Here is a 47862-nt window from a genome sequence, read left to right as displayed (position 1 = left end):
CGATGCGGTTCTTTTCTTCTGCTTGGTGTTTTTTTTTTTTGTTCTCTCCCCTCCCCCCGCCCCCCCCCCCCCCACGTCTGTGGGGCCCGGCCCGGTTTGACCCCCTCGGCACCGGCCCCGTAACCTTGACCGTCGGCGTGTCCATGGACTAGGACGCGTCACATCCCCGTAAACCTCTTCCTCCGGAGAGCCCAGGTGCCCTGCACCGGCCGTACCGGAGAGGCCGCCCGTCTTCCGGACGGCTGGACTGCGGGGGTGCCGTTCCCGAGCGAGAGAGTGAGATCCGCGTGTACGCCATCGTGCGCAGCGGTGGTCGCCAGCACAAGGTTGCTGTCGGCGACATCGTTGAGGTTGACAAGATTTCCACCGCCAAGGTTGGCGACACGGTCGAGCTCTCGACCCTGCTCGTTGTCGACGGCGAGTCCGTGACCAGCGACCCGTGGGTGCTGGCCGGCATCAAGGTCCAGGCCGAGGTCGTGGACCACCACAAGGGTGTCAAGATCGACATCCTTCGCTACAAGAACAAGACCGGCTACCGCCGTCGCCAGGGCCACCGCCAGCAGTACACGGCGATCAAGGTCACTGAGATCCCCACGGCTGCGAAGTAAGGGACTGAGAACAGATGGCACACAAGAAGGGCGCATCGTCCACCCGGAACGGTCGCGACTCCAATGCCCAGCGGCTCGGCGTGAAGCGCTTCGGCGGTCAGGTCGTCAACGCGGGTGAGATCATCGTCCGCCAGCGCGGCACCCACTTCCACCCGGGCGCCGGTGTCGGCCGCGGCGGCGACGACACGCTGTTCGCGCTGCAGGCCGGTGCGGTGGAGTTCGGTACCCACCGTGGCCGCAAGGTCGTGAACATCGTTCCGGTCGCCTGAGTCCTCGGACTTCACGGCTCAGACCGAACGTTTCGCGAGGCGGACCTCACTTCCCGGTCGGGAAGGCGGGTCCGCCTTTCGCGTGTTACGCAAGAGACATATCCGTACGTTTTCGCAGTGCTGGAGGCACCCCAGATGACCACCTTCGTGGACCGCGTCGAACTGCATGTCGCCGCGGGTAACGGAGGCCACGGCTGTGCCTCCGTCCACCGTGAGAAGTTCAAGCCGCTCGGCGGGCCCGACGGCGGCAACGGCGGGCGCGGCGGGGACGTGATCCTCACCGTCGACCAGTCGGTGACGACGCTGCTGGAGTACCACCACTCCCCGCACCGCAAGGCCACCAACGGCAAGCCCGGCGAGGGCGGCAACCGCTCCGGCAAGGACGGCCAGGACCTGGTGCTGCCGGTGCCGGACGGCACGGTGGTGCTGGACAAGGCGGGCAACGTGCTCGCGGACCTGGTCGGCCACGGCACCTCCTACGTCGCCGCCCAGGGCGGCCGCGGCGGACTCGGCAACGCGGCGCTGGCCTCGGCCCGCCGCAAGGCGCCCGGCTTCGCGCTGCTCGGCGTGCCGGGGGACCTCCAGGACATCGTCCTGGAGCTGAAGACCGTCGCCGACGTGGCGCTCGTGGGCTATCCGAGCGCGGGCAAGTCCTCGCTGATCTCGGTGCTGAGCGCCGCCAAGCCGAAGATCGCCGACTACCCCTTCACGACGCTCGTGCCCAACCTGGGCGTGGTGACCGCCGGTTCGACCGTCTACACCATCGCCGACGTGCCCGGCCTGATCCCGGGCGCCAGCCAGGGCAAGGGCCTGGGCCTGGAGTTCCTGCGGCACGTGGAGCGGTGCAGCGTGCTGGTGCACGTGCTGGACACGGCGACGCTGGAGTCCGAGCGCGACCCCGTCTCCGACCTCGACGTCATCGAGGAGGAGCTCAAGCAGTACGGCGGGCTCGACCGGCGGCCCCGGCTCGTCGTCCTCAACAAGATCGACGTACCCGACGGCAAGGACCTCGCCGAGATGGTGCGGCCCGACCTGGAGGCCCGCGGCTACCGGGTCTTCGAGGTGTCGGCGGTGGCCCATCTCGGCCTGAAGGAGCTGTCGTTCGCCCTCGCCGACCTGGTGGGCAAGGCGCGTGCCGCGCGGCCGCAGGAGGAGGCGACGCGGATCGTCATCCGGCCCAAGGCCGTCGACGACGCGGGCTTCACCGTGACGCAGGAGGAGGACGGGCTGTTCCGGGTGCGCGGCGAGAAGCCCGAGCGCTGGGTGCGGCAGACCGACTTCAACAACGACGAGGCCGTCGGCTATCTCGCCGACCGGCTCAACCGCCTCGGTGTCGAGGAGGAGCTGATGAAGGCGGGCGCCCGGTCCGGCGACGGCGTCGCGATCGGCCCCGAGGACAACGCCGTCGTCTTCGACTGGGAGCCGTCGATGATGGCCGGTGCCGAGATGCTCGGCCGGCGTGGCGAGGACCATCGCTTCGAGGCGCCGCGCCCGGCCGCCCAGCGCCGCCGGGACCGTGACGCCGAGCGGGACGAGTCCCTCCAGGAGTTCGACGGGTTCGAACCGTTCTGACCGGCTGAACCTCCGCCCGGCCGAGCCGGGACGCGTGGGCCGGCGCCGGACACCCGGGCCGGGCCCCCCCTCCTTCTGGGCGGAAATTGGGAACGGGTTGCTCCCTCCCTCCCCGACAAACCCACGATGTCCCTCCAGTTGGGAGTTGGGGGGGTTGTGGAAGTGTACCCGTTTCGGGTCTTGCACCTCTCGCGTTCGGCGCGACGGGGGCGTCGGCGGAGCGCATTCCCCCTCCTCCCCCCCCACGCCGCGTTCGGCGCGAACGTGGAAATCGGCTCGATCCTCTCGTACTGAACAAGCCCGCGATGCCCGTCAATTGAGGCGTCGGGGGATCCGCTGTGACCAGATCGCGTTCCTCCCGTTGTTCCTGTGTCGCGACGGGTCTCCTGTTGTCTGCCCATTTGTCATGCACGCGAAGGGTTGCGTTCAGCCCGTGGACCGTCCGGCTGCGTGAGCTTTCACGTGTCCAAGAGGCCTGCGAGGCAAGGGAGTTAGCCGATGACCGGAGCAAGCTCGCCAGACCGACGCCGCTTTCTGACCGCCGGCACAGCCGTGCTCGGCGCAGCCGCCTCCGCCATGCTCTGGCTGCCGGGCACCGCCCGTGCGGCCGACGGCACACTGCCCGACGGGGTCTTCAGCCTCGGGATCGCCTCCGGCGACCCGCTGCCCGACGGCATCGTGCTGTGGACCCGGCTCGCCCCCGACCCCCTGGCCGGCGGCGGCATGCCCGACCAGGTGGTCCCGGTCGAGTGGGAGATCGCCGAGGACGAGCAGCTCAGGAAGACCGTGCGCCGGGGTGTCGCCCAGGCCCGCCCCGAGTTCGGGCACAGCGTCCACGTGGACGTCCGCGGTCTGCGCCCGGACCGCGCGTACTGGTACCGCTTCAGAGCCGGCGGCCGGCTCTCGCCCACCGGCCGCACCCGCACCGCCCCGCATCCGCACGCCAGGAACGGCTTCCTGCGGGTGGCCCTCGCGTCCTGCCAGAACTGGCAGCACGGCTACTTCACGCCGTACGCCGACATGGTCGACCAGGACCCGGACTTCGTCCTGTTCGTCGGCGACTACATCTACGAGTCCACGCCGTCGTCGGCGGGGCCGCGCCGGCACGAGGGCACGGGAGAGCCGTTCACCCTGGAGCAGTACCGCAACCGGTACGCGCAGTACCGCACCGACCCCGACCTGCTGAGGATGCACGCCAGCGCGCCCTGGGTGGTCACCTTCGACGATCACGAGGTCGACAACGACTGGGCCGGCGAGGTCCCGCAGGACCCGGACAAGCAGCCCCACGACGCGTTCGTGGCCCGGCTGACGGCGGCCTTCCAGGCGTACTACGAGCACATGCCGGTCCGGGCGTCCGCGATCCCGAGCGGCCCGCACATCCAGATGTACCGCCGCCTGGAGTTCGGCCGCCTCGTGCGCCTCAACGTCCTCGACACGCGCCAGTTCCGCAGCGACCAGGCGACCACGCAGGCCGGTGCCGAGGACCCGTCCATGACCATGCTGGGCGCCGAGCAGAAGGCCTGGCTGCTGGACGGGATGCTGGACTCGCCCGCCCGCTGGAACCTCGTCGCCTCGCAGATCATGATGGCCGAGACCGACATCCTGCCCGGCGAGGGCAAGCTCTGGTACTACGACGCCTGGGACGGCTACCAGGTCGAACGCAACGCCCTGCTGGAGGAGTTCGCCGACGTACGCAATCCTGTCGTGCTCAGCGGCGACCGCCATCTGACGATGATCAGCGACCTCAGGACCGACTACTCGGACCCGGAGTCCGAGGTCGTGGGCGCAGAGTTCGTCGGCACCTCCATCTCCAGCAACGGCGACCAGGACCAGGCCGCCTTCCACGCCCAGTGGGACCCGCTGAAGGCGGACAACCCGCACTGGAAGTTCATCGACGCCCACCGCGGCTACCACCTCTTCGACATCCACCGCGACGGCATCGACGCGCAGGTGCGGGTGGTGGACACGGTCGTACGGCCGCAGGCGACGCCGAGCACGGTGGCGCGGCTGCGGGTGGAGAACGGCCGGCCGGGCGTCGAACTCGCCTGAATGCCGCGAACCGGTGCGAGAGGGGCCTGGGCTCATCCGAGTTCCAGGCCGTTCTCAGGTAAGTCTCAGGTGTGAGTCTTACCCTCCCTTAACCATGGAGACCGACTGTACGAGAGATGAATCCCGGGCGAACGACTCCGAGCGCCCCGCCCCGCTGCCCCCGGGCACCCGGCTGCTGCACATCGGCCCGCACAAGACCGGGACGACCTCGATCCAGAGCGCGCTGTTCGCCGCGCAGGACCAACTGCCCGCGCACGGAGTCGAGTTCCCCGGGCACACCCGGCACCCCATGGAGGCGGCCCTCGCCGCCGTCGCGCGCCCCGGGATGATGGGCGACGCCGTGCCCACCGAGCGGCACTGGACGAAGCTGGTGGAGCAGGTGCGCGACACCGGCGACCGCACGGCGGTGATCAGCAGTGAGTTCTTCGCCGACGCGGACGACGACGAGACCGTCGCGCGGATCGTCGCGCAGCTCGGCGGCGACCGCGTACACGTCCTGGTCACCCTGCGCCCGCTGGCGAAGATCATGCCCTCGCAGTGGCAGCAGTACGTGCAGAACGGTCTGCGGATGGGCTACGAGGACTGGCTGAAGCACATGCTGCGCAAGGCCCCGTACCAGCAGCCCAACCCCAGCTTCTGGCGCCGGCACCGGCACGACCGGCTGGTCGCGCGGTGGGCGCGGGCGGTCGGCGCGGACCGGGTCACCGTCGTCGTGGTCGACGACCGGGACCGGGGCGGCCTGCTGCGCGTCTTCGAGGCGCTGCTCGGGCTGCCCGCGCAGCTCCTTCAGCCCGTTCCGGACACGGCGAATCGCTCACTTACTCTCGCCGAGACCGAAATGCTGCGAAATCTCAACAAGGAATTCCGCGGCAATGGCCTGCCGGACGAGCTGTATTCCAAGCTGGTGCGTAACGGCGCGGTCATGCATATGAAGAACTCGTGCAGCCCCACATCGCGGGACGTGAAGATCTCGACACCGCCGTGGGCGGCCGAGGTGGCGGCCGGGATCGCCGCGGAGATGATGGACGCCATCACACGTTCGGGGGTACGGGTCCTGGGTGACCCCGCGTTGCTCGCCGCCGTCCCGAAGCCCGCCCGCGCGCCGGCGCAGGAGGCGTGCATCGCCCCCGAGGTGGCAGCTCAGGCCCTGTACGGTGTGCTCGCGGCGGCCGCCGAGGTGCCGGTGCGGCACAGCACTCCGGCCCGGTCGCGCACGGTTCAGCAGACGACCTCGGTGGAACTCGTGAAGGTGCTCGGCCACCGCTGCCTGCGGAAGCTGCGCCGCCGCTGACCGGCTGTGCGGTTACTCACAGCAACCACTGTCATTCCGCGGGATCCCGCAGCGGGCGTCCGGGCGTCACCAGCAGTGCAAGGTGAATGCAAGGTGGCGCGTACATATGCGGTGAACGGCGCTCACCTTGCACAGCGGTAACCGCAAGTGGGACCATTTCCCCGTTCCCTGACGCCCCAAGGTAGGTCCTCTGTGTCCCAGCACATAGCCAAGCCCCGTACCACCGCAGTGATCCTGGCCGGTGGCACCGGCCAGCGGGTGGGTCTCTCGATCCCCAAGCAGCTGCTGAAGATCGCCGGCAAGGCAGTCATCGAGCACACCCTGACCACCTTCGAGCACGCCGACTCGATCGACGACGTCATCGTGCTGATGGCCCCGGGGTACGTGCCCGACGTGGAGAAGATCGTCGCCAAGGCCGGGTTCACGAAGGTCAAGAAGATCATCGAGGGCGGCTCGACCCGGAACGAGACCACCGAGCGCGCCATCGAGGCCCTCGGCGAGGGCCTGGCCGAGGGCGAGGACCTCAACGTCCTCTTCCACGACGCCGTGCGCCCGCTGCTGGCCCAGCGCGTGATCGACGACTGCGTCACCGCGCTCGAGCGCTACCAGGCCGTCGACGTCGCCATCCCGTCCGCGGACACCATCATCGTCACGCGCACGCACGGCGAGGACGGCGAGTTCATCACCGAGATCCCGGACCGCTCCCGGCTGCGCCGCGGCCAGACGCCGCAGGCGTTCAAGCTGTCCACGATCAAGCGGGCCTACGAGGTCGCGGCAGGCGACCCGAACTTCCAGGCCACGGACGACTGCTCCGTCGTGCTGAAGTACCTGCCGGACGTGCCGATCCACGTCGTCGCGGGCGACGAGTACAACATGAAGGTCACCCAGCCCGTCGACGTCTTCATCGCCGACAAGCTGTTCCAGCTGGCCTCGACGGCGGCGCCGGAGCAGGTGAGCGAGGACGCCTACCGCGAGCTGCTGACCGGCAAGACCGTCGTGATCTTCGGCGGCTCGTACGGCATCGGCAAGGACATCGCCGAGCTCGCCGAGTCCTTCGGCGCCACGGTGTACGCGCTCGGCCGCTCCACCACCGGCACCCACGTGGAGAACCCGGAGGAGGTCGACGACGCGCTGTCCAAGGCGTACGGGGAGACCGGCCGGATCGACTACGTCGTCAACACCGCGGGCGTGCTGCGCATCGGCAAGCTGGCGGAGACCGACAACGCGACCATCGAGGAAGCGCTGAAGGTCAACTACCTGGCCCCGGTGCAGATCGCCCGTTCCGCCTACAAGTACCTGGCCGAGACCAAGGGCCAGCTGCTGCTCTACACCTCCAGCAGCTACACCCGCGGCCGCGCCGAGTACAGCCTCTACTCCTCGACCAAGGCCGCCATGGTGAACCTCACCCAGGCCCTGTCCGACGAGTGGGCCGGCGACGGCATCCGCGTGAACTGCATCAACCCGGAGCGCACCGCGACGCCCATGCGCACCAAGGCCTTCGGCCAGGAGCCCGCGGGCACCCTGCTCTCCTCCGAGGCCGTCGCCCGCACCTCGCTGGACGTGCTGCTGTCCGAGCTGACCGGGCACGTGATCGACGTCCGCCAGCAGGATCCGACGGCGGGTGCGGCGAAGGCCTCCGGCTTCGAGCAGGCGCTGGCCTCGGTTCTGGACCGACAGGACGGCGTGTAATAATCGACGGGAATTAGCCTTACGTTATTCAGGCCTCTGCTTTCCGGTGTCATTGCGATGCAATGACCGGGTGAACGCAGGGGCCTGAATCCGTACACCCGACGAATTACCGCACACCTTGCGCAGTCCAGAACAAAACCGGCACTCCCCCCTCCCAGAGCAGGTTCTCCGTGATATCCACCGCTATTCGCGTCGCCCGAGTGGGCAGCGCGGCTGAGCTGGCCGCGGCGGCACTCATGATGCTGGGCTTCCCGGCGCTCATGCTGGCCGCGCTCGTCCCGAGCGTCTACGCCTTCGCGGCCGCGGCCGCCGTCACGTATCTGGCGGACCACTATCTGCACCGCAAGGGCAGTTATCTGGTCAACCGGCTCAGCAAGGTCCGTGCCGGCCTGTCGATCCGCTTCCTGATCCGGCAGCTGCTGCTGATCCTGCTGCTGTCCCGGATGTCGCTCGCGGACAACCTGATCTACTACGGCGCCGTCGCCTGCTTCATCGCGTTCTACGGCCTCCAGGCCCCGCACGGCGCCCTGGTCACGCTGATCCGCAACCGCCGCCGGATGCCGGTCGCCACCCGGAACGTGGACCTGAAGTCGCGCATCCGCATCCCGGACGCCCCGCCGCGCTACCTGCTGAACCGCTCCGCCGAGAAGATGCTCCACCTCGACCTCGCGGCCGTCGTCGGCATCCTGGTCTCCGCGCAGATCGACTCCTCGGTGCCCGGCTTCATCGGCATCGCGGTCACCCTGTTCCTCGGCTGCCTGTACGTCCTGGCGCTGGTGCCCTACGTCCGCGGCAAGAAGATCCCGCCGAACGCGGAGAAGGTGCTCGAGGCCGTCGACGACTGGCTGCGGGAGTACAAGCCGGAGACGGTGCTGTACTTCTCCGGCTCCAAGGACTCCGCGTACCAGGTCAACATGTGGCTGGAGACCATGGAGCAGCTGGACTCCCGGCCGCTGGTCATCCTGCGCGAGCGCGTCATCCTGGCGAACCTGGCCCCCACCACGGCGCCCGTGATCTGCGTGCCCGGCGGTGTGCACCTGATGAACATGGAGCTGTCGACCGTGCGCGTCGCGCTGTACGCGGCCAACGTCGGCAAGAACATCCACATGCTGCGCGTGCCCACCATGAAGCACGTCTTCATCGGCCACGGCGACAGCGACAAGCTGGCCAGCGTCAACCCGTTCAGCAAGGTGTACGACGAGGTGTGGACCGCCGGCCGCGCGGGCCGCGACCGCTACGCCATCGCCGACGTCGGCGTCCGCGACGACGACATCGTGGAGGTCGGCCGCCCGCAGCTGGCGCCGATCCAGAGCTGGCAGGGCGTCCCTACGGGCCGTATCCCGACGGTGCTGTACGCACCCACCTGGGAGGGCTGGGACGGCAACCCGGGCAACACCTCGCTGGTGCTGGCCGGTGAGAACATCGTGAAGAAGCTGGTGAAGGCCGACCCGCCGGTCCGCGTCCTGTACAAGCCGCACCCGTTCACCGGCACCGTCAGCAAGGCGGCCGGCACCGCGCACCAGCGCATCGTGGCGCTGGTGGAGAAGGCCGCCGGCGAGCGCGCCGCCGACTCCCGCTTCACCGTCGACGCCGCCGCCCAGGAGCAGGCCAAGGCCGACCTGGCCCGGATCGAGGCCCGCCTCGCCGAGCTGTCGGGCTCCGCGGGCGACCGCGGCGACGAGGCCGAGGCCACCCGGGACGGCGTGGCCGACGTCCGCAAGCACGAGGAGGTCGCCCGGCTGCGCGGCGAGTGGAACGACGCGTACTGGCGTTCCTTCGGCAGCTTCGAGCACCGCGTCATCACGGGCGCCGAGCCGCGGCTGTACGACTGCTTCAACGTCTCCGACGCGATGGTCTCCGACATCTCCTCGGTGGTCTCCGACTTCATCGCGAGCGGCAAGCCGTACGCGGTCACCGACTCCGCCGAGCTGGGCGTGGAGGAGTTCAAGCGGCAGAACACCGCGGTGCGGGCCGCGGTGATCCTCTCCAACAGCTCCGCGGAGCTCGGCGAGCTGCTGACCGCCGTACGCACCCCGGACGGCGATCCGCTGGCCGCGGAGCGCAAGGAGCTGAAGCAGTACCTGCTCGGCCCCGACGAGCCCACCTCCATCGAGCAGTTCAACACCGCGGTGGCGGACCTGGCGCTCAAGGCGCACACGCGCAACCTCGGCCAGGAGTCCCGTACCGCGGGCGGCGCGGCCGGTGCCGACGAGCTGTCGGACCAGCTGTCCCCGGCGCAGCCGGTGCCGGCGGCCGGGGAGCCGGACGGCACGACGCAGCGCTGACGTCCACCCGCCTCACGCAGGAGCCCGGCCCCGAGGAGCGATCCTCGGGGCCGGGCTCTTTCGCTTTTCTTACCGCCTGCTGCACCGCGTCCTGAGCAACTCTCACCGGCGATACGTACCTTCCGGTGAGCTGTGTCACCAATGTCGATCAGCAAGGCAACCTCCGTAGGTGGCCACCCGTCTAACAAGTTGCGTAAATGTGGATTCGGGGGAAATGCACCTTGACCAAGGGGGAAATGTGACCGTCACGCAGCCTGATGTCAGCGTGATCATCGGGGCGTACGAAGCGATGCCGTACCTCGTCGAGTGCCTCGCATCGGTCGAGGCGCAGACCATCGACCGGGAGCGCATCGAGGTCATCGCGGTGGACGACGGCTCCACGGACGGCACGGGGGAGTACCTGGAGGAGTTCGCGCGGCGGGCCGCCATGCCGGTGACGGTGATCCGGCAGGACAACTCCGGCGGCCCCAGCGGGCCGCGCAACGTCGGGCTGGGCAAGGCCGCCGGGCGCTACGTCTTCTTCCTCGACGCCGACGACCGGCTCGGGCCGGAGGCGCTGGAGCGGATGGTCGCCATGGCCGACCGCAACGGCACGGACGTGGTGCTCGGACGGGTGGAGGGGATCAACCGCAAGCCGCCGCGTTCGATGTGGGACCGGAGTTTCGATCGTACGGACGTCTTCTCCTCCAACATCAAGTTCACGCTGAGCGCGCAGAAGCTGTTCCGGCGTGAGCTGCTGGAACAGCACGGGATGCGGTTCGACGAGTCCCTGTGGACCGGCGAGGACGCGCTGTTCACGATGGAGGCGTACCTGCGGGCGAACGGCGTCTCCGTGATCGCCGACCACACCTGCTACTACCTGGTGGGCCGCGAGGACGGCAAGCACGTGACGAAGAGCGGGGGTTACTCCCTGCGCTTCGACTCCGCGCGCGCCCTGATGAATCTGATAGCCGAGCACGTGCCGCCGGGCGAGCGCCGGGACGCGCTGCTGGTCCGGCCCTTCCTGGTGACGCTGCTGCCGCAGTTCGGGCCCCGGTACCTCAAGGACAGCGAGAAGGTGCGCGAGCACAAGTTCCAGCTCGCGAAGCCCCTGATGCAGGAGTTCTGGAGCGAGGGCGTGGCCCGCCGCCTCAAGGTCGAGGAGCGGCTGCGGCTGCATCTGGTCGCCGAGGAGAAGCCCGAACTCCTCAAGGAGGTCGTGGAGTTCGTCAAGGCGAAGAAGCAGGCACCCGCCCTGCTGGAGAGGCGCGGCCGCCACGTCTACCTCGTCTACCCGCACTTCCGTGAGACCGCCGCCGCCGTCCCGGACTCGATCTACCTGGCGGCCCCGCGCGAGGCCCGTGCCTTCCCCGGCTACCGCGAGCACTCGGTGGGCGGCACCCTGCTGCGCCGCGCGGCGCGCAGGGCCCGGCGGGTGCTCAAGTCCCGTGAGGCGGCGGCGCGGACGCGCACGCCGGGCGGGACCGCGGCAGCGGCCTGAGGACGCCCGAGGGCGGCCTGCGCGCGGCATGAAGGCGGCCCGGAACGGCCCGGGGCGGCACCGGCCGCCCGGCGTGCCGGTCCGCCGCCGGCTCAGGTCTGCTGCTTGCCCGACTGGAGCGCCTTGCGGATCGGGCGGCCCACCACGCGGCGGGCGCGGCGGTACACGGACGCGGAACCCGGGCCGCCCTTGCCCGCGCCGCGTTCCAGATCTCGCTTCAACTGGGCGTTGTCCAGGGTCAGTTCGGTGATACGGGTCTGGAGCCAGCCGAAGCGGGAGGTCAGCGAGGAGATGTCGGCGTCGTTCCAGGGCCGGATGCCGGGCGGGAAGGCCAGCGAGCGCATACGGGCCTCGAAGGACGCGCCGCCGTCGCCGTGCGTGAAGGTGTTCTCCAGGCCGTTGCGGTCCAGGAAGGCCGTGAACCGCTCGAACCGCTCCAGGTGACCGCCGGTCAGGCCGGTGAAGTCGGCCTCCTCGTAGAGCTCTGCGGGGTCGAGGTCCGGGGTCAGCTTGTCGATGCGGCGGTGCGGGATGCCGAAGTAGCGGCACAGCTCCAGCGTCCGCGAGTCGCCGCACAGCACCGTCGCGGGCGTGCCCGCGAGCAGCGCCGCGATGTTGCCGTGGATGCGGGAGCCGAAGGAGAAGTCGTAGCCGCGCAGGTCGTCGATCCAGGTGACCGGGTCGATGTAGACCCGCACCTTGTCCTCCCGGTACATCGGGTGGTCCGGGTGCGTCGGGATCGAGGTGATCTGGGCGTTCGGGTGGGACACGTCCCGCCAGTGCAGCTGCCGCGCGTCGCTGAGGTTCTGGCCGACGAAGGTCAGGTGCGGATAGCGGGCGTGCGCGCGGTCGATGACCCGGTCCAGCCCCTGCTTCTGCACCGCGCTGTGCGAGCCGTTGATCGCGATCCGGGAGCCGGCCGTGAGCTGCGGCGCCCGCTTCTCGACGGTCAGCTCCTTGCCGTACATGAAGAGCGACGGGCATCCGATGACCTCGACGTCCCGGTATCCCAGGTCCTTGAGGTACTGCTCGGTGAACTCGCCCCGCACGCCGATCGACGCGCTGCGGTCGAGCACGGCGGAGACGAACGCGCGGACCGTCTCCTCCATGGGCTTCAGCCGCGCGGCGTTGTAGTTCAGCCCGGCCTGCGCGCCGATGCCCAGCACCACCACCGGAATCCGCAGCCTGCTGATCAGCCGCGTCAGCCGCTTCAGCGGCGCCTCGAACGAGGGCCGGAAGGCGTTCGCCAGCGGTACGACGAAGGCGTCGAACTCCTCGTTGATCCGCTCCGCCGCGGCCACCTCGGTCCGCATGCCGTTCGCGACGACCTCGGTACCCGGTGTCTCCAGAATCTTGTGAGAGGCGTCACTGAAGATCAGATTGCCCGAGTTGGTGGCGATGACGTCCTGGTGGAGGGCCTCCTCCACGGGAAAGACGTCGAAGGGACTCTTGCCCGAGCGCAGCAGGATGCGCTTCACGCGGCGAACTTCTCTGGATTGCACAACGTTAAACCTAGATTTGCCCGCACTTTGATTTCTATAGGCAACCAGTGCAACCTTTTTGCCGTAAGCGACGCGTGATCACGCAGTTACGTGGCGCCTGTCCGGGGACTGGACCGGCGCGCGGGAGCCGGTCCCCTTCGCGTAGATTGCCGGGCGGGGATGCCGGAGCGCGAGGGGACGGAAGACCAAGGTGGCAGGGGCAAGGCAGGGCGTGAGCGAGGCCCGCAGGGTCGTCGTCAAGGTGGGTTCCTCGTCGCTGACGTCCGCCGCGGGCGGCCTCGACGCCGACCGGGTGGACGCGCTCGTCGACGTGCTCGCCAGAGTGCGCAGCGGAGGCGAGAAGGAGATCGTCCTGGTCTCATCGGGTGCCATCGCCGCCGGCCTCGCCCCGCTGGGACTGCGCCGCCGCCCCCGCGACCTCGCCCGCCAGCAGGCCGCCGCCAGCGTCGGCCAGGGACTGCTGGTCGCCCGCTACGCCGCCTCCTTCGCCCGCCACGGCGTCCGCGTCGGCCAGGTGCTGCTCACCTCCGACGACATGAGCCGCCGCGCCCACCACCGCAACGCCTCCCGCACCCTCGACAAGCTGCTCGCGATGGGCGCGTTCCCGATCGTGAACGAGAACGACACCGTCGCCACCGACGAGATCCGCTTCGGCGACAACGACCGGCTCGCCGCGCTCGTCGCCCACCTCGTCCACGCCGACCTGCTGGTCCTGCTCTCCGACGTCGACGGCGTCTACGACGGCGACCCCGGCAAGTCCGGCACCTCGCGGATAGCGGAGGTGCGGGGGCCGGAGGACCTGGCGCACGTGGAGATCGGCAGCGCGGGCCGGGCCGGCGTCGGCACCGGCGGCATGGTCACCAAGGTCGAGGCGGCCCGCATCGCCGCCGCGGCCGGCATCCCGGTCGTGCTCACCAGCGCGGCGCACGCGGGCGACGGGCTGACCGGCAAGGACACCGGCACCTACTTCCACCCCGCGGGCAAGCGCTCCGCCGACCGGCTGCTGTGGCTCCAGCACGCCTCCACCCCGCAGGGCCACCTGACCCTGGACGACGGCGCGGTACGCGCGGTCGTCGAGCGGCGCACCTCGCTGCTGCCGGCCGGAATCGCCGCCGTGGAGGGCGAGTTCAGCGCCGGGGACCCGGTCGAGCTGCGGGACGGCGAGGGGCGCGCGGTGGCCCGCGGCCTCGTCAACTTCGACGCCAAGGAGATCCCGCAGTTGCTCGGGCGTTCGACGCGGGAGCTGGCGCGCGAACTGGGCCCGGCCTACGAACGCGAGGTCGTGCACCGCGACGACTTGGTGATCCTGCATCCCTGACGCCCGTCAGGGGCCGAAAACAGGGGGAACGCCCCGTAAAACGGCGCGCCCCTGAGGTGGACGTTCCGCAAAACCGCCCCACGGACCCTTGCGGCCTGCTCAACTTTGTCTCAGGGACACATTCCGCACGAGCCCGGCTCGACCGTCGCGTGAAGGAGGCCGTTGTGAGACGAGTGCGCCCTGGGACGGCGTCCCGCGGCGGCGGGAGCGCCACCGCCTCCCGCGCGGTCGGCGAGGAGCGCGCCCTCACGAGCGTCGTGGCGGGGGAGCGGTACGAGGAGCCGGCCGACCTGCCCCGCCTGTGGCACGTCACCCTCAGCGTCTCCGGCGAGGAGGCCCCGCTGAAGGAGGTGCGGCGCGGCCTCGAACAGCTCGCCCACGACCACCCCTTTCTACTGACCAGCCGCTACGCGAACGACCACGCGGAGATCCGCTACTGGGAGGAGGCCCGCGACCTGCACGACGCGGCCGCCGTCGCGCTGCGCCTGTGGGGCGAGCACCGCCAGACCGCCAAGCTGCCGCCCTGGGAGATCGTCGGCCTGGAGGTCATCGACCGGGAGACCTACCACCAGCGCGTCGCCGAGGGGTACGGTCCGCCGCCCGCGAGCCCGGTGGGCGTACACCCCTTTTGAGCCCCCTTCGCCGGGTGTCTCGGGGTTTGGGATGTCCGGTGGACGCTCCCGTGCGGCGCACTACTCTTCCCCCATGACCACGCTTTCGCCGTACGACTCCATGTCCCCGGTCACGCAGGCCGCCTACCGCGCCAAGGCCGCCGCCGCGGACCTCGCCCCGCTGCCCCGCGCGGAGAAGGACGACGCGCTGCTCGCCGTCGCGGACGCCCTGGAGGTCCGTACCAGCGAGATCGTCGAGGCCAACGCCAAGGACGTCGCCAAGGCCCGTGCGGCCGGCACCGGCGAGGCCGTCGTGGACCGGCTCACCCTCACCCCGGAGCGGGTGCGCGCCATCGCCTCCGACGTGCGGGACGTGGTCGCGCTGCCCGACCCGGTCGGCGAGGTGGTCCGCGGCTCGACCCTCCCGAACGGCATCGACCTGCGCCAGGTCCGCGTCCCGCTCGGCGTCGTCGGTATCATCTACGAGGCCCGCCCGAACGTGACGGTGGACGCCGCCGCGCTCTGCCTGAAGTCCGGCAACGCGGTCCTGCTGCGCGGCTCCGCCTCCGCCTACGAGTCCAACACCGCCCTGGTCAGGGTCCTGCGGGACGCCGTGGGCGGCGCCGGACTGCCCGCCGACGCCGTCCAGCTCGTGCCCGGCGAGAGCCGCGAGAGCGTGCGCGAGCTGATGCGCGCCCGGGGCCTGGTCGACGTCCTGATCCCGCGCGGCGGCGCCTCCCTGATCCAGACCGTCGTATCGGAGTCCACCGTCCCGGTCATCGAGACGGGCACCGGCAACTGCCACGTCTACGTCGACGCGCAGGCCGACCTCGACATGGCGATCGACATCCTGATCAACTCCAAGGCCCAGCGGGTCAGCGTCTGCAACGCCGCCGAGACCCTCCTGGTCCACCAGGACATCGCCCCCGAGTTCCTGCCGCGGGCCCTGGACGCCCTCGCCGAGGCCGGGGTGACCGTGCACGCCGACCCGCGCGTGCTGGCCTACGCCAAGGACTCCAAGGCCACCGTCGTCGAGGCCACACCGGAGGACTGGGACACCGAGTACCTCTCCTACGACATCGCCGCCGCCGTGGTGGACTCGCTGGACAAGGCCGTCGAGCACATCCGGCTGTGGACCTCCGGCCACACCGAGGCGATCGTGACCACCTCCCAGCAGGCCGCCCGCCGCTTCACCCAGCTGGTCGACTCCACCACGGTCGCCGTGAACGCCTCGACCCGCTTCACCGACGGCGGCCAGTTCGGCTTCGGCGCGGAGATCGGCATCTCCACGCAGAAGCTGCACGCGCGCGGCCCGATGGGGCTGCCGGAGCTCACCAGCACCAAGTACATCGTCACCGGCGACGGCCACATCCGGCGCTGACCGGAGCCGCGAGGCGGGGCGCATATGCAGGAAGCATGCGCCCCCGGTACGCGCCCGTGCCGCAGCGGAGAAGTCTCAGCAGGCGGATGAATTTCCATACCGTCTGCCCAAATTGACCCCCCAGGTCTACTCTGGATGCGTGCCGGAGGACGTGGGGGGCACGCCGTTCCCTGACGGCTGGGAGCCCGACGACGACCACGACCGCGGGGTGTCGGACGAAGAGTTCGCCTCCGTGGTCTTCGACGAGGCCTTCGTCCGGGCGGCAGCCGTCCATGAGCCGACCGCCGTGGAGCGCCTGCTGGCCGCGGCCCAGGCGAGAGCGGAGGCCTCCGAGGCGGAGGCCCGCCGGGCCCACGGCCGCGGCGAGCGCTACGAGGACGGGTACGGCCCCGACGGCCCCACCGGTTTCGGCCATGATCCCGACCTCGACGACGCGGACGACACCGACGTCCTGGAGGGCCGCTACGGCACCGCGGGGACGTACGGCAGGCAGGTCCGCTGGCACCGCCCCGTCGCCTGGATGCTCGCCATCGTGATGGGCATAGGCATGGTCGCGCTGGCCTTCGCGGCGGTCTACCGCGGCGCCTCCTCGAGCAACCGCGAGCAGGTGCCGCCGCCCGCGTCGACCGGTCTGGAGCAGGGGAGCGCGGTGCCGCCCTCCGCCTCCGCCGACACCGCCCAGCCCGCCATCTCGGTCATCCCGCGCACCCCCTGAGCGGCACCCCGGGCACGGCCTGCGCCCGTACGTCCTCATCATGGTCCGATCCTGGTGAGAACCTGTCAGAACTTGTCGTGCAGCCGGGCGTTTACCCGGGCTCCCGGAGACCTACCCTGAAGATATGGGAGGGCCTGGAGACCCGCCTGAGGGGCCACCCGAGGGCGCCCCCGCAGGTGGTGAGGACGAGTACCGATCCGTCGTGTTCGACGAATCGTTCGTCCGCGCTGCCCGCCTCCAGGAGTTCTCCGCGCAGGAGCGCATGGCCGACCACGCGCCCGCCGTACGCCGCCGCCCGCCGCTGCGCCGCGGCCTGTCCCGGCAGGCGCTGATCCTGGTGCTGCTGATCGCCGTCGCCTTCGGCACCGCGATCTACATGGGCGTACGCCACCCCTACCAGACGCCGTCGGCCCGGCAGCCCGTCGAGCCCCTGCGGATGACCGTCATCCCGCTCTCCCCGCAGGGCAAGGTGCCCGGCGCGACCGATCCCGAGTACCTGTACGAGCACAGCCCCGCCGCGCAGTTCCGGGTCGGCGCCGAGGGGATACCGCTGCCGGCGTCGCGGCGCACCGCGCACTTCTCCGACAGCCAGGTCGTGGCCGCCCTGACCACCGCCAAGGACTACATCGTGCGGTCAGCGCTGGACCCCGAGGTCATCGCCGGCCAGGACGTCCGCGCCGTGCGGGTCATGCTCGACGGCGGCCAACTCGACCAGTTCGACCAGAGCTTCGCGCATCCGGTGGCCGACGGCCGGCACCAGCCCACCGGATGGCTGGTCCGCTTCGACCAGACCCGCGCCCGGCTCGCCGACGCCAGGATCCGGGTCCAGGGCACGCTGCAGGCCGCCGAGACCGACTCCGCCACCCTCGAGGTCACCGCCGACCACACCTACGTCTACGCGCTGAAGCCGACCGGCTCCGACGCCAAGGCGCAGGCCTCCCTCTTCACCGTCCGGCGCGAGCTGCACTTCCGCTTCGACCGCGAGGACCTCCGCCTGCACCAGGCCCAGCTCGTCGTCTCCTACGTCCAGGCGGGCCCGCTGTCCTGCGCCGAGGACTCCACGAACCATCTGCACCCGCTGCTGGCCGGGCAGACGGCCCGCGCGGGCGGTCCGGCGGGCACGGACCCGTACGCCACCAGCGGCTTCACGGCGCTGTGCGGATCGCTCGCGGCGAGCGCGCAGCCGACGGTCTGAGCACCCCGCCGCCCGCGCGCCCGCGCCGGCTCAGTCGTCGTCGCGCGGCGGAGCGTCCTCGGGGGGAGTGTCCGTGGCGGACGGGTCGGCCGGCGGCCGGTCCTCGCGCGGCGCCGAGCCGGTGAAGCCGTCGAAGCCGCGCCGCACCCGGCCGCCCAGCCCGCCGGCCCCGCCCGCGATGTCGCTGACCAGCTTCATCAGCGGGTCCTTGGAGCCCTTGACGTTGCTCGCGTAGCTCGCCGCCGACTCGCGCCAGGAGTCCGAGACCGAGGCGTCCTTGTCCTCGTCGCGGCGCGGGTAGTGGCCGTCCATGATCCGCTGGTAGTCGCGGGACTCGGCCCACTTCTTCAGCTCGGCCGCGCGGATGGTGGTGAAGGGGTGCGTCCGCGGCAGCAGGTTCAGGATCTTCAGCACGGAGTCGCGCAGGTCGCCGCCCGCCTCGTACTCCTCGGCCTGCTGGAGGAAGGCGTCCACGTTCATCTCGTGCAGGTGGTTGCCGCCCGCGATCTTCATCAGGCCGCGCATCGACGCCCGCAGCTCCTGCCCGGCCAGCAGGCCGGCCCGGTCGGCGGACAGCTCCGACTTGCGGAACCACTCGCGCAGCGCCGTCACGATCGCCATGATCGCGAGGTTGCCCAGCGGGATCCAGGCGACCCGGACCGCCAGGGTCGTCAGGAACAGCAGGATCGTGCGGTACACGGCGTGGCCGGACAGGGCGTGGCCCACCTCGTGCCCGATGACGGCCCGCATCTCCTCCTCGTCGAGCAGCTCGACCAGGCCGGTGGTGACGACGATGATCGGCTCGTCCAGGCCGATGCACATCGCGTTCGGCTGCGGGTCCTGGTTGACGTACATCGGCGGGACCTTCTCCAGGTCCAGGATGTAACAGGCGTCCCGCAGCATGTCGTTGAGATGCGCGAACTGCTGGTCCGAGACGCGCACCGAGTCGGACAGGAACAGCAGCCGGAGGCTGCGCTCGGGCAGCAGCGCGCTGAGCGCCTTGAAGACGGTGTCGAAGCCGCTCAGCTTGCGCAGCGCGACCAGCGCGGAGCGGTCGGCGGGGTGCTCGTACGCACGCGAGGAGATCCCCGGGAATCGTCGGCGTTGCCTGCTCGGAACGTGCTCGTGTCCGTTGTGCTCGTGGCCGTCGTCGGACATGTGTGTCCCCCATGTGCGTGTGAGTGGCCCTTTGCGGACCCTTGTGCGGCCCTTTGCGCCCCCGAAGCAGGGCCCAGCCTAGGCGGAGTTACCGTGGACGGGCACTACACCGAAGGAGTCCAGCACCATGGAGCACACTGCCGCAGCCCTGTGGCTCGTCCAGGCGGCGAGCGCGTCCCCGCACCAAGGGCCGGGGAACCTGCTCCGGATCGTGCTGGTGGTGATGATGGTGGGTTGCGCGCTGACCGGGTGGTTCCTGTTGCGGGGCTACAAGCAGAAGGACGACTGAGCGCCTCCCCGGGTTCCCAACGGCGGAGTCGGCGTGATCGCCGTGACGGCGCCCGCATACGATGGGCCGACATCTTCATCCCGCCCACACCGGATAGGTTCTGCCGATGACGAGCTTCCACGCTGCCGCCGCTCAGTTGGTCACTCTCGCTGCCGAGGGCGAGGAGCACGGCGGCAATCACGAGAGCCTCAGCCCGTACGTCACCGGCGGCGGAGCCCTGCTCATCCTGCTGCTCCTGCTGTGGATCACCACTCGTTTCAACCGCGACCGCTGAGTCCCGCCCGGGCCGCCGCCGGGGACCGGTCCGCCCGGTCCTCTCAGGCGGGGCCGGTAGGGTCTGCACGCATGGGAGAGCAGGACATGCCTACCGGCCCGTCGAACCCCGGCAAGCGCCGCCTCGGCGTCATGGGCGGAACGTTCGACCCGATCCACCACGGGCACCTCGTGGCGGCCAGCGAGGTCGCCGCGCAGTTCCACCTGGACGAGGTGGTCTTCGTGCCGACCGGCCAGCCGTGGCAGAAGACGCACCGCGACGTCTCCCCGGCCGAGGACCGCTATCTGATGACGGTGATCGCGACCGCCGAGAACCCGCAGTTCTCGGTGAGCCGCATCGACATCGACCGGGGCGGCGCGACGTACACCGTGGACACGCTCCGTGACCTGCGCGCGCTCAACCCCGACACGGACCTCTTCTTCATCACCGGCGCCGACGCCCTCGGCCAGATCCTCACCTGGCGGGACTCCGAGGAGCTGTTCTCCCTGGCGCACTTCATCGGATGCACCCGGCCCGGCCATCATCTGACCGACCACGGTCTCCCCGAGGGCGGCGTCTCGCTCGTCGAAGTTCCCGCGCTGGCCATCTCCTCCACGGACTGCCGTGCGAGAGTCGCCAAGGGAGACCCCATCTGGTACATGGTGCCGGACGGAGTCGTGCGCTACATCGACAAGCGCGAGCTGTACCGCGGCGAGTGAGCCGAGAGGGGCACCGGTGAACGACCGATACGACGCGGGCTACGGCGACCACGACGACCAGTACGAACTCGTCGGCTACGACGAGTACGGCCGGCCCGTCTACCGGCCGGCAACCCAGCAGCAGGCGCCGCAGCAGCCGTACGACCCGTACGCGCAGCAGCAGGGCTACGGGTACGACCCGTACGCGACCGGCTCGCAGCAGCAGGTCCCGCAGCAGTACGACCCCTACGGCACCGGACAGCAGCCGGTCACGCCGCCCGCGCCCTCCTACGACCCCTACGGCACCGGGGCGCCCCAGGGCGGCGCGCCCCAGGCGCCGTACGACCCCTACGGACGGGCCGCGGCCAGTGGGCAGCAGCCCCGGGTCGCCGAGCAGACCGCCTACATCCCGCAGCAGGCGGGCCCGGAGGAGCAGGCACACGACGCCGCCCCGGCCGAACGGGACTACCGCACCGAGCAGTTCGACTTCGTCGAGGAGCCCGACGCCGACTCCGAGGACGTCATCGACTGGCTCAACTTCACCGAGAACCGCACCGAGCGGCGCGAGGAGGCCAGGCGCCGCGCCCGCAGCCGCCTCGTCGCCCTCGTCGTCACGCTGGCCCTCGTCGCGGTCGGCGGCATCGGCTACCTCTGGTACGCCGGGAAGCTGCCGGGCCTGTCCTCGTCCGGCTCCAAGAAGGGCGGCACCGCCACGGCCGCGGGTGCCCAGAACCGCGACGTGATCGTCGTCCACCTGCACAACACCAAGGGCGGCGGCACCTCCACGGCGCTGCTCGTGGACAACACCACCACCAAGCAGGGCACCACCGTGCTGCTGCCCAACTCCCTTTCCCTGACGGACGACGACGGCACCACGACCACCCTCGCCAAGTCGGTCGACGGGGACGGCTCCTCCGGCACCCGCGACTCCCTCGACACGGTCCTCGGCACCGACATCGAGGGCACCTGGCGCCTTGACACCCCGTACCTGCAGAACCTGGTCGACCTGATCGGCAACATCGAGGTCGACACCAACGCGGACGTTCCGGACCCGACCGCCAAGAAGAAGGGCGCCGAGCCCCTCGTCCACAAGGGCAAGGACCAGACCCTCAGCGGCAAGACGGCCGTCGCCTACGCCACCTACCGCGCCTCGGGCGAGGCCCAGAACGCCCAGCTGGAGCGGTTCGGCCAGGTCATGGCGGGCGTGCTGCGCAAGATGTCCTCCGACCCGCAGGCCGCGACGACGACCGTGCAGACCCTCGCCCAGATCCTGGACCCGTCGCTCACCGACAAGGACCTCGGCACCTTCCTCGCCAAGCTCGCCGACCTCGCCAAGGGCGGCGACTACAAGACCGCCCTGCTGCCCGTCCAGGGCGACGGCACCCTGAGCGCGCAGGCCAGCGCCAGCGTGGTCAAGGACGTCCTCGGCGGCGCCGCCAAGAGCCCCGAGCAGGGCTCGGCGGTCCGGGTCTCGGTCCAGAACGCCACGGGCGCGAAGGACAACACCGAGAAGGCCCGCGTGGTCCTGCTCAACGGCGGCTTCACCTTCCTGGAGGGCGGCACCGCCGGCACCCCGTCGGCCACGTCCAAGGTCGTCTACTCCGACGCCAAGGACAAGGCGAACGCCACGGAGGTCGCCAAGACCCTGGGCCTTCCGGGCAGCTCCGTGGCCAAGGGGAAGACCACCTCGAACGCCGACGTGTCGGTGATCCTCGGCCAGGACTACAAGCCGTCCTCCTCCTGACCGGCCCCCGGCACGGGCGCCCCACGTGATCCCTTAATCACGTGGGGTGCGCCCGGCGGTCCGTGAGACCCTTGGTGTCAACAGACCGCCGACCGAAAGCCGCGTAGTGACCGCCACTGACCGTTCCCTCGAGCTGATCAACACCGCCGCCCAGGCGGCCGCCGACAAGCTCGCGCACGACATCATCGCCTACGACGTCAGCGACGTGCTGTCGATCACGGACGCCTTCCTGCTGGCCTCCGCGCCCAACGACCGCCAGGTCAAGTCGATCGTCGACGAGATCGAGGAGCGGCTGCAGAAGGAGCTCGGCGCCAAGCCGGTGCGCCGCGAGGGCGACCGCGAGGCCCGCTGGGTCCTGCTCGACTACGTCGACATCGTCGTCCACGTCCAGCACAGCGAGGAGCGCGTCTTCTACGCCCTTGAGCGGCTGTGGAAGGACTGCCCCGAGCTGGAGCTGCCCGCCGACGCCAAGGCCACCCGCGGCAAGGCCGAGGAGCACGCCCGGCACCAGGCCGCCGAGGAGGCGGCCGACCTCGGCGGTGAGTGGTGATGAGCGCCACCGGTGAGGTGACCGCCGGCCGGCCCGGCCGGGGACGCCGCGTCATCCTCTGGCGCCACGGCCAGACCTCGTGGAACGTGGAGCGCCGCTTCCAGGGCACCACGGACGTCGCCCTCACCGAGACCGGTGTGGCCCAGGCCCGCCGCGCCGCCCGGCTGCTGGCCTCCCTGGGGCCCGACGCGATCGTCGCCTCCGACCTCCAGCGGGCCGCGAACACCGCGGCCGAGCTCGCCGGGCTCACCGAGCTGGAGGTGACCCACGACGAGGGGCTGCGCGAGACCTACGCGGGCGTCTGGCAGGGCCTGACGCACGAGGAGATCATCGAGCGCCACGGCGAGGAGTACGCCGCGTGGAAGCGCGGCGAGCCGGTCCGCCGCGGCGGCGGCGAGCTTGAGACCGAGGTGGCCGAGCGCGCCGCCCCGGTCGTGCTGCGGCACGCCGAGAAGCTCCCCGACGACGGCACCCTCGTCGTGGTCAGCCACGGCGGGACGATCCGCACCACCATCGGGCGCCTGCTGGGCCTGGAGCCCCGCCACTGGGAGAGCCTGGGCGGCCTGTCCAACTGCTGCTGGTCCGTCCTCGGCGAGGGCGCCCGCGGCTGGCGCCTGCTGGAGCACAACGCCGGCACGCTGCCCGAGCCGGTGCTCGGCGACGACGACTAGCGGATTTCACTTTCCGGCAGGTCGCAGGCTAGAGTTCTTCTTGTTCGCCCCGCCGAGCGGGAAGAACCTGATGGGGCTATAGCTCAGTTGGTAGAGCGCCTGCATGGCATGCAGGAGGTCAGGAGTTCAATTCTCCTTAGCTCCACAACAAGATCCCGTCTCCGTCAGGAGGCGGGATTTTCTGTCTGTTCCTGTACGACTTGAGTCACTTGTGGTCCCGAAGGCGTATACCTCTGTGGAGGCGCTCTCGGCGTGCGTGTCCGTACTGGTACTCAGGCGTCGCTGACCGTATTGGCCCGGCCGTGGCAGAATCAAACGGCCGGAAGGGAGCGCGGCCCGACGGGAGGGAGCTGTGATGCCTGCGAGCATCCTCGAGGAGGTCGGCCACCTCCTCGAAGCGGCATCTGCACGGGACACGGTCATCCGTCTGAGCTGCCCTTCCTGCGGTTCCGCCCATGTCGCGCAAGTCCTCGGTGACAACGGCGGAATCTCCTACGTGTGCACGGCCTGCGGCCACAGCTGGAGCTGATCGATGGGTGCACACAGGCGCAAGTGCGATTGGTGCGGCAGCGGCACGCCGATCGTCCGCGACATGGAACCGGTCAACCCCGACTACCAGTACTGGTGCGAGGAGTGCGCGCGGGCGCTGATCATAAAGGGCGACCCGATCGAGACGTACCGCGAGCTGGAGGGCGAGCCGATCTACGGCCGTCTGCTCGAGGAGCACTGCACGCTCAAGCGGTTCTACTCCTTCGTCACCGCTTGACGTGCCGGCCCTGCCCGGGGCCCACGGAAACGATTTGGTGTTGCACCCGGTGGACCGTGTAATGTTGGCGTCGCCGCCGGGGAAACCGGGCGGACCATAGCACGGGGCTATAGCTCAGTTGGTAGAGCGCCTGCATGGCATGCAGGAGGTCAGGAGTTCAATTCTCCTTAGCTCCACGGCAGATCCCGCCGGATCGTGAAGATCCGGCGGGATTTTTGTGTCTGCGGGGGCAGTTGTGCCCGGCTCAGCGGCCGAGCGCGCGCCGTCCGCGGCCCTGGGAGAGCACCGGCAGGTTGCGGGACGGCGCCCGGTCGCGCGGCGCCTCCTCCTCGATGCGCAGGGCGAGGGCCGGGCAGCGGCGCACCGCGCGCAGCGCCTTGGCCTCCGCGTAGCGCGGCACCTGGGCCTGGGCGACGGTCGGGAAGCCGTCGGCGCCGAGTTCGAAGACCTCCGGGAGGATGTCCGCGCACAGGCCGTGGCCCCGGCACAGGGTCCAGTCGACGTAGATCTTCTGACGGCTGGCGCCGGTCTCCGCGGGCTCCGCGCCGCTCGTGATGCTCGCGGGCATCTGGCCGGCCTCGAAGAGCGGCAGAACGCCCTCCACGGGCCGTCCGCAGCCGTTTCCGAGGACATGGGCCGCGAGGTCGTCGGTGAAGGCCTTGATGGTCGACTCCAGGAACATCGCGGAGCCGTCCGGGTGCGAGCACGCGCCGCGCCGCTTCACGTTCTTGGCGACCTGCTTGAGCGCCTCGAGGGCGGCCGGGCCGCCGCCGCCCAGGATGTCCTCCATGCCGCGCGCGGCGGCCGGCAGACCGAGGTAGCAGGGGCCGCACTGGCCCGCGCTCTCCTCGGCCAGCCACTGCGCCACCCGCAGCGACTCGCCCAGCGGGCAGGTCTCCTGACTGATCGGCAGGATCGCGCCGGCGCCGAGCGAACCGCCCACCGCGTCCAGGGAGTTGCGGGAGACGATCGCCTCGTCGACGGTCGCCGCGTCGATCCACTTGCCGTGGTAGCCGCCGGTCAGCACGCCCTGCGGGACCTGCGGGGCGCCGGCGAGCTGGAGGACGTAGCGCAGCGGGACGCCGGTGGGGACCTCGATCACCATGGGGCGGGCGACCGCGCCGGAGACCGTCAGCATGACGGTGCCCGGCTCGTCGTAGAGGCCGGTGTTGCCGTAGCGCTCCGGGCCGATGCGGGCGGCGATGGCGAGCTGGGCGAAGGTCTCGGCGTTCGACAGCAGGGTGGGCGCGCCGCCGACGCCGCTCTGCGAGGCGCTGATCTTGCGGCCGGGCGGGATGGCCGGGCCGCCGTCGATCGAGCGGATCAGGGAGGCGGCGGCACCGGTGACCATGCGGACCGGGTTGCGCTGGACCCAGGCCTTGAGCGCGGAGCGGCGTCCGTTGCTGAGGCCGCGTTCGGCGAGGGCGGCCTCCATCGAGCGCTGCGTCGACTCACGGGTGACCCCCACCACGAGCGTGCGGGCACCCAGCGCCTCCGCGACCAGCAGCGCCCCGTCCAGGATGAGATGGGGGGCGCGGTTGATCAGCACCGTGTCCTTGCGGCAGGCCGGCTCGTCCTCGCTGCCGTTGACCACGACGACCGGCCGTACACCGCGCTTGATCGCCGCCTCGGCGACCGAGCGCAGCTTCTTGTGGAAGGGGAAGCCCGCGCCGCCGCGGCCCTTCAGGTTGATGTTCTCGGCGAGCTTCGCGAGCTGCTCGCCGCCCAGGGGTTCGAGCGGGCCGTGCACCTTGAGGTGCATGGACAGATCGAGTCGTTCGACAAGGTCGAAGCCAGACGTGAGTTGCGGAAGTCCGACCACGCGGACTTCTGGAACGTCGGGCAGGGCCTCGTTCACCTATAGCCTCCGGAAGGCGTGTTCCAAGGTTCGCCCGAACCCGGTGCGTCCCAGGAGGCACCGGGCGTCGATTCATCGGCGGGACCGCTGTTGTACGTGTCGTTCGAGTTGTACGTGCCGTACTGGGCGTTCGTCTCACCGGTGTCGTACACATCACTGTTGCGGTAGCCCGCGGCGCCCGAATTGCCATAGGTGGGGATGTTGTATCCCGTGTCCTGGAGCGGGTCGTACGCCGACGGGGGCGCCTCACCGACCGGCGGGGGCGAGGGCACGGGCCAGCTGCCCGCGGCGTTGCCGGCGGCGTCCATGCGCGGCATCGCCTCCGTGGACTGCATGTCCATGGGCAGGTCCATGCGGGCGGTCTGGCCGGCGCCGTACTGCTGCCCGCCCTGCTGCGGGGTGACGGCGCGATAGGCGGCCGCGAAGCCTCCGGTGGACTCCGGGGTCATGGTGCGGGAGGACGAGGTGTCGTAGAAGCCCGCCGTGGACGCCGTGTCGACGGGTTGCTGCCTCGGCGCGCGGGCGTTCTCGTAGCCCGGCAGCGCGGACGGGGTCTCGGGTCCCCGCGCGCGTGCGCGGGGTGAAGCCGCGTCGGCCATGCGCGCGCGGCTGGCCTCCAGCTCCTCGCGGGCCGCGCTCGGGTCGTTGCCCAGGAACACGGCGAGGCGGTCGGCGACCTTCCGCTTGAACGGGCGCGGGGCCGCCCGCAGTGCCAGGGCCGCGGCGACCGCGACCACGCACAGCTCGTAGGAGACCATGAAGAACGTCTTCGCCGGGCGTCCCGCGAACAGGCCGTGGATCAGGGCCGCGCACCAGGACGGGTAGGCCAGCATGTGCATGGCGCGCCAGCGCGCGGCGATCGGCGCCGGGGAGGCGAACTGGTTGCGCAGGGCGCCGGTGATGCCGACGAAGATCATGAGGTAGGCGGCCAGCGAGCCCATCCCGACGAGGGTGGCGCTGCCCGGGTTCGCGGCGCCGGAGCCCGAGAACAGCCAGCCGAAGGGGATCAGGGCCGCGATCCAGTCGGCGTGGTCCAGCGCGAGCTTGACGCCGATGTGCACCAGGAGGAAGGCGATCGAGGCGACGGCGGTCACCCGGTGGATGCCCTGGGCCACGATGCGCTGGCGGATGTTGAGGATGAGCCGGTCCTGGGCCACCAGGCCCCAGATCACCGAGCAGGTGAGGCAGACGAGCGACAGGACGCCCGCACCGAAGTTGAGGAACTGCTGCAGCCAGTCGCCGCCGAGGAGGACGACGGCGGGTATGAGCAGCAGCACGACAGCCGACGCCACCCCGTAGGCCGACCGGCCGGGTTTGGGGAGCGTGCTGTTGCTACGACGAGGGTTCATGGGGGCAACTCCGAGCAGTATCGGGAAAGCGGTCCCGCTGCCGAACTCTAGGTGGCGCCATACCGATGGGTACGAGGTTTGAGTTATTGGGTTGTTATGCAAGGACAACGCAGTTGTTGTGATGTCCGGGTGTCGGCTGTTACGCGAAGTAACTTTTGACTTCTGTTCAGTTGTTGTCCGGGTGTGACACCGGGCCAGAGACCCATACGGAAGCGCGTCGCATCGTGCTCAAGCGCTGCGGTACCCTAACCGCATGCGTGCCGTACGCCTTCTGCTTAGCGAGCCGCGCTGATCAGTCCCGACCGCCGGGCGACCCGGATGGTCGGCATCGGCGCGGCGTCCCCTCCTGTGCGAGGGGATTTTTCGTTTCCGGGAAGTCGCAGCAGTCGGCCGAGACGATCGATGGAGCTTTGAGGATCATGAGCGAGACGAACCCCGCTGCCACCGCGGAGGTGGCAGCGCCGCACCGCTACACGGCCGCCGTGGCGGCCGAGATCGAGGCACGCTGGCAGGACTTCTGGGACGCAGACGGCACGTACGCGGCGCCGAACCCCGAGGGCGACCTGGCGGGCGCCCCCGCGGTCGTCGCCCGTCCCAAGAAGTTCATCATGGACATGTTCCCCTACCCCTCCGGTGCGGGACTGCACGTCGGCCACCCGCTGGGCTACATCGCCACCGACGTCTTCGCCCGCTTCCAGCGCATGACCGGGCACAACGTCCTGCACACCCTGGGCTTCGACGCCTTCGGCCTGCCCGCCGAGCAGTACGCGGTGCAGACCGGCACGCACCCGCGCGTGTCCACCGAGGCCAACATCGAGAACATGAAGGCCCAGCTGCGCCGGCTGGGCCTGGGCCACGACAAGCGCCGGTCGTTCGCCACGATCGACCCGGACTACTACAAGTGGACCCAGTGGATCTTCCTGCAGATCTTCAACTCCTGGTACGACGACGAGTCGGACCGGGCCCGTCCGATCGCCGAGCTGGTCGCCCAGTTCGAGACCGGTGACCGCGCCGTCCCCGGCGGCCGTTCCTGGGACGCGCTGACCGCGGGCGAGCGGGCCGACATCCTGGGCGAGTACCGCCTGGCGTACGCCTCCGACGCGCCGGTCAACTGGTGCCCCGGCCTGGGCACCGTGCTGGCCAACGAGGAGGTCACCGCCGACGGCCGCAGCGAGCGCGGCAACTTCCCGGTCTTCAAGGCCAAGCTGCGCCAGTGGAACATGCGCATCACCGCCTACGCCGACCGGCTGCTGGACGACCTGGAGGCGCTGGACTGGCCCGAGGCGATCAAGCTGCAGCAGCGCAACTGGATCGGCCGCTCCGAGGGCGCCCGCGTCGACTTCCCGATCGACGGCGAGCGCATCACGGTCTTCACCACGCGCCCGGACACCCTGTTCGGCGCGACCTACATGGTGCTGGCCCCCGAGCACCCGCTGGTCGAGAAGTTCACCCCGGCCGCCTGGCCGGAGGGCACCCACGAGGTGTGGACCGGCGGCCACGCGACGCCCGCCGAGGCCGTCGCCGCCTACCGCGCGCAGGCCGCCTCGAAGTCCGACGTCGAGCGCCAGGCCGAGGCCAAGGACAAGACGGGCGTCTTCATCGGCGCGTACGCGACCAACCCGGTCAACGGCGCGCAGGTCCCCGTCTTCATCGCCGACTACGTCCTGATGGGCTACGGCACGGGCGCGATCATGGCCGTCCCGGCGGGCGACCAGCGCGACTTCGAGTTCGCGCGCGCCTTCGAGCTGCCGATCCACTGCATCGTCGAGCCGACCGACGGCCGGGGCACCGACACCTCGACGTGGGAGGACGCCTTCGCGTCGTACGACGCGAAGATCATCAACTCCTCCAACGACGACATCTCCCTGGACGGCCTGGGCGTCGTGGACGCCAAGGCGCGCATCACCGAGTGGCTGGCGCGCAAGGGCATCGGCGAGGGCACGGTCAACTTCCGCCTGCGCGACTGGCTGTTCAGCCGCCAGCGCTACTGGGGCGAGCCGTTCCCGATCGTCTACGACGAGGAGGGCATCGCCCACGCGCTGCCCGAGTCGATGCTGCCCCTGGAGCTGCCGGAGGTCGACGACTACTCGCCGCGCACCTTCGACCCGGACGACGCCGACACCGAGCCCGAGACGCCGCTGTCGCGCAACGACGAGTGGGTCCACGTCACCCTGGACCTGGGCGACGGGCCGAAGAAGTACCGGCGTGAGACCAACACCATGCCCAACTGGGCGGGTTCGTGCTGGTACGAGCTGCGCTACCTGGACCCGCACAACAGCGAGCAGCTGGTCGACCCCGAGATCGAGCGGTACTGGATGGGCCCGCGCGAGGGCCAGCCGCACGGCGGCGTCGACCTGTACGTCGGCGGCGCCGAGCACGCCGTGCTGCACCTGCTGTACGCGCGCTTCTGGTCCAAGGTGCTGTTCGACCTGGGGCACGTCTCCTCCGCGGAGCCGTTCCACAAGCTGTTCAACCAGGGCATGATCCAGGCCTACGTCTACCGCGACGGCCGCGGCATCGCGGTGCCGGCCGCCGAGGTGGAGGAGCGCGACGGCGCGTACTTCTACCAGGGCGAGAAGGTCTCCCGGCTGCTGGGCAAGATGGGCAAGTCCCTGAAGAACGCGGTCACCCCGGACGAGATCTGCGCCGAGTACGGCGCCGACACGCTGCGCCTGTACGAGATGGCGATGGGCCCGCTGGACGTGTCGCGGCCGTGGGACACGCGCGCGGTGGTGGGCCAGTTCCGGCTGCTGCAGCGGCTGTGGCGCAACGTCGTCGACGAGGACAGCGGTGCGGTCACCGTCTCGGACGCCGAGCCGGACGAGGAGACGCTGCGCGCCCTGCACAAGGCGATCGACGGCGTGCGCCAGGACCTGGAGGGCCTGCGCTTCAACACCGCCATCGCCAAGGTCACCGAGCTGAACAACCACCTGACCAAGGCGGGCGGCGCGGTGCCGCGCTCCGTCGCCGAGCCGCTGGTGCTGCTGGTCGCGCCGCTGGCCCCGCACATCGCCGAGGAGCTGTGGCGCAAGCTGGGCCACACCGACTCGGTCGTGCACCGGGACTTCCCGGTCGCCGACCCGCGCTACGTCGTCGACGAGACGGTGACCTGCGTCGTGCAGATCAAGGGCAAGGTCAAGGCCCGCCTGGAGGTCTCGCCGTCCATCTCCGAGGAGGAGCTGGAGAAGGTCGCGCTGGCGGACGAGAAGGTCGTCGCGGCGCTGGACGGCGCGGGCATCCGCAAGGTGATCGTGCGGGCGCCGAAGCTGGTGAACATCGTTCCGGCGTAGGTGCCGGGAGCGACGCAGCAGGTGTCGGGGTAGTCCCCTACGGGCAGGTTCGGGGTTCTTCTGGAACTCCGCACCTGCCCGTCTCGTTTACCGTGGAAGAGCGGCGCGGGACGTGCCGCGCGGCCTGGAGGAGGAGCGACGTGGAAGCAGTGATCGCAGTGTTCGCCCTGCTCTTCGTGCTCTTCCTGGGCCTCGGCGTCTACGCCACGGTGAAGGCGGTCGGCGCCGCCAAGCGCGGCGTGGACCGCACGATCTCCCAGGCCCGCCGCACGGTCGAGGACCACACCCTGCGGGCCAAGTCCTTCGCCCAGCCGGGCGCGGCGGGCGAACTGGCCCAACTGCGTCTGACGCTGCGCACGTCGATGCGTGCGACCCAGGACGCGCTGCACGCGGGCGCGCCCGAGGACGAGTCCCTCAAGGAGGCACTCGGCCTCTTCGAGCGCCTCAGCGTGCACGGACACGAACTGGACGGCGAGCTCAAGCGCCTGGAGGCCGAGCCGGACCGCAGGACGCTCGCCGAGCGGCTGCCCGGCCTGCGCGAGCGCACCGAGCGCATCACGCACTCGGCCGACTCGCTGCGCTGGGCCGCCCGCGACCGCGCGCACCGCTTCGCCGACGACGACCTGGACGCGCTGAGCACCCAGATAGACGTGGAGGCCGGCGCCCTGCGGCACTGGACCCGCGAGGAGCCCGCCGTCGAGCCCGCCCAGTGGCCGGACGCCCCGGCCGCCGACCACGCGACAGCGCAGCAGACCTGGCCGGAGACGCCCCGGTCGCGCCCGGCCGAGGAGCCGACGCGGGCCGCCATCACCCCGCCCGCGCAGCGCCCCGTCTACCCATGGCAGAAGAAACCCCGCCCCGAGAGCACTACTTGATCCGGTCAAGGGCATACCAGGTGAGAGGGGCCGGGCTGCCGCCCGGGCACTACGGCAGGTAACCTCCAGCTCATGTCCCGCCATGTCGCGATCGTCACCGATTCAACGGCCTACCTGCCGCCGCGGACGATGGAGCGCCACGGCATCACAGCGGTACCCCTGACGGTGGTCCTCGGTGACCAGGCCCTGGACGAGGGCACCGAGATCTCGACGCGCTCCCTGGCCCAGGCACTTCAGAAGCGGCGGCCCGTCACCACCTCGCGGCCCAGCCCCGAGCTCTTCGCCGAGACCTACCGCAAGGTCGCCGAGTCCGGCGCGAGCGGCATCGTCTCCCTCCATCTCTCGGCCGAGCTGTCGGGCACCTACGACGCGGCGGTGCTGGCCGCGCGCCAGGCGCCGGTGCCGGTGCGGGTCGTGGACACCGGGACGGTCGCGATGGCGCTCGGCTTCTGCGCCCTCGCCGCGGCGGAGGTGGCGGAGTCGGGCGGGACGGTGGACGAGGCCGTCACGGCCGCCGAGAAGCGGGCGTCGGGCACCTCCGCCTACTTCTACGTCGACACCCTGGACTATCTGCGCCGCGGCGGCCGGATCGGCGCCGCACAGGCCCTGCTGGGCTCCGCGCTCGCCGTGAAGCCGCTGCTCCAGCTGGACGCCGGCCGGATCGAACTGCTGGAGAAGGTGCGGACGGCCTCGCGGGCGATCGCGCGTCTGGAGGAGATCGCGGCCGACCGGGCCGGCAGCGCGCCGGTCGACATCGCTGTCCACCATCTCGCCGCCCCCGAGCGGGCATCGGCCCTCGCGGACCGGCTGCGGACGCGGGTGCCGGGCGTGGCGGATCTGCACGTGAGCGAGGTCGGCGCGGTGATCGGGGCGCACACCGGGCCCGGGCTGCTGGGAGTCGTGGTCTCGCCCCGGTGACGGTTCTTGTCGTGATGCCCGTCGTGATGCCCGTCGCGGGGCGCGTCGCCCGTGCGGGTGGCGGGGTTTTCCACAACCGGTCGGTAATCCCCGGGAATTGAGCAAGATCATCGCGGGGTCGCCGAGGTGCCCGATGCTCGCCACATGGCACTTCGATCACGCACACGTACAGCGACCGTCTCCAGCGGCCCGGGGCGGGGACCCGCCTCCGACGGCCGGATCCGCCGCCACTCGCCGGTGCGGAGCCGCGGGCGGCGGCCGGCGCCGGCGGACGAACCCCGCCGGCGCGCGGAGTTGCTGTTCCCCGAACACGCCGGTGAGCGGCGGGAGTCGGGGACGGGGCCGCCGGTGGTGCCGGAGCCGCAATTGGGGGAGGGCGGGGTTCTTGGAGCGGGCGAAGGCCCGGAGGGCTCCTCGGTCGGCGAGGGCCGGCGTGGACGGGCCGTGCTCGCGCTGCGGGAGCGGATGCCGCTGTGGGTGCAGACGCGGTGCGGGCTGGAGCGGCGGAGTGTGGTCGCCCTGTCCGTGGTGCTCGTGGTGGCCGCGGTCTTCGCCGTCCAGCACTTCTGGACCGGGCGGACGGAGGTGGTTCGGGCACCCGAAGTGGTGCGGGCGGCGGCTCCGTTCGGTGAGCGGAGGGGCGGCGCGGAGCCCGGGCCGAGCGGTGCGCCCGGCGCCGTGGATCCGGCCGGGTCCGGGTCGGCCGCGGCCGAGATCGTCGTGGACGTCAGCGGCAAGGTGCGCGAGCCGGGGATTCATCGTCTTCCCGCCGGTTCACGGGTCGCCGACGCCCTGAGCGCGGCCGGCGGGGTCCGCCCCGGCACGAACACGGACGGGCTGAACCGGGCCCGCCTCCTCATGGACGGGGAGCAGGTGATCGTCGGAGGACCGGTGGCTCCGGCACCTGTCGCGGCCGGCGGCGGTTCCGCGGGCAGCACGGGTGCGGGCGCGGGTGGTGCGGTGGCGAGTGGTGCTCCCGTGGCCCCGGTCGTGCTCAGCACCGCCACCGTGGAGCAGCTCGACACCTTGCCGGGCGTCGGTCCGGTGCTCGCCCAGCACATCGTCGACTACCGCGCACAGCACGGCGGTTTCCGCTCGGTGGACGAGCTGCGCGAGGTCGACGGCATCGGCGCCCGCCGCTTCGCCGATCTCCGGAATCTCGTACGGCCATGAGGCGCACCCCCGCTCTCCCGCCCGGGCGCGCGACCGTGCACGCCGCCGGAGGACGGCTCGGAGCTGCCCAACCCCGGCAGGAAGGACCGGCCGACCTGCGCCTCGTACCGCCCGCGCTCGCGGCCTGGGCGACCACCGCGGTGCTGCTCGACGCGACGCCGGGCCCGGTGATCGTCGTCGCGGTGGCGTGCACGGCTGCGGCGCTGGTCCTGCTGGTGGCACGGCGGCGAGGGCCACGCCGGGAATCGCCCGAGGAGCGGTCCGGTCTGGCGCGCACGACTCGGCGGCAAAGCCCGACCGTGTGTGAGCGCCGGACCCGGCTCCCGGTCGCCGCCGTGCTGCTCTGTGTCGCCGGCGCCGCCGTCTCCGCGGGGCTGCACGGAGCCGACCTGCGGCGCGGGCCGGTGCCCGGGCTGGCACGGCAGTACGCCTCCGTGACTGCCGAGGTCGAGATCACGTCCGACCCCCGGCTCACCCGGCCCCGGATCAGGGGTGACCGCGCCATGCCGCCCTCCGTGCTGATGGACGCGGTGGTACGGCGGGTGGAGGAGGCGGACGGGACGGCGGTGGTCACACGGACGCCGGTACTGCTGATCGTCGACGTGGGGACCCGGACCGGGACCCCCGCGAACGGACCGGGCGGAACCGGTCCGGCGAGCCCTGCCGAACGACCCTCGCCCTGGCTCGAGTTGCTGCCCTCCACGCGCCTGCTCGTCCACGCCCGCTCGGCACCCGCAGCCGTCGGCGGCGACCGGGTCGCGGGAGTGCTGCGGGTGCGGGGGCAGGCCGTGCCGGAGGTGGTGGCGGGGCCGTCGGGGGCGCAGCGGTTCGCCGGGCGGCTGCGGGCCGGGCTGCGGCAGGCGACGGACGGGCTGCCGGCGGACGCGCGGGCACTGCTGCCCGGGCTGGTCGTCGGGGACACCTCGCGGATCACCCCGGAGCTGGACGGGGCGTTCAAGGAGAGTGACCTCGCGCACCTGCTCGCGGTGTCCGGCAGCAACCTCACCATCATCCTCGCCCTGCTCATCGGGCCGCCCGGCATGGCCCGGCTGGTGGAGCGGCGGGGGCTCGCGCCCCGGCTCGGCATCCCGCTGCGGACGACCGCGGTGCTCGGCAGCGCGCTCACGCTCGGTTTCGTGGTGGTGTGCCGGCCGGATCCGAGTGTGCTGCGCGCCGCGGCCTGCGGCAGTGTGGTGCTGCTGGCCCTGGCGACCGGCCGCCGCAGGTCGCTCGTCCCCGCGCTGGCGGCCGCCGTCCTGCTGCTGGTGCTCTACGACCCCTGGCTGGCCCGGAGTTACGGCTTCCTGCTCTCAGTGCTGGCCACCGGCGCCCTGCTCACGCTCGCTCCCCGCTGGAGCGAGGCGCTGCGGCGGCGCCGGGTGCCGCCGAGGCTCGCGGAGGCTCTGGCCGCGGCGGCCGCCGCGCAGGTGCTGTGCGCGCCGGTCGTGGCGGTGCTGTCGGCGCGGGTGAGCCTGGTGGCGGTGCCGTGCAACCTCCTCGCGGAGCTCGCGGTGGCGCCGGCCACGGTGCTGGGGTTCGCGGCGCTGGCGACGGCGCCGGTACTGATGCCGCTGGCCGAAGCGTGTGCGTGGTGCGCCGGTTGGCCCGCGGGCTGGATCGCGGACATCGCCCGCACCGGGGCCGCGCTGCCGGGCGGGGGCGTGGACTGGCCGGGCAGCTGGGCCGGGGCCGGGCTGCTCGCCCTGGTCACGCTGGTCGTCCTCACGGCGGGTCGGCGGCTGCTGGGGCACCCCTGGCTGTGCGCGGCCTGCGGGGCGCTGCTCGTCCTCGTGGTGGTGCGGCCGCCGCCGCTGACCAGGGTGATCACGGGATGGCCGCCGCCGGGGTGGCGGTTCGCGATGTGCGACGTGGGGCAGGGGGACGCGACCGTGCTCGCGGCAGGGGACGGCAGTGGCGTGGTCGTGGACGCCGGACCCGATCCGGCGCTTGTCGACCACTGTCTGCGCACGCTCGGCATCACCAGGATCCCGCTGGTCGTGCTGACCCACTTCCACGCCGACCATGCGGCTGGGCTCCCCGGGGTGCTGCGCGGGCGCTCGGTGGGTGCGATCGAGACGACGGGCTTCGAAGAGCCCGCGGACCAGGTGGAGTTCGTACGGAGGGAGGCGGCGGCGCGGCACATCCCGCTCACCCGGGCCGCGGCGGGGGAGCAGCGGCGTATTGGCACGCTGAACTGGCGGGTGCTGTGGCCCCCGCCGCGTCCGGCACCGGATCCGGACGGGCCGAACGACGCCAGCGTCGCCCTGCTGGTCAGATCGGCCGGACTGCGGTTCCTGCTGCTCGGGGACCTCGAACCCCCGGCCCAGCAGGAGCTGTTGAGGTCGCCGCAGGGGGCGCTGCTGGACGGCGTGGACGTGCTGAAGGTGGCGCATCACGGCTCGGCGTACCAGAACCCGGAGCTGATACGCAGGGCGGCGCCGCGGCTGGCGCTGATCTCCTGCGGAGAGGACAACCCGTACGGGCACCCGGCTCCCGGCACGGTCGCGGCGCTGCGGGCCGAGGGCGCGGTGGTGCTGCGGACGGACCGGGACGGAGCGCTCGCCGTCGCGGGGGCGGGCAGGGAGCTGCGAGTGGCGACAGACTGAGGGCATGCATATCCGAGAGATCGACGGCTATCTCCGCCGCCTGGGAATCGGGCCCGAGGGATGGCCCACTGCGCCCACCGCCGACGTGCTCCGCGATCTGCACCTGCGCCATCTGCGGGCCGTGCCCTTCGAGAACCTCTCGATCCACCTCGGCGAGGAGATCGTGCTGGAGGAGGAGCGGCTGGTGGAGAAGGTGGTGGGGGCGCGGCGGGGCGGGTTCTGCTACGAACTCAACGGCGCGTTCGCCGCGTTGCTCGGCGAGCTCGGCTTCGAGGTCACCCTGCTCGCCGCGCGGGTGCACGGGGACGCGGGGCGGCTCGGGATTCCGTACGACCATCTCGCCCTGCGGGTGCGGACGGTGGACGGGGCGGAGTGGCTGGCGGACGTGGGGTTCGGGGCGCACAGCCACTATCCGCTGGCGTTCGCGGACAGGGGCGAGCAGAAGGACCCGGGCGGTGTGTTCCGGATCGCCGAGGCGGGGCCGGACCTGGATGTCGTGGTGAACGGCGGGCCGCAGTACCGGCTGGAGGTGCGGCCGCGTGAGCTGGGCGACTTCGTGGCCGGGGCGTGGTGGCACAGCACCTCGCCCAGGTCGCACTTCGTGCAGTCGCTGGTGTGCTCCAAGGTGGCGGAGGACGGCGGGAGGATCACGCTCAGCGGGCGGACCTTCAAGATCACGGGGGCCGACGGGGCACGGGAGGAAAGGGAGTTGGGCACCGACGAGGAGGTGCTCGGGGTGTACCGGGAGTGGTTCGGGATCGAGCTGGACCGGGTGCCGACCGTGCGAAATGCGCACAGGGGCTCCTGATTCGGTTCACAGGGGGCCAGTTGTCGCCACTCGTGCGCAGGCGGCCTGATTTGCCTCGAAAGCCGCAACAGTGATCGAATGTTTCTTCGTAAACCATTGATGCCGAGGAGCACTGGGGTGGCGTAGATGTTCGGCCGCTGGCTGGGAAACCGAACGAGCAGGGCGCAGCGGACGAACCCCTTGGCGGCGGTGGCGACCCCGCCGAGTGCAGGCGTGCTGAGCTGCCGAGTGCTGGATCCGGTCAACGACCCGGTGCCGCATGCCGAGTTCGCGGTCAGCGACGCCATGGGGCGCAAGGTGGTCGGCGGCGAGACGGATCCCTACGGGTCGTTCGTGACGACGGTGCCGGCGGGGCAGTACCGGCTCGCGGTGTCGGCCGAGGGGTACACGCCCTACCGGGCCGGCGCGATCGTCGAGGAGGACAGGCTCTCCTCGCTGGGCGATGTGATGCTCCAGGTCGCGCAGCCGCCGGAGCTGCCGCCGGCGGGTGACTGGGAGGTCGAGCCGACGCACTCCTCGATCGGGTTCACCGCGCGGCACATCGGGCTGGCGCGGATCCACGGCCGGTTCAACGCTTTCGCCGGGGCCGTGCGGATCGCCGAGCCGGTGGAGCGGTCGGCGATGCACGTGGTGATCGACGCGGCCTCCATCGACACGAACGTCAGGATGCGCGACGACCATCTGCGGTCGGCGGACTTCCTGGACGTGGAGCGCTTCCCGACACTGGAGTTCTACAGCGACCGGTTCGTGCACAAGGGCGGGAACCGGTGGGCCGTCACGGGAGCGCTGTCGCTGCACGGTGTGACGCGGACGGTCACGCTGGACATGGAGTACCTCGGGCTCGGCAACGGCATGGAGGGCGAGGTGCGGGCGGCCTGCCGGGCCACGACGGAGCTGCACCGGGACGACTTCACGGTCAGCTGGCAGACCATGCTGGCGCGGGGGATCGCCGTGGTGGGCCCGAGCATCCGCGTCGAGCTCGACGTGCAGATCGTGCGCAAGGGCTGACCTGCGTCCTGGCCTCGGCGGGGGTGCCGGAGAATGAGCGCGTGAGCGATGTGAGACATGTGCTGGTGCTGCCCGACCGCGACGCAGCGGAGGAGGCGGCCCTGGCGCTGGGGGAGCGGTTCGGGGTGGCGGAGGAGCCGCAGTTGGTGCGGGACGCGCTGGCCGGCGAGGACGACGCCGAGGACGCGCAGTGGCTGGTCGTGCTGAGTGACGAGGACGGGCGGCTGGACCCGGCGGAGCTGGACGCGTTCGCGGGGGAGTGGGACGGGTGGCGCGAGGAGCCGTAGCGCTCCGCGGGGAGGGCCGGCGCTGATCCCGTGGGTCGGCTGTGGGTCTGCCGGCGGTCGACCGCGGGTCGGCTGCCGGTCGGTCGCGGAGCAGTGGCAGCTCGGCCGCGCGGCGGTCGTGGCTGGTCGCGCAGTTCCCCGCGCCCCTTGAACGCCGCCGCGACGGCCGCGTTGTCAGTGGCCCGTGCCATGCTTGGCGCGATGGCCAGGAAGACTGCGAATGACGACCCTCTCGCCCCCGTGACGCTCGCCGTGGGCCAGGAGGACCTGTTGCTCGACCGTGCCGTGCAGGAGGTGGTGGCCGCCGCGAGGGCCGCCGACGCCGACACGGACGTACGAGACCTGACTCCGGACCAGTTGCAGCCCGGCACGCTCGCCGAGCTCACCAGCCCCTCGCTCTTCGCGGAGCGCAAGGTCGTGGTCGTACGGAACGCGCAGGATCTTTCGGCCGACACGGTCAAGGACGTGAAGGCGTACCTGGGGTCGACCGCCGAGGAGATCACCCTCGTGCTGCTGCACGCGGGCGGAGCCAAGGGCAAGGCGCTGCTCGACGCCGCGCGCAAGGCGGGTGCCCGGGAGGTCGCCTGCCCGAAGATGACCAAGCCGGCGGACCGGCTGGCGTTCGTGCGCGGGGAGTTCAGGGCGGCCGGGAGGTCGGCCACGCCCGAGGCCTGCCAGGCGCTGGTCGACGCGATCGGCAGCGATCTGCGGGAGCTGGCGTCCGCGGTCTCCCAGCTGGTCGCGGACGTGGAGGGGACCATCGACGGCGCGGTCGTCGGGCGGTACTACACCGGCCGGGCCGAGGCGTCGAGCTTCGAGGTCGCCGACCGGGCGGTGGAGGGGCGGGCTGCCGAGGCGCTGGAGGCGCTTCGGTGGGCGCTGTCGACCGGCGTCGCGCCCGTGCTGATCACCAGCGCGCTCGCGCAGGGCGTGCGGGCGATCGGCAAGCTGTCCTCCGCGCGCGGGGGCCGGCCTGCGGATCTCGCGCGGGAGCTCGGCATGCCGCCGTGGAAGATCGACCGGGTGCGGCAGCAGATGCGCGGCTGGACACCGGACGGGGTGTCCGTCGCGCTGCGGGCGGTGGCCGAGGCGGACGCGGGCGTCAAGGGCGGTGGCGACGACCCCGACTACGCCCTGGAGAAGGCCGTCGTCACCATCGCCCGAGCGGCCCGCTCCCGAGGCCGCACCTGACCCCACCGAACCCCGGCGCCCCCGACTCCGGCACGCCCGACTCCGGCGCCCCGACTCCGGCACGCCCGACTCCGGCGCCCCCGACTCCGGCGCCCCCGACTCCGGCACGCCCGACCCCGGCACCCCCCACCCCGGAGCCGCCGGAGCCCCACTCCCGCCCGGCCTGTACGCGCCGACACCCCGATGTCCCGCTCCGGTCGCCCGGCAGCGCCGCGACCTCCGGCTCCGCCCGCAACCGTCGGCGCGCCGGGACCACCACCGCCCGCTCCCGAGGCCGCAGCTGACCCCTCCAACGCCGCCCCACCCGGCACCCGGGGTAAGGCGCACTCGCAACCCAAAAAACCCCACCCCCCGCCCTGGGGAAGGGCAGGAAGCGGGGTTTTCGGTTGCGATGTCGAGCCCGTACCCGCGTGGCGAACGCAGGCCGCGTACAGGCTCCGGGGTGCCGGGCGGGAGCGGATGAGAGAGGGCCCGCTCTGGGTCCGTCCGGCGGTCAGATCACAGAGACGTCAGCCCTGGAGGGACGCGACCTTCTGAGCAAGCGCCGACTTCTTGTTGGCGGCCTGGTTCTTGTGGATGACACCCTTGGAGACGGCCTTGTCGAGCTGACGCGCGGCAGCGCGCTGGTACTCGAGGGCCTTCTCGCGGTCACCCGCGGCAGCGGCCTCACGGGCCTTGCGGATCGCGGTCTTCAGCGAAGACTTGACGGCCTTGTTGCGCAGCCGGGCCTTCTCGTTGGTCTTGATCCGCTTGATCTGGGACTTGATGTTCGCCACTGATTGAGCCTTTTCAGGTTCAGGCACAGGACCGCACTCGGCCCGCGCCAGGTGATTTCTTGAGGTGCGCCCCGCGCTGAGAGGGCATGAGGCACAGCCACCCAGGCTACCAGTGGCCCACCCGACGGCCCAAAACGGTCCCCGGTCGCCCGCCGTGGGACCATGGAGCCTACGTATCGATCCGACCCGAGGCATAAGGCGCCTCAAGAGACAGGACCCTGCGTGCCCGCGACCCCTAAGAATGTGCCCGAGCCGAGCCGCACCGACCCGGCTCTGATCCGCAATTTCTGCATCATCGCGCACATCGACCACGGCAAGTCCACGCTCGCCGACCGGATGCTCCAGCTGACCGGCGTCGTCGAGCAGCGGCAGATGCGTGCTCAGTACCTCGACCGGATGGACATCGAGCGCGAGCGCGGCATCACGATCAAGTCCCAGGCGGTGCGCCTGCCGTGGGCCCCGACCCATGACGAGACCAACACGCACATCCTGAACATGATCGACACCCCCGGGCACGTCGACTTCACGTACGAGGTCTCGCGGTCGCTGGCCGCCTGCGAGGGGACCATCCTCCTCGTCGACGCGGCCCAGGGCATCGAGGCCCAGACCCTCGCCAACCTCTACCTGGCGATGGAGAACGACCTCACGATCATCCCCGTGCTGAACAAGATCGACCTGCCGGCCGCGCAGCCCGAGAAGTTCGCCGAGGAGCTCGCCAACCTGGTCGGCTGCGACCCCGACGACGTGCTCCGGGTCTCCGCCAAGACCGGTGTCGGCGTCGACGCGCTGCTCGACAAGGTGGTGGCGGAGATCCCGGCGCCGGTCGGCGTCGCGGACGCCCCGGCCCGCGCGATGATCTTCGACTCCGTCTACGACTCCTACCGCGGCGTCGTCACCTACGTCCGTGTCATCGACGGCCAGCTCAACAAGCGCGAGCGCATCAAGATGATGTCGACCGGCGCCACCCACGAGCTGCTGGAGATCGGCACCAACTCGCCGGAGATGCTCTCCGCGGACGGGCTCGGCGTCGGCGAGGTGGGCTACCTCATCACCGGCGTGAAGGACGTCCGCCAGTCCAAGGTCGGTGACACCGTCACCAGCCAGCACAAGGGGGCGACCGAGGCGCTCGGCGGCTACAAGGACCCGAAGCCCATGGTCTTCTCCGGTCTGTATCCGCTGGACGGCTCCGACTACCCGGAGCTGCGCGAGGCCCTCGACAAGCTCCAGCTCAACGACGCCGCGCTCGTCTACGAGCCGGAGACGTCCGCCGCCCTCGGCTTCGGCTTCCGTGTCGGCTTCCTGGGCCTGCTCCACCTCGACGTGATCCGCGAGCGCCTGGAGCGCGAGTTCGGTCTCGACCTGATCGCCACCGCGCCGAACGTGGTCTACCGGGTGGTGATGGAGGACGGCAGCGAGCACACCGTCACCAACCCGAGCGAGTTCCCCGAGGGCAAGATCAACGAGGTGTACGAGCCGGTCGTACGCGCCACGATCCTCGCGCCCACCGAGTTCATCGGCTCGATCATGGAGCTGTGCCAGACCCGGCGCGGCACCCTGCTCGGCATGGACTACCTCTCCGAGGACCGCGTCGAGATCCGCTACACGCTGCCGCTCGCGGAGATCGTCTTCGACTTCTTCGACCAGCTGAAGTCGAAGACCCGCGGTTACGCGTCGCTGGACTACGAGCCCACCGGCGAGCAGACCTCCAGCCTGGTCAAGGTCGACATCCTGCTGCACGGAGACAAGGTCGACGCCTTCTCCGCGATCACGCACAAGGACGCGGCCTACGCCTACGGCGTGCGGCTCGTCGCCAAGCTGCGCGAGCTCATCCCGCGGCAGGCCTTCGAGGTGCCGATCCAGGCCGCCATCGGCTCCCGGGTGATCGCGCGCGAGACCATCCGCGCCATCCGCAAGGACGTGCTCGCCAAGTGCTACGGCGGTGACATCTCCCGTAAGCGCAAGCTCCTCGAGAAGCAGAAGGAGGGCAAGAAGCGAATGAAGATGGTGGGTTCCGTGGAGGTTCCGCAGGAGGCGTTCATCGCGGTGCTCTCCAGCGATGACAGCGCGGGGTCGGGCAAGGGCAAGAAGTAACCAGAGGTAACTACCGGTTGCGCCGCCAAACCGCACACAACAGGGGCTCGTCGTACGAAACTGCGGCGGGCCCCTACGCGTGCGTAACGTCGCTCTCTGTACGAAGCAACAGGCCGCCGCCTCTTACGCACCGGCCGGTCGGGCTCTACTCTGATCTCTGCTCGATAGTTACTCGCGAGTTAAACAACCACCGCGAGTGAAACCAGCCGCACTGAGCCAGCCGCACTGCCGCGGGCCCCGGAGGATGTCGTGAGCGACACACAGACACTGATCGAGAACCGTCCGCCGAGCGTGGCGACTCTCTTCCTGGAACGCGTTGCCGCCACACCGGACGCCGAGGCGTACCGCTATCCGGTGGCACCCGCTTCCGGGGACGGCCCCGACGAGTGGAAGTCGCTGAGCTGGGCGCAGGCCGCCGAGCGGGTCTACGCGATCGCGGCCGGTCTGATCGAGCTGGGCGTGCTGCCCGAGCAGCGCGTCGCGCTCGCCTCCTCGACCCGGGTCGAGTGGCTGCTGGCCGACCTCGGCATCATGTGCGCCGGCGCGGCCACGACCACGGTCTACCCGCAGACCAACGCCGACGAGTCGGCGTTCATCCTGGCCGACTCCGAGAGCCGGGTGCTGATCGCGGAGGACGCGGCCCAGCTCGCCAAGGTCGTCGAGAAGCGCGGCGAGCTGCCCGCGCTCACCCACGTCGTGGTGGTCGACGCGGCCGGCGTCGAGACGAGCGACTGGGTGCTCACCCTCGCCGAGCTGGAGGCCCGTGGCGCCGCCCGGCTGGAGAAGGACCCCGACCTGATCAAGGAGCGGGTCGGCGCGATCACCAAGGACCAGCTCGCCACCCTCATCTACACCTCCGGCACCACCGGCCGCCCCAAGGGCGTGCGCCTGCCGCACGACAACTGGTCGTACATGGCCAAGGCGATCGCCGCGACCGGGCTGGTCGGCCCGGAGGACGTGCAGTACCTGTGGCTGCCGCTCGCGCACGTCTTCGGCAAGGTGCTCACCTCCGGCCAGATCGAGGTCGGCCACGTCACCGCCGTCGACGGCCGCGTGGACAAGATCATCGAGAACCTGCCGGTCGTGCAGCCGACGTACATGGCGGCCGTCCCGCGCATCTTCGAGAAGGTCTACAACGGGGTCGCGGCCAAGGCGAAGGCCGGCGGTGGCGCCAAGTACAAGATCTTCCAGTGGGCCGCGGAGGTCGCCCGCGAGTACGCCAAGGCCTCGCAGGACAACTTCCGGCGCACCGGCACGGCGTCCGTCCCCTTCGGTCTGGGCGCCAAGCACAAGGTGGCCGACGCGCTGGTCTTCGCCAAGATCCGCGAGGCGTTCGGCGGCAACCTGCGCGCCTGCGTCTCCGGCTCGGCCGCGCTCGCCCCGGAGATCGGCTACTTCTTCGCCGGCGCCGGCATCCACATCCTGGAGGGCTACGGCCTCACCGAGTCCTCGGCCGCCTCCTTCGTCAACCCGGGCGAGGCCTACCGCACCGGCACGGTCGGCAAGCCGCTGCCCGGCACCGAGGTCCGCATCGCCGACGACGGCGAGATCCTGCTGCGCGGCCCCGGCATCATGGAGGGCTACCACGGGCTGCCCGACAAGACGGCCGAGGTGCTGGAGTCGGACGGCTGGTTCCACACCGGCGACATCGGCGAGCTGTCCGCGGACGGCTATCTGCGCATCACCGACCGCAAGAAGGACCTCATCAAGACGTCCGGCGGCAAGTACATCGCGCCGGCCGAGGTCGAGGGCCAGTTCAAGGCCGTGTGCCCGTACGTCTCCAACATCCTGGTGCACGGCGCCGACCGGAACTTCTGCACCGCGCTCATCGCGCTGGACGAGCCGTCGCTGCTGGAGTGGGCCAAGGACAACGGCATGGAGGGCAGGTCCTACGCCGAGATCGTCGCCGCGCCCGCCACGGTCGCCCTCGTCGAGGGCTATGTGAAGGAGCTCAACCAGGGGCTGCAGCGCTGGCAGACCATCAAGAAGTTCCGGCTGCTGCCCCGCGACCTCGACGTGGAGCACGGTGAGATCACGCCGAGCCTGAAGCTGAAGCGGCCGGTCGTCGAGCGGGAGTACAAGCACCTGATCGACGAGATGTACGCCGGTACGCGGGAGGCGTAGCCGAGGAGCGGGGGTCAGCCCGGGCGGCCCCTGCTCACCAGCTGACGGATCTCCTGGATCCGGGCGCGCAGCGCGTCCCGGTCCAGGGGTTCCTCGCCGTCCAGGTCGGCCTGCAGGTCGGCCAGTCTGCCGCCCACCTCGCCGTAGTCCGCCCTGGTGTCCGCCTGCTCCTGGGCGAGCAGCCGCTCCAGTTGCAGGTTCTTGCGGTGCAGGTCGAGGAAGACGGTGACCTTCGCCCTGAGCACCCACGGGTCGAAGGGCTTGGTGAGGTAGTCCGCGGCCCCCGTGGCGTAGCCGCGGAAGGCGTAGCCCGAGTCGTCGTCCGCGCCGGTGAGGAAGATGATCGGGACGTCCTTGGTCTGGTCGAGCCGCTTGATGTTCGCGGCCGTCTCGAATCCGTCCATGCCGGGCATGCGCACGTCGAGCAGGACGAGGGCGAAGTGCTGCCGCAGCAGCGCCTTCATCGCTTCCTCGCCCGAACGTGCGCGTACCAGCGGCTCGTTGAGGGACCCCAGAACGGCCTCCAGCGCGATCAGGTTGTCCTCCATGTCGTCCACGAGGAGGATGCTGGCGCGCTCGTCGGTCGTTGCCTCAGCGCTCATGGTGACTGTGCCTCATGATTCAATCGGCGGCGGAACCGCGGCTTCCGCACTTGCGCCGGGTTCTGTTGCGGCGGGCTCGATGGTGTCGTCGGCGCCCTCAGGGTCCAGCAGCGCGCACACCACCGTCAGCAGGAGATCGACGTCCACCGGCTTCGGTACGTAGTCGTTCGCGCCGCGCGCGATGGACTTCTCCCGGTCCCCGGGCATCGCCTTCGCGGTGAGGGCGACGATCGGCAGACCGGTCCAGCGGGGGGTGCGGCGGATGGCGGAGATGGTCTCGTACCCGTCCATCTCCGGCATCATGATGTCCATCAGGACGAGCTCGACGTCCGGATTGCGCTCCAGGGTCTCGATGCCCTCGCGGCCGTTCTCCGCGTACAGGACGGGCATGCCGACCCGGCCGAGGACATGGGTGAGGGCGAAGACGTTGCGGATGTCGTCGTCGACGATCAGCACCCGCCGCCCGGGCAGCACCTGACCCGCCCGGCCGGTCTTCCACGCCTCCAGCTTGGTGGGCGCGGGCCACGCCTCGTCCGCGTCGTGCGAGGACGTGAACGGCTCGGTCGACAACTGCTGGGGGACCGGCAGCGCGTGCTCCTCGGCGGCCGGCTCGGTGGCCGCGTGGCCAGGGCTGACGACGGGCACGTACAGCGTGAACGTGGACCCCTTGCCCGGCTCGCTCTCGGCGACGATACGGCCGCCGAGCAGGCCCGCGATCTCCCGGCTGATGGACAGGCCGAGGCCGGTGCCGCCGTACTTGCGGTTGGTGGTGCCGTCGGCCTGCTGGAACGCCTCGAAGATCACCGGGAGTTTCTCGGCGGCGATGCCGATGCCGGTGTCGGTGACCGAGAAGGCGATGACGTCGTCCCCGTCGTGGACGCTGAGGTGCTCGGGGTCCTTGATCCGGCTCACCCGCAGTTCGACGCGGCCCGTCGCGGTGAACTTGATCGCGTTGGACAGCAGGTTGCGCAGGATCTGCTGGAGCCGCTGCTCGTCCGAGTACATCTCGCGCGGCACGTCCTCGCCGACCGACACCTCGAAGGCGAGCCCCCGGTCGAGGGTGAGCGGGCGGAACGTGGCGTGCACGTAGTCGAGCAGCTTGATCAGCGGCAGCTTCTTCGGGCGTACGTCCATCCGGCCGGCCTCGATCTTCGACAGGTCCAGGATGTCGTTGATCAGCTGGAGCAGGTCCGAGCCCGAGCGGTGGATCGTCGTCGCGAACTGCACCTCCTGGTCGGTGAGATGGCCGTCCGGGTTGTCGGACAGCAGCCGGGCCAGGATGAGCAGCGAGTTGAGCGGGGTGCGCAGCTCGTGCGACATGTTCGCCAGGAACTCGGACTTGTACTGCGAGGACGTCGCCAGCAGGGCTGCCTTCTCCTCCAGTTCGGCGTTCGAACGCTGCAACTCGGCCTGCTGCATCTGGAGTTCGTCGGAGCGCTCCTGGAGCTGCATGGCCAGCCGCTGGGACTCGCCGAGCAGGGACTCCGTACGGGAGTTGGCGATGATCGTGTTGATGGCGACGGCGATGGTGTTCACGAACTGGTCGAAGAAGGCCAGGTGCACGTCGGAGAAGCGGGAGAAGGACGCCAGCTCGATCACGCCGAGGAGCTTGTCCTCGAAGAGGATCGGGATGATGACGACGCTCGTGGGTGCCGCCTCGCCGAGTCCGCTGTTGATCTTGATGTAGTCCGGCGGGGCCTCCTCGACGAGGATCCGCTTCTTCTCGCGCGCCGCCTGCTGCACCAGGCCGTGCACCGGCAGGCCGCCGGTCTCGACGGTCGCGCCCTGCGCCGAGCCGTACCCGGCGATGAAGGCGAGCCCCTTAGCGGGTACGGAGGTGCGCAGCGAGGTGCTGTCCTCGCCCGGGTCGGCCAGGAAGAACGCGCCGTACTGGGCGTTCACCAGCGGCGTCAGCTCGCGCAGCAGCAGGTCGGCGACCTCCATCAGGTCGCGGTGGCCCTGCATCAGGGCGGCGAGGCGGGCCAGGTTGGACTCCAGCCAGTCCTTCGCGCGGGTGGTCTCGCGGAGGTTGGCCACCATCAGGTTGATGTTGTCCTTGAGCTCGGCGACCTCGCCGCGCGCCTCGACCGTGATCGAGCGGGACATGTCGCCCTGGGCCACGGCGGAGGCGACCTCGGCGATCGCGCGGACCTGGGTGGTGAGGTTGAGGGCGAGCTCGTTCACGTTGGTCGTCAGGCGCTTCCAGGTGCCGTAGACGCCCTCGACCCGTGCCTGGCCGCCGAGTTGGCCCTCGGAGCCGACCTCGCGGGCCACGCGGGTGACCTCGGAGGAGAAGGAGGAGAGCGTGTCGACCATGGTGTTGATGGCGGTCTTCAGCTCCAGGATCTCGCCGCGCGCGTCCACGTCGATCTTCTTGGACAGGTCGCCGTTGGCGACGGCGGTGGTCACCTGGGCGATGTTGCGCACCTGCGAAGTGAGGTTGTCCGCCATGTAGTTGACGTTGTCGGTCAGGTCCCGCCACACGCCGGAGACGCCGAGGACCTGGGCGCGGCCGCCGAGCCGGCCGTCGGTGCCGACCTCGCGGGCCACGCGGGTCACCTCGTCGGCGAAGGCGCGCAGCTGCTGCACCATCGTGTTGACGGTGTCCTTCAGCTCCAGGATCTCGCCGCGGGCGTCGACGGTGATCTTCTTGGAGAGGTCGCCGTTGGCGACGGCGGTGGTCACCTGGGCGATGTTGCGCACCTGCGAGGTCAGGTTCAGCGCCATGAAGTTGACGTTGTCGGTGAGGTCCTTCCAGACGCCCGACACACCGCGCACCTGCGCCTGGCCGCCGAGGTTGCCCTCGGTGCCG

39 protein-coding genes and 2 tRNA genes are annotated in these 47862 nt (G+C 70.8%); 34 read left to right on the top strand and 7 right to left on the bottom strand.

Annotated features, from left to right (window positions below; all coding sequences use genetic code 11):
* Positions 1-287: 287 nt before the first annotated feature.
* From rplU to ACFU97_RS26360, 8 genes are all read left to right on the top strand, one after another.
* Positions 288-608 (top strand): 50S ribosomal protein L21, encoded by a 321-nt coding sequence (gene rplU / locus ACFU97_RS26395; protein ID WP_384260991.1) that lies wholly within the window; start codon positions 288-290, stop codon positions 606-608.
* A 14-nt stretch (positions 609-622) separates the two neighbouring features.
* A complete protein-coding gene (gene rpmA, locus ACFU97_RS26390) occupies positions 623-877 on the top strand; it encodes a 50S ribosomal protein L27 (RefSeq protein WP_242759227.1) in 255 nt (84 codons plus the stop codon).
* A 135-nt stretch (positions 878-1012) separates the two neighbouring features.
* Positions 1013-2449: a GTPase ObgE gene (gene obgE, locus ACFU97_RS26385; protein ID WP_384261011.1), complete on the top strand. Its 1437-nt coding sequence runs from the start codon at positions 1013-1015 to the stop codon at positions 2447-2449.
* Between the two features lie 498 nt (positions 2450-2947).
* Positions 2948-4498, top strand: a complete 1551-nt coding sequence (locus ACFU97_RS26380) for an alkaline phosphatase D family protein (RefSeq protein ID WP_384260989.1) — start codon at positions 2948-2950, stop codon at positions 4496-4498.
* Positions 4499-4592: 94 nt separating this feature from the next.
* A complete protein-coding gene (locus ACFU97_RS26375; RefSeq protein WP_384260986.1) occupies positions 4593-5789 on the top strand; it encodes a hypothetical protein in 1197 nt (398 codons plus the stop codon).
* 192 nt (positions 5790-5981) lie between these two features.
* Complete coding sequence (locus ACFU97_RS26370) at positions 5982-7478, top strand: D-ribitol-5-phosphate cytidylyltransferase (RefSeq protein ID WP_384260985.1); 1497 nt, start codon at positions 5982-5984, stop codon at positions 7476-7478.
* A 200-nt stretch (positions 7479-7678) separates the two neighbouring features.
* Positions 7679-9763 (top strand): hypothetical protein, encoded by a 2085-nt coding sequence (locus ACFU97_RS26365; RefSeq protein ID WP_384260983.1) that lies wholly within the window; start codon positions 7679-7681, stop codon positions 9761-9763.
* Between the two features lie 238 nt (positions 9764-10001).
* Complete coding sequence (locus tag ACFU97_RS26360) at positions 10002-11243, top strand: glycosyltransferase family 2 protein (protein WP_384260981.1); 1242 nt, start codon at positions 10002-10004, stop codon at positions 11241-11243.
* A gap of 92 nt (positions 11244-11335) precedes the next feature.
* On the opposite strand, the gene ACFU97_RS26355 is transcribed toward ACFU97_RS26360, so the two are convergent.
* Positions 11336-12721, bottom strand: coding sequence for a polysaccharide pyruvyl transferase family protein (locus ACFU97_RS26355; RefSeq protein ID WP_384260978.1), 1386 nt, complete (start codon positions 12719-12721; stop codon positions 11336-11338).
* Between the two features lie 235 nt (positions 12722-12956).
* Here ACFU97_RS26355 and proB point away from each other — a divergent pair, with 235 nt between their 5' ends.
* The 5 genes from proB (at position 12957) to ACFU97_RS26330 (ending at position 17965) form a co-directional block, all read left to right on the top strand.
* Complete coding sequence (proB, locus tag ACFU97_RS26350; RefSeq protein ID WP_384261008.1) at positions 12957-14063, top strand: glutamate 5-kinase; 1107 nt, start codon at positions 12957-12959, stop codon at positions 14061-14063.
* Positions 14064-14236: 173 nt separating this feature from the next.
* Complete coding sequence (locus tag ACFU97_RS26345; RefSeq protein ID WP_384261006.1) at positions 14237-14695, top strand: hypothetical protein; 459 nt, start codon at positions 14237-14239, stop codon at positions 14693-14695.
* Between the two features lie 73 nt (positions 14696-14768).
* Positions 14769-16055 (top strand): glutamate-5-semialdehyde dehydrogenase, encoded by a 1287-nt coding sequence (locus ACFU97_RS26340; protein WP_384260976.1) that lies wholly within the window; start codon positions 14769-14771, stop codon positions 16053-16055.
* Between the two features lie 112 nt (positions 16056-16167).
* Positions 16168-16770 (top strand): hypothetical protein, encoded by a 603-nt coding sequence (locus ACFU97_RS26335; protein ID WP_384260974.1) that lies wholly within the window; start codon positions 16168-16170, stop codon positions 16768-16770.
* 124 nt (positions 16771-16894) lie between these two features.
* Positions 16895-17965 carry a hypothetical protein gene (locus tag ACFU97_RS26330; protein ID WP_384260971.1) on the top strand — a complete coding sequence of 357 codons (1071 nt, stop codon included), beginning with the start codon at positions 16895-16897 and terminating at the stop codon, positions 17963-17965.
* A gap of 30 nt (positions 17966-17995) precedes the next feature.
* Here ACFU97_RS26330 and ACFU97_RS26325 read toward each other — a convergent pair whose 3' ends face one another.
* Complete coding sequence (locus ACFU97_RS26325; protein ID WP_384260969.1) at positions 17996-19123, bottom strand: M48 family metallopeptidase; 1128 nt, start codon at positions 19121-19123, stop codon at positions 17996-17998.
* Between the two features lie 127 nt (positions 19124-19250).
* Between ACFU97_RS26325 and ACFU97_RS26320 the strand changes: the two genes are divergently transcribed.
* The 10 genes from ACFU97_RS26320 to ACFU97_RS26275 all read left to right on the top strand — a co-directional run bounded on the left by ACFU97_RS26320 (position 19251) and on the right by ACFU97_RS26275 (position 24270).
* On the top strand, positions 19251-19412 hold the full coding sequence (locus tag ACFU97_RS26320) for a hypothetical protein (RefSeq protein ID WP_384260966.1): 162 nt from the start codon (positions 19251-19253) through the stop codon (positions 19410-19412).
* A 106-nt stretch (positions 19413-19518) separates the two neighbouring features.
* On the top strand, positions 19519-19686 hold the full coding sequence (locus ACFU97_RS26315; protein ID WP_384260964.1) for a hypothetical protein: 168 nt from the start codon (positions 19519-19521) through the stop codon (positions 19684-19686).
* Between the two features lie 71 nt (positions 19687-19757).
* On the top strand, positions 19758-20384 hold the full coding sequence (gene nadD / locus ACFU97_RS26310) for a nicotinate-nucleotide adenylyltransferase (protein ID WP_384260962.1): 627 nt from the start codon (positions 19758-19760) through the stop codon (positions 20382-20384).
* Positions 20385-20400: 16 nt separating this feature from the next.
* The gene (locus tag ACFU97_RS26305; protein ID WP_384260959.1) at positions 20401-22107 is read left to right on the top strand and encodes a LytR C-terminal domain-containing protein; all 1707 of its coding nucleotides are present in this window, start codon (positions 20401-20403) and stop codon (positions 22105-22107) included.
* Between the two features lie 106 nt (positions 22108-22213).
* Entirely contained in the window at positions 22214-22657 is a 444-nt protein-coding gene (gene rsfS, locus ACFU97_RS26300) for a ribosome silencing factor (RefSeq protein WP_384260957.1), read from the top strand.
* Entirely contained in the window at positions 22657-23328 is a 672-nt protein-coding gene (locus ACFU97_RS26295; protein ID WP_384260955.1) for a histidine phosphatase family protein, read from the top strand. The genes rsfS and ACFU97_RS26295 overlap by 1 nt, the downstream gene beginning before the upstream one ends.
* Positions 23329-23400: 72 nt before the next feature.
* Positions 23401-23473: transfer RNA gene (locus tag ACFU97_RS26290), tRNA-Ala, on the top strand.
* 210 nt (positions 23474-23683) lie between these two features.
* Complete coding sequence (locus ACFU97_RS26285) at positions 23684-23857, top strand: hypothetical protein (RefSeq protein ID WP_384260952.1); 174 nt, start codon at positions 23684-23686, stop codon at positions 23855-23857.
* A gap of 3 nt (positions 23858-23860) precedes the next feature.
* The gene (locus ACFU97_RS26280) at positions 23861-24094 is read left to right on the top strand and encodes a hypothetical protein (protein ID WP_003976229.1); all 234 of its coding nucleotides are present in this window, start codon (positions 23861-23863) and stop codon (positions 24092-24094) included.
* A gap of 103 nt (positions 24095-24197) precedes the next feature.
* A tRNA-Ala gene (locus ACFU97_RS26275) sits at positions 24198-24270 on the top strand.
* Between the two features lie 68 nt (positions 24271-24338).
* On the opposite strand, the gene ACFU97_RS26270 is transcribed toward ACFU97_RS26275, so the two are convergent.
* Positions 24339-25952, bottom strand: a complete 1614-nt coding sequence (locus ACFU97_RS26270; protein WP_384260950.1) for an NADH-ubiquinone oxidoreductase-F iron-sulfur binding region domain-containing protein — start codon at positions 25950-25952, stop codon at positions 24339-24341.
* The gene (locus tag ACFU97_RS26265) at positions 25949-27301 is read right to left on the bottom strand and encodes a cytochrome b/b6 domain-containing protein (protein ID WP_384260947.1); all 1353 of its coding nucleotides are present in this window, start codon (positions 27299-27301) and stop codon (positions 25949-25951) included. Before ACFU97_RS26265 ends, ACFU97_RS26270 begins: the two co-directional genes overlap by 4 nt.
* 419 nt (positions 27302-27720) lie before the next feature.
* Between ACFU97_RS26265 and leuS the strand changes: the two genes are divergently transcribed.
* From leuS to holA, 9 genes are all read left to right on the top strand, one after another.
* Positions 27721-30591, top strand: a complete 2871-nt coding sequence (gene leuS / locus ACFU97_RS26260; RefSeq protein ID WP_384260945.1) for a leucine--tRNA ligase — start codon at positions 27721-27723, stop codon at positions 30589-30591.
* 140 nt (positions 30592-30731) lie between these two features.
* Positions 30732-31466 (top strand): hypothetical protein, encoded by a 735-nt coding sequence (locus ACFU97_RS26255; RefSeq protein WP_384260943.1) that lies wholly within the window; start codon positions 30732-30734, stop codon positions 31464-31466.
* Between the two features lie 72 nt (positions 31467-31538).
* The gene (locus tag ACFU97_RS26250) at positions 31539-32384 is read left to right on the top strand and encodes a DegV family protein (RefSeq protein ID WP_384260940.1); all 846 of its coding nucleotides are present in this window, start codon (positions 31539-31541) and stop codon (positions 32382-32384) included.
* A gap of 144 nt (positions 32385-32528) precedes the next feature.
* Positions 32529-33557, top strand: coding sequence for a helix-hairpin-helix domain-containing protein (locus ACFU97_RS26245; protein WP_384260938.1), 1029 nt, complete (start codon positions 32529-32531; stop codon positions 33555-33557).
* Positions 33554-36163 carry a ComEC/Rec2 family competence protein gene (locus tag ACFU97_RS26240; protein WP_384260935.1) on the top strand — a complete coding sequence of 870 codons (2610 nt, stop codon included), beginning with the start codon at positions 33554-33556 and terminating at the stop codon, positions 36161-36163. Before ACFU97_RS26245 ends, ACFU97_RS26240 begins: the two co-directional genes overlap by 4 nt.
* A 4-nt stretch (positions 36164-36167) precedes the next feature.
* Positions 36168-36971: an arylamine N-acetyltransferase gene (locus ACFU97_RS26235; RefSeq protein ID WP_384260932.1), complete on the top strand. Its 804-nt coding sequence runs from the start codon at positions 36168-36170 to the stop codon at positions 36969-36971.
* 126 nt (positions 36972-37097) lie between these two features.
* The gene (locus tag ACFU97_RS26230; protein WP_384260930.1) at positions 37098-37979 is read left to right on the top strand and encodes a YceI family protein; all 882 of its coding nucleotides are present in this window, start codon (positions 37098-37100) and stop codon (positions 37977-37979) included.
* Between the two features lie 41 nt (positions 37980-38020).
* Positions 38021-38266 (top strand): hypothetical protein, encoded by a 246-nt coding sequence (locus tag ACFU97_RS26225; protein ID WP_384260928.1) that lies wholly within the window; start codon positions 38021-38023, stop codon positions 38264-38266.
* Positions 38267-38467: 201 nt separating this feature from the next.
* Positions 38468-39457 (top strand): DNA polymerase III subunit delta, encoded by a 990-nt coding sequence (holA, locus tag ACFU97_RS26220; RefSeq protein ID WP_384260925.1) that lies wholly within the window; start codon positions 38468-38470, stop codon positions 39455-39457.
* A 509-nt stretch (positions 39458-39966) separates the two neighbouring features.
* On the opposite strand, the gene rpsT is transcribed toward holA, so the two are convergent.
* Entirely contained in the window at positions 39967-40233 is a 267-nt protein-coding gene (gene rpsT / locus ACFU97_RS26215; protein WP_384260922.1) for a 30S ribosomal protein S20, read from the bottom strand.
* 222 nt (positions 40234-40455) lie between these two features.
* On the opposite strand from rpsT, the gene lepA reads away from it, so the two are divergent.
* Complete coding sequence (gene lepA, locus ACFU97_RS26210) at positions 40456-42324, top strand: translation elongation factor 4 (protein ID WP_384260920.1); 1869 nt, start codon at positions 40456-40458, stop codon at positions 42322-42324.
* Positions 42325-42573: 249 nt separating this feature from the next.
* Positions 42574-44448: an AMP-dependent synthetase/ligase gene (locus tag ACFU97_RS26205; RefSeq protein ID WP_384260917.1), complete on the top strand. Its 1875-nt coding sequence runs from the start codon at positions 42574-42576 to the stop codon at positions 44446-44448.
* A gap of 14 nt (positions 44449-44462) precedes the next feature.
* Here the strand turns inward: ACFU97_RS26205 and ACFU97_RS26200 are convergent, their stop codons facing one another.
* Together ACFU97_RS26200 and ACFU97_RS26195 are read right to left on the bottom strand one after the other, a co-directional pair.
* Entirely contained in the window at positions 44463-45050 is a 588-nt protein-coding gene (locus tag ACFU97_RS26200; RefSeq protein ID WP_384260914.1) for a two-component system response regulator, read from the bottom strand.
* A gap of 12 nt (positions 45051-45062) precedes the next feature.
* Positions 45063-47862 (bottom strand): ATP-binding protein (locus ACFU97_RS26195; RefSeq protein ID WP_384260911.1); only part of this gene is annotated, 2800 nt, incomplete at its 5' end.

It is taken from the genome of Streptomyces sp. NPDC057616 (assembly GCF_042800575.1).
Classification (GTDB): Bacteria; Actinomycetota; Actinomycetes; order Streptomycetales; family Streptomycetaceae; genus Streptomyces.
The sequence above is the reverse complement of the archived record's forward strand: the minus strand, read 5'-3'. Positions and strand labels throughout refer to the sequence as shown.

Excerpts from the sequence above, each read along its gene's own strand:
- rpmA (WP_242759227.1), top strand. The coding sequence starts at position 623 with ATGGCACACAAGAAGGGCGCATCGTCCACCCGGAACGGTCGCGACTCC.
- obgE (WP_384261011.1), top strand. The coding sequence starts at position 1,013 with ATGACCACCTTCGTGGACCGCGTCGAACTGCATGTCGCCGCGGGTAAC.
- ACFU97_RS26380 (WP_384260989.1), top strand. The coding sequence starts at position 2,948 with ATGACCGGAGCAAGCTCGCCAGACCGACGCCGCTTTCTGACCGCCGGC.
- ACFU97_RS26375 (WP_384260986.1), top strand. The coding sequence starts at position 4,593 with ATGGAGACCGACTGTACGAGAGATGAATCCCGGGCGAACGACTCCGAG.
- ACFU97_RS26340 (WP_384260976.1), top strand. The coding sequence starts at position 14,769 with ATGACCACGCTTTCGCCGTACGACTCCATGTCCCCGGTCACGCAGGCC.
- ACFU97_RS26330 (WP_384260971.1), top strand. The coding sequence starts at position 16,895 with ATGGGAGGGCCTGGAGACCCGCCTGAGGGGCCACCCGAGGGCGCCCCC.
- ACFU97_RS26325 (WP_384260969.1), bottom strand. The coding sequence starts at position 19,123 with ATGTCCGACGACGGCCACGAGCACAACGGACACGAGCACGTTCCGAGC.
- ACFU97_RS26320 (WP_384260966.1), top strand. The coding sequence starts at position 19,251 with ATGGAGCACACTGCCGCAGCCCTGTGGCTCGTCCAGGCGGCGAGCGCG.
- ACFU97_RS26315 (WP_384260964.1), top strand. The coding sequence starts at position 19,519 with ATGACGAGCTTCCACGCTGCCGCCGCTCAGTTGGTCACTCTCGCTGCC.
- nadD (WP_384260962.1), top strand. The coding sequence starts at position 19,758 with ATGGGAGAGCAGGACATGCCTACCGGCCCGTCGAACCCCGGCAAGCGC.
- ACFU97_RS26295 (WP_384260955.1), top strand. The coding sequence starts at position 22,657 with ATGAGCGCCACCGGTGAGGTGACCGCCGGCCGGCCCGGCCGGGGACGC.
- ACFU97_RS26285 (WP_384260952.1), top strand. The coding sequence starts at position 23,684 with ATGCCTGCGAGCATCCTCGAGGAGGTCGGCCACCTCCTCGAAGCGGCA.
- ACFU97_RS26280 (WP_003976229.1), top strand. The coding sequence starts at position 23,861 with ATGGGTGCACACAGGCGCAAGTGCGATTGGTGCGGCAGCGGCACGCCG.
- ACFU97_RS26265 (WP_384260947.1), bottom strand. The coding sequence starts at position 27,301 with ATGAACCCTCGTCGTAGCAACAGCACGCTCCCCAAACCCGGCCGGTCG.
- leuS (WP_384260945.1), top strand. The coding sequence starts at position 27,721 with ATGAGCGAGACGAACCCCGCTGCCACCGCGGAGGTGGCAGCGCCGCAC.
- ACFU97_RS26250 (WP_384260940.1), top strand. The coding sequence starts at position 31,539 with ATGTCCCGCCATGTCGCGATCGTCACCGATTCAACGGCCTACCTGCCG.
- ACFU97_RS26245 (WP_384260938.1), top strand. The coding sequence starts at position 32,529 with ATGGCACTTCGATCACGCACACGTACAGCGACCGTCTCCAGCGGCCCG.
- ACFU97_RS26240 (WP_384260935.1), top strand. The coding sequence starts at position 33,554 with ATGAGGCGCACCCCCGCTCTCCCGCCCGGGCGCGCGACCGTGCACGCC.
- ACFU97_RS26235 (WP_384260932.1), top strand. The coding sequence starts at position 36,168 with ATGCATATCCGAGAGATCGACGGCTATCTCCGCCGCCTGGGAATCGGG.
- ACFU97_RS26230 (WP_384260930.1), top strand. The coding sequence starts at position 37,098 with ATGTTCGGCCGCTGGCTGGGAAACCGAACGAGCAGGGCGCAGCGGACG.
- holA (WP_384260925.1), top strand. The coding sequence starts at position 38,468 with ATGGCCAGGAAGACTGCGAATGACGACCCTCTCGCCCCCGTGACGCTC.
- ACFU97_RS26200 (WP_384260914.1), bottom strand. The coding sequence starts at position 45,050 with ATGAGCGCTGAGGCAACGACCGACGAGCGCGCCAGCATCCTCCTCGTG.